The following is a 57,256-nucleotide window of genomic DNA, read 5'->3' on the forward strand; positions in this document are numbered from 1 at the left end:
ACATGAGCGTGATCTCCGGCATCTGCGACCGCATCAGCGTGCTGCAGCGCGGCGCCTTGCTGGCCGAAGGCACGTATGCGGAAGTCTCGAGCAACCCGCAGGTGATGGAAGCCTATATGGGCACCGCCGCCGGCGAACTGCAGGGAGCGCACTAAATGTCGACCGCAACCATGAATTCCCCCGTGAGCACATCTTCTTCCAATGCGCCGCTGGCGCTGCAGATCAGCGACCTGCAATCCTGGTACGGCGAATCGCACATCCTGCACAACGTCAACCTCAACGTCCACCAGGGCGAAGTGGTGACGCTGCTGGGCCGCAACGGCGCCGGCCGCACCACCACGCTGCGTTCCATCATGGGCCTGGTCGGCACCCGCAAAGGTTCGATCAAGATCAACGGCCAGGAAACCATCAACCTCGCCACGCACAAGATCGCGCACCACGGCGTGGGCTACTGCCCGGAAGAGCGCGGCATCTTCTCTTCGCTGTCGGCGGAGGAAAACCTGCTGCTGCCGCCTTTCGTTTCCAAGACGGACAAGGGCATGTCGATCGAAGAGATCTACGACATGTTCCCCAACCTGAAGGAGCGCCGCAACAGCCAGGGCACGCGCCTGTCGGGCGGCGAACAGCAGATGCTGGCGGTGGCACGCATCCTGCGCACCGGCGCGCGATTGCTGCTGCTGGATGAAATCTCGGAAGGCCTGGCGCCGGTGATCGTGCAGGCGCTGGCGCGCATGATCACGACCTTGAAGGCCAAGGGCTACACGATCGTGATGGTGGAACAGAATTTCCGTTTCGCTGCGCCGCTGGCCGACCGCTTCTATGTGATGGAACACGGCCAGATCGTCGAGTCGTTCGAAGCGTCGCAGCTGGAAGCCAAGATGCAGACCCTGAACGAGTTGCTGGGCGTCTGAGCGCCGGAAGAATCATAAAAAGTACTGCCAACAAGTACGCCGCGGAGGAGGCAATCCCTGCTCCGTTCAACATAAAGCTGTCTCGCGGTTTATCAATTTAGCGGGCTCTAACACTGAGGAGATGAGAATGAAACTTAAGGCAATGGCACTTGCTGTTACCGCTGCAGCCGCAGCGTTTTCGATGGCGCCGGCATCGGCGCAGATCTCGGGCGACGTGATCAAGATCGGTTTCATCACCGATATTTCCGGCGTGTATTCGGACATCGACGGCCAGGGCGGCGCCGAGGCCATCAAGATGGCGATCGCCGACATGGGCGGCGCGATCAACGGCAAGAAGATCGAACTGCTGGTGGCCGACCACCAGAACAAGGCCGACGTTGCCGCCAGCCGCGCGCGCGAATGGTTCGACCAGCAGGGCGTGGACGTGCTGATCGGCGGCACTAACTCCGGCGCGGCGCTGGCTGCGGCCAAGGTCGCGGCGGAGAAGAAAAAAGTCTTCATCGAAATCGGCGCCGGCTCGGCCCGCCTGACCAATGAAGAATGCTCGCCCTATACCGTCCACTATGCTTACGACACCGTGGCATTGGCCAAGGGCACCGGTTCGGCAGTGGTGAAGCAGGGCGGCAAGAGCTGGTTCTTCCTGACCGCCGACTACGCGTTCGGCCATTCGCTGGAGTCCGACACCGCCAATGTGGTCAAAGCCTCGGGCGGCACCGTCGTGGGCGCGGTGAAGCATCCGCTGGGCGCGTCCGACTTCTCGTCTTTCCTGCTGCAGGCGCAAAGCTCCAAGGCCCAGATCATCGGCCTGGCCAATGCCGGCGGCGACTTCATCAACTCGGTCAAGGCGGCCAATGAATTCGGCATCACCAAGACCGCCAAGCTGGCCGGCCTGTTGGTGTTCATCAACGATATCCATTCGCTCACGCTCAAGACCACCGAAGGCCTGTACCTGACCGACAGCTGGTACTGGGATAGCAACGACGAGACCCGCGCCTTCGCCAAGCGCTACTTCGCCGTGCGCAAGAAAATGCCGTCCTCGCTGCAAGCCGCCGATTATTCGTCCGCGCTGCAATACCTGAAGGCGGTCAAGGAAAGCGGCTCCGACGCTTCCGACAAGGTCATGGCCCAGCTGCGCAAGACCAAGTTCAACGACATGTACCAGAAGAACGGCTACCTGCGCGCCGACGGCCGCGTGGTGCACGACATGTACCTGTACCAGGTCAAGGCGCAGTCGGAATCGAAGTATCCGTGGGACTACTATAAGCTGGTGCAAACCATTCCGGCTGAGCAGGCATGGACCACCAAGGCCGAGTCCAAGTGCGCGCTGTGGAAGTAATGCGCAAGACGTACCAATCGCATCAACGCTGAAAAGCGGCAGTAAAGGCAATCCGCGAAATCTGTCATTTCTGCTGGCCGGGAATGACAGATTTTTGCTGTTGGAAGCTGCCCGCGATTTATTTCGAGGGCAGCTTCCGCCAACGTAAGCGGTTGCATTCTTCACCCATCTGGATGAACGGGTTTTTATGGAACTATTCGGAATCCCCCTGCAAGCCTTGCTGAGCCAGCTCCTGCTGGGGCTGGTCAACGGCTCTTTCTACGCCATGCTGTCGCTCGGCCTGGCCGTGATCTTCGGCTTGCTCAACGTGATCAACTTCGCGCACGGCACGCTCTATATGCTGGGCGCTTTCCTGGCATGGATGGGCTTGAGCTACTTCGAGCTCAACTACTGGGTGATGCTGATCGTCGCGCCCATCCTGGTCGGCATCTTCGGCATCATCATCGAGAAGACCATGCTGCGCTGGCTCTACAAGCTCGACCACTTGTACGGCCTGCTGCTGACTTTCGGCATCACGCTGATGATCGAGGGCATCTTCCGTTCCATCTATGGCGTCTCGGGCCAGCCGTATTCGGTGCCTGAGGCCCTGCAAGGCGCGACCAACCTCGGCTTCATGGTGCTGCCGAACTACCGCGCATGGGTTGTGGCGGCTTCGCTGGTGGTGTGCTTCGCCACCTGGTTCGTGATCGAGAAGACCCGCCTGGGCGCCTACCTGCGCGCCGGCACCGAAAACCCCAAGCTGGTGGAAGCCTTCGGCATCAACGTGCCGCTGATGGTGACCCTGACCTACGGCTTCGGCGTGGCGCTGGCGGCGTTTGCCGGCGTGCTGGCCGCGCCGGTGATCCAGGTCTCCCCGCTGATGGGCTCGAACCTGATCATTACCGTGTTCGCGGTGGTGGTGATCGGCGGCATGGGCTCCATCCTGGGTTCCATCATCACCGGCCTGGTACTGGGCCTGATCGAAGGCCTGACCCGGGTGTTCTATCCCGAGCTGTCGGCCACCGTGGTGTTCATCATCATGGCGATCGTACTGATGATCCGTCCGGCCGGCCTGTTCGGCAAAGAGAAATAATCGGAGACCGGCATGAACAAGAAACTGTTAGTTGTCATTTTGTTAATATTGGCGCTGGTCGCACCGTTCGGGCTGTATCCGGTGTTCCTGATGAAGATGCTGTGCTTCGCGCTGTTCGCCTGCGCCTTCAACCTGCTGATCGGTTACACCGGCCTGCTGTCGTTCGGCCATGCCGCCTTCCTCGGCTGGGCCGGTTACATGTGCGGTCACGCGCTGAAGGCGTGGGGCCTGCCGACCGAGCTGGGCTTGCTGGCGGGCACCGGCGTCGCGGCGCTGATCGGCCTGGTGATGGGTTTGCTGGCGATCCGCCGGCAGGGCATCTACTTCACCATGATCACCCTGGCGCTGGCGCAGATGCTGTACTTCGTCGCGCTGCAGGCGCCGTTTACCGGCGGTGAAGACGGGCTGCAGGGTGTACCGCGCGGCAAGCTGCTGGGCATTATCGACCTCGGCAACGACCTGACGCTGTACTACGTGGTGCTGGCCATCGCCATCTTCGGCTTCGCCCTGATCGTGCGCACCATCCATTCGCCTTTCGGCCAGGTGCTCAAGGCGATCAAGGAAAACGAGCCGCGCGCCATCTCGCTGGGCTATGACGTGGCGCGCTACAAGCTGCTGGCCTTCGTGCTGTCGGCTGCGCTGTCGGGCCTGGCCGGCTCCACCAAGACCCTGGTGCTGGGCTTCGAAACCCTGACCGACGTGCACTGGAGCATGTCCGGCCTGGTGGTGCTGATGACCCTGGTGGGCGGCTTGGGCACCATCGTCGGCCCGATCGTCGGCGCCGTCATCATCATCATGCTGGAGAACAAGCTGGGCGACATCGGCACCTGGCTGGCGAGCACCACCAGCATCGACTGGTTCAACACCCTGGGCGATTCGGTGACCGTGGTGACCGGCTTCATCTTCATCATCTGCGTGCTGCTGTTCCGCAAGGGCATCGTCGGCGAAATCCTGGCCTTGACCAAGAAGGGGCAGGCGAGCCAGCTGCACTAAGCAAGATCCAAGAGAAACCGGCCATCCCCAGGGATGGCCTCCTTGCCGCCGGCAAGTCATCGAAAGGTGATTGCCGGCGGTATTTTTTTGCCGCTACACCTGACCGCCATAACAGATGCCGCTGTTGCGCAACAGCGCCCGGCGCGGCGGATCTGTTGCCGGTACGGAAAATCGGGGCAGGGTAGAATAGCGCTCCCGGCCGATTGGGGGCCGGGACCTTTGCCCAACAATAACAAGCGCGCCAGCCTCCCGCCGTATCCGGTGCCGCAGTAGTTTGTCCTCGACCGAAAGCCTTTCCATGCAATCTCGTTTTCCTGCGCAGGTGATCCGCCATGGCTGATTACCTGATCCTGTGCGCCGGCGCCTTTGTCGCCGGCTTGATCGATGCGGTCGTCGGCGGAGGCGGCCTGGTGCTGGTGCCGACCCTGTTCTCGGTCTTTCCCAATACCCCACCGGCAACATTGCTCGGCACCAATAAAGTGGCCGGGGTCATGGGTACCAGCGCCGCGGCCATCAACTTCGCCCGCAAGGTGGCGGTGCGCTGGAGCACGGTGACGCCGGCGGCGATCGCGGCTTTCGCCTTGTCCTTTTTCGGCGCTTACGTGGTTACCCATATCCCGACCGACATGATCCGCAAGGCCTTGCCCTTCGTACTGATCGCCGTGGCGATCTACACGCTGAAGAAAAAGGACTTCGGGCAGACCCATGCGCCTACGCTGAGCGGCGCCAGGGAAATCATCTATGCCGCATTGATCGGCGCCGGCGTCGGCTTCTACGATGGCGTTTTCGGTCCGGGTACCGGCAGCTTCCTGGTGTTCCTGTTCGTGCGGGTGTTCAGCTACGACTTCCTGTCGGCGTCGGCGGTATCCAAGTTCGTGAACATCGCCACCAACCTGGCGGCCCTGTGCTGGTTCGGCTACAGCGGCCATGTGATCTGGCAACTGGGCCTGCTGATGGCGGTCTTCAATATTGCCGGCTCGCTGGTGGGTACCCGCCTGGCGATGAAACATGGCAGCGTGTTCGTGCGCAAGTTGTTCCTGCTGGTAGTGGGAGCATTGATCTTGAAGAGTGGCTACGATGCCTTTTTGAAGTAATCGAATTTTGGTCGATGTTTCACGTGAAACATCCGGTCGAAAATAACAAGGCAGGAAAACAAACGGGGCTTCGGCCCCGTTTTGTTTTTGGGGAATTACGGTGTTTTTGTCGTCCACTGTTTCACGTGAAACAGTCGATATCGGGTGGTGGGCAGATAGCTATCCGATATCCATCGGATATCGGTAGGGCAGGGAATGAGGTAAACCAGCATCACCCTGTACCGATATTCCACTTAATCCGGCCGACCTCCCGACTCCCTTATCCAAAAGACTTTATAATCTCGCCTCTGTTCACACCGTCTCCACGAGGCGCATCATGCTATTCCCCACACAATTTGACGTCATCGTCGTCGGCGGCGGGCACGCCGGCACGGAAGCCGCACTGGCCGCGGCACGCATGGGCCAGAAGACCCTGCTCCTGACGCACAACATCGAAACGCTGGGCCAGATGTCCTGCAACCCGTCCATCGGCGGTATCGGCAAGGGCCATTTGGTCAAGGAAGTCGATGCCATGGGTGGGGCGATGGCCATCGCCACCGACGAGGCCGGCATCCAGTTCCGCATCCTGAACTCCTCCAAGGGGCCGGCCGTGCGCGCTACCCGCGCCCAGGCCGACCGCATCCTGTACAAGCAGGCGATCCGTTCGCGCCTGGAAAACCAGCCCAACCTGTGGCTGTTCCAGCAGGCGGTGGACGACCTGATGGTCGAGGGCGATCGCGTAATCGGTGCCGTGACCCAGGCCGGTATCCGTTTCCAGGGCAGGGCGGTGGTGCTGACCGCAGGTACTTTCCTGGACGGGAAGATCCACGTCGGCCTCAATAACTACTCCGGCGGCCGCGCCGGCGACCCGCCGGCGGTGTCGCTGTCGGCCCGTTTGAAGGAACTGAAGCTGCCGCAAGGCCGCCTGAAGACCGGCACGCCGCCGCGCATCGACGGCCGCAGCATCAACCTGGCGATCCTGGAAGAACAGCCGGGCGACCTCGATCCGGTGCCGGTGTTCTCGGTCATGGGCAATGCGGAGATGCATCCGCGCCAGATGCCGTGCTGGATCACCCACACCAACAGCCGCACCCACGACATCATCCGCGGCGGCCTCGATCGCAGCCCGATGTACACCGGCGTGATCGAAGGCGTGGGCCCGCGCTATTGCCCGTCCATCGAAGACAAGATCCACCGCTTCGCCAGCAAGGATTCGCACCAGATCTACCTGGAACCCGAGGGCCTGACCACCCACGAGTTCTACCCCAACGGCATCTCCACCAGCCTGCCGTTCGACGTGCAGCTGGAACTGGTGCGCTCGATGAGGGGCCTGGAAAACGCCCACATCCTGCGTCCCGGCTATGCCATCGAATACGATTACTACGACCCGCGCGGCCTGAAGTCCTCGCTGGAAACCCGCCAGATCGCCGGCCTGTTCTTCGCCGGCCAGATCAACGGCACCACCGGCTACGAAGAGGCCGCCGCCCAGGGCATGCTGGCCGGCATCAATGCCGCGCTGCAGACCCAGGGCCGCGAAGCCTGGACCCCGCGCCGCGACGAGGCCTACCTCGGCGTGCTGGTCGACGACCTGGTGACCCAGGGCGTGCAGGAGCCGTACCGCATGTTCACCAGCCGCGCCGAGTACCGCCTGTCGCTGCGCGAAGACAACGCCGACCTGCGCCTGACCGAAATCGGCCGCGAACTCGGCTGCGTCGGCGACGCCCAGTGGGCCGCCTTCGACAAGAAGCGCGAAGCGGTCGCCCGCGAGATGGAACGCCTCAAGAGCACCTGGGTCAACCCGCGCATCCTCGCCGCCGCCGAAGCCGAACGCGTGCTGGGCAAGGCCATCGAGCGCGAGTACAACCTGCTCGACTTGCTGCGCCGCCCGAACGTGACCTACGACAGCCTGATGGGCCTGACCGGCACTGAAGGCCAGCCGCTGGCCGGCCCCGGCATCGAAGACGGCCCGGTGCGCGAGCAGGTCGAGATCCAGGTCAAGTACGCCGGCTACATCGCCCGCCAGGCCAGCGAGATTAGCCGCCAGGACCACAATGAAAACCTGAAGCTGCCGGCCGACCTCGACTACATGGAAGTCAAGGCGCTGTCGATCGAAGTGCGCCAGAAGCTGAACAAGCACAAGCCGGAAACCCTGGGTCAGGCCTCGCGCATTTCCGGCGTGACCCCGGCGGCGCTGTCGCTGCTGCTGGTGCATTTGAAGAAAGGCGGCCTGAAGTCGGCTGCCGCCAATGAAGCGGCATGATGGCGGCACAAGATACCCTGCCCCAAACGTTGAAGGATGGCGCCGCCGCCCTCGGGCTGGCGCTCAGCGAGCGCCAGCTGTCGCGCCTGATGGCCTACCAGGCGCTGATGATCAAATGGAACAAGGTCTACAACCTGACCGCGTTGCGCGATCCGGCGCAGATGGTGACGCACCACTTGCTGGATTCGCTGGCGGCAGTTTCCGTGTTCGCCGGTGCGCGGCGCGTGCTGGATGTGGGCGCTGGCGGCGGCTTGCCCGGCATCGTGCTGGCGATCTGGGCGGCCGAGGCCGAGCCGCAGATGAGCATCACCCTGGTCGACACCGTGCAAAAGAAGACCGCCTTCCTGACCCAGGTAAAGGCGGAGTTGCAATTGGGCAACGTCACGGTGCTGCATGCGCGCGTCGAACAGTTGCCTGTTGAGCAACAATACGACGTCATTACTTCGCGCGCCTTCGCCGAGCTGAACGATTTCATCGACTGGTCGAACCACCTGCTGCAGGAAGGCGGCCAGTACATCGCCCTGAAGGGCGTCATGCCGCAGCAGGAGATCGACCGCCTGCCGCCGGGCTGGGCCGTGCGCAAGGTGCAGCCCTTGCATGTGCCCGGGCTGGACGCCGAGCGGCACCTGATCTTCATCGACCGCGCATCCTGAACAAGCAGGCAAAAGGAAGGAGAGCAACATGCAGGCACTGTTCCACAGCATCGGCATCACGGACGTCTGGCAACTGGTCGCCGCCACCATGGTATTCCTGATGTTGCCGGGACCCGGCACCTTCTGCGTGCTGACTTGCTCGGCCAAGCACGGCCTGCGCGGCGGCTTCGCGGCCATCGCCGGGCTGATGCTGGGCGACATCGTGCTGATGTTCCTGGCGGCGATCGGCGTGGCGGCGCTGCTGCATGCCAATCCGCTGCTGTTCCGCGGCTTGCAGTACCTGGGCGCGGCCTACCTGGCCTACCTCGGATTGCGGCTGCTGTTTGCAAGAGGCGAGGGCGGTGGTACAGTCGTACCCTTTTCCAACGCCGCGGATTTCCGGCGCGGCTTTCTGGTGACGCTGATCAACCCGAAGGCCATCGTGTTTTACATGGCGTTCTTCCCGCTGTTCCTGGACCCCGCCACGCAACAGGGCGCGCTCACTTTCGTCACGATGGGCGCGGTGATCTGCTGCTGCACCGTCTTCTACGGCAGCCTGCTGGTCCTGGTCGGCAATATGGCGGCGCGGCGTCTGGCGCGCAACCGCACCATCGCCACTTTGGCTTCGCGCGCGGCAGGTATTTTCCTGATCGGTTTCGGCATCAAGTTGACTACTCAATAAAAAAGATATGGCTAAAATTTTTTGCGTCGCCAACCAGAAGGGCGGCGTCGGTAAGACCACTACCGCAGTCAACCTGGCCGCCGGCCTGGCGCAGCACAACCAGCGCGTCTTGCTGGCCGACCTCGATCCGCAGGGCAACGCCACCATGGGCGCCGGTATCAACAAGGCGACGCTGGAAGGCTCGATCTACGAAGTGCTGCTGGGCATGTCCGACATCCGCAGCGTGCGCAAGACCTCGGAAGCCGGCAAGTTCGACGTGCTGCCGGCCAACCGCGAACTGGCCGGCGCCGAAGTCGAGATGGTCGAGCTGGAGCAGCGTGAGGCGCGCCTGAAAAACGCCTTCGCCGCCGTGGCCGACGACTATGACTTCATCCTGATCGACTGCCCGCCGGCCTTGTCGATGCTGACGTTGAACGGCCTGTGCTCGGCGCATGGCGTGATCATTCCGATGCAGTGCGAGTACTACGCGCTGGAAGGCTTGTCCGACCTGGTCAACACCATCAAGAAGGTGCACGCCAAGCTGAACCCGGAGCTGAAGGTGATCGGCCTGTTGCGCGTGATGTTCGACCCGCGCATGACGCTGTCGCAGCAAGTCTCCGACCAGCTGGAGCAGCACTTCGGCGACAAGGTCTTCAAGACAGTCATCCCGCGCAACGTGCGCCTGGCCGAAGCGCCGTCCTACGGCGTGCCGGGCGTGAATTTCGATCCCCAGTCCAAGGGTGCGCAAGCCTATATCGCGTTCGGCGCGGAAATGGTCGAGCGCATCAAGACCTTATAAGTAATCGGGTAATCCAATGGCAACATCTCTGAAAAAATCCAAGGGCCTGGGACGCGGCCTCGACGCGCTCCTCGGCGGTTCCGTCGACATCACCGAAGAAGCCCAGGCGCAAGCCGCGCAGGCCGGCTTGCCCAGCGTGATGCCGGTGACCGAGCTGCAGGCCGGCAAATACCAGCCGCGCAGCCGCATGGACGAAGGCGCGCTCAACGAGCTGGCTTCCTCGATCAAGGAACAGGGCTTGCTGCAGCCCATCCTGATCCGCGCCATCGGCAAGAAGGACGGCAAGGATATCTACGAGATCATCGCTGGCGAGCGCCGTTTCCGCGCCGCCAAGATCGCCGGCCTGACCGAGGTGCCGGTGCTGGTCAAGAACGTCGACGACCAGACCACGGCGGCGATGGCGCTGATCGAGAACATGCAGCGCGAAGACCTCAACCCGCTGGAAGAGGCGCAAGGCATCCATCGCCTGATCACCGATTTCTCGTTCACGCACGAGCAGGCCGCGGTGGCCGTGGGCCGCTCGCGCAGCGCGGTGTCGAACCTGCTGCGCCTGTTGAACCTGGCCAAGCCGGTGCAGACCATGCTGATGGCCGGCGACATCGACATGGGCCACGCCCGCGCGCTGCTGGTGGTCGATTCGGCCACGCAAATCCAGCTGGCCAACCAGATCGTCGCCAAGCGCATGTCGGTGCGCGACGCCGAAAAGCTGGTCACGCGCGCTTCCGCCGAACAGGCCGCCAAGCCGCGCGAAGGCAAGGAAAAATCGCGCGACATCGCGCGCCTGGAAGAAGAACTGTCCGACCTGCTGGCCACCCAGGTCAGTATCAAGACCGGCGCCAAGAACAAGGGACAACTGGTCATCAGCTTCAACGACCTCGATGCGCTGGATGGGGTGATTACCCGTTTGCGCGGGGAAGCGGTGGAGTCCTGATCGCTCAGGCGCCTTCCATGAAAAACGCCGTCCAGTGCAAACCGGACGGCGTTTTTGTTTGTTCCCTGAAAATTAATTATATAAACAATTTCACGCTCAGAACGTCCGCTGCACATCCGAGCGCGGCGGCAACTGGTAGCTCCAGGTCTCGGTCAGCACCTTCGATCCCGACACCAGCGCCGCGCGCAGCTCGGTGGCCTGCGCCACGTTCCTGATCTTCACCCGCAGCGTCAGCCGCCAGCCGTTGATGGCCGGGTTGGGTTGCAGCTGGGCATCGATCAGCTCGCCATTGTTGCCGATGCTGACCTGCGGCTTGACCGGCGCACCGGCCGGCAGCTTGGCCAGCGCCGGGCCGGTGAAATCGACCAGCAGGGCGGTGGTGCCGTCGAAGCTGCGAATCAGGTTGGCCTGGGTCAGTTCGCCGTCGGTGTGGAAGGTCTGCTTCACCCAGCCCACTTCATCCTTCAGGATCGCCGCTTCGTCCGTGGTCCAGTGGATGCGGTAATCGAAGGCCATCGGCACGCCCTTGGCCGGCAATTGCGCCGGCAGCCAGTAGGCCACGATGTTGTCGTTGGTCTCGTCGGCGGTGGGGATTTCCACCAGTTGCACCGAGCCTTTGCCCCAATCGCCCTTCGGCTCGATCCATGCGCTCGGGCGCAGGTCGTAGCGGTCCTTCAGGTCCTGGAAGTTGGAAAATTCGCGGCCGCGCTGCAGCAGGCCGAAGCCCCTGGGATTGGTGACTTCGAACGAACTCACTTCCACGTTCTGCGGATCGTTGAGCGGACGCCACAGCCATTCGCCGGCGCCGGTGTGGATCGCCAGGCCGTTGGAGTCATGGATGGCCGGGCGGAAGTTGCGCCGCGACGATTGCTGGTTGGGGCCGAACAGGAACATGCTGGTCAGCGGCGCGATACCCAGCCGCGCCACCTCGCCGCGCAGGAATACGCGTGCTTGCACATCCAGTACGGAATCCTGTCCGGGCGTGAGGGTGAACTTGTAGGCGCCGGTGGCGCGCGGCGAATCGAGCAGGGCGTAGAAGACCAGTTGCTTGTCGCCGGCGGCGGGGCGCTGGATCCAGAACTCGGTGAAGCGCGGGAATTCCTCGCCGGAGAGCATCGCCGTGTCGATCGCCAGGCCGCGCGCCGACAGGCCGTACACCTGCCCGCGGCCGATCACGCGGAAATAGCTCGCGCCCAGCACGCTCATGACCTCGTCTTCCTTGTCGGCGCGGTTGACCGGATAGATCACGCGAAAGCCGGCATAGCCCAGGCGCGCGGTGCTTTCCTTGTCGAAATGCAGGCCGCCGAAATAGAAACGGTCGGTGCTGTAGCCGATCTCCTGCAGGCGGCCGTTGACGATTTCATGGATCAGCACCGGCGAATTGAATTGCATGCCCTGGTGGTAGAAGGCCAGCTTGAACGGCGTCTTCTGGTCGCGCCATTCGAACTTGTCGCTTCTGGGCTGGATCTTCATGTAGTCGGCGAACTGCATGCCGGAGAACACCGGCGGCAGGTTGCTTACGGGCTTTTGGTAAGGCTGGTCGACCAGCGCCTTGGCGCGGGCTGCTACCTGGTCCAGCGAGAAGGTCTGGGCCTGTGCGGTCGCGGCCAGCAAGGCTGCCGACAACAGCAGGGGAATGCGTTTGAATACAGTCAGGATCACTGATTTCTCCATCAAGGGACGGCGCGATAGAACCGTCGTGGCGAGCTTTAAAACAGAATAATATAGCGAACCGTTACGCGGCCGGCACGTCATAGGAGGGTTTGCCGCCGCCAAAGTTTATAAAAAGAGAGGAATCACGTGCCCATCCACCTTTCCGCCAGATCGCTCGTCCACGCGCTGGCCTGCGCCGCCTGCCTGCTGGCGCCGCCGGCATTTTCCCAGGGCAAGCCGGCCCTGCTGGGCGACAAGGCCGCCTTCATCAGCGACCTGATGTCGCAGATGACGGTCGATGAAAAGATCGGCCAGTTGCGCCTGGTCAGCATCGGCCCCGACATGCCGGCCAAGAAGCTGGCTGACGAAATCGCCGCCGGCCGCGTCGGCGGCACCTTCAACTCGGTCACGCGTGCCGACAACCGGCCGCTGCAGGATGGCGCCATGCGTTCGCGCCTGAAGATCCCGATGTTCTTCGCCTACGACGTGATCCACGGCCACCGCACCACGTTCCCGATCGGCCTCGGCCTGGCGTCGAGCTGGGACCTGGACGTGGTCGCCAGCGCCATGCGCACCGCCGCCCGGGAAGCCGCCGCCGACGGCATCGACATGACCTTCGCGCCGATGGTCGACATCAGCCGCGATCCGCGCTGGGGCCGCACCTCGGAAGGCTTCGGCGAAGATCCCTACCTGGTGTCGCGCATTGCCGAGGTGTCGGTGCGCGCGTTGCAGGGCGAGCAGAAGCCCATCGCCGCCGATCGCGTGATGGCCAGCGTCAAGCACTTCGCGCTGTATGGCGCGGTCGAGGGCGGGCGCGACTACAACGTGGTCAACATGGATGCGCAGCGTATGTACAACGACTACCTGCCGCCGTATCGCGCGGCGGTCGATGCCGGCGCCGGCGCGGTGATGGTGGCGCTCAATTCGATCAACGGCACGCCCGCCACCTCCAATACCTGGCTGCTGCAGGACCTGCTGCGCAAGCAGTGGGGCTTCAAGGGGCTGACCGTGAGCGACCACGGCGCCATCACCGAACTGGTGAACCATGGCGTGGCGCACGATGAGGCTGAAGCCGCGCAATTGTCGATCAAGGCCGGCACCGACATGAGCATGGCCGACCAGGTATACCTCGGCCAATTGCCGGCCCTGCTCAAGTCGGGCAAGGTGGCGCAGCAGGACCTGGACAACGCCGTGCGCGACATCCTCGGCGCCAAATACGACCTGGGGCTGTTCCACGATCCTTACCTGCGCATCGGCCAGGCCGCCGGCGATCCGCCCAACGTCAATGCCGAGAGCCGCCTGCATCGCGCCGCCGCGCGCGCCGCGGCGCAACAGTCCATGGTGCTGCTGGAAAACCGCAATGCCACGCTGCCGCTGAAGAAGGCCGGCACCATCGCGCTGGTCGGCCCGCTGGCCGATTCGCACATCGACATGCTGGGTAGCTGGTCCGGCGCCGGCGTCGACAAGCAGACCGTCACGCTCAAGCAGGGCTTGCAGGATGTGCTCGGAGCCAAGGCAAAGCTGGTCTATGCGCGCGGCGCCAACATCACCGAAGACAAGCACATCGTCGACTACCTGAACTTCCTCAACTGGGACGATCCGGAAGTGGTACAGGACAAGCGCAGCCCGCAAGCCATGATCGCCGAGGCGGTCAAGGCGGCGCGCGGCGCGGATGTGGTGGTGGCGGCGGTGGGCGAGGCGCGCGGCATGTCGCACGAATCGTCCAGCCGCACGCAACTGATGCTGCCGGATAACCAGATGGCCTTGCTCAAGGCACTGAAGGCGACCGGCAAGCCGCTGGTGCTGGTGCTGATGAACGGCCGCCCGCTCGACCTGAACTGGGCGCGCGCGAATGCCGACGCCATCCTCGAAACCTGGTACACCGGTACCGAAGGCGGCCATGCCATCGCCGACATCCTGTTGGGCGACGTCAACCCGTCGGGCAAGTTGCCGATCACCTTCCCGCGTTCGGTGGGGCAGATCCCCAGCTACTACAACCACGCGCGCCTGGGCCGCCCGTACACCGAAGGCAAGCCGGGCAACTACACCTCGCAGTACTTCGAAGAGGCAAACGGGCCGTTGTACCCGTTCGGCTACGGCCTGAGCTATACCGATTTCAGCCTGTCGGGCGTGAGCATGTCGCAGCCGACGATGAAGGCCGATGGCCGCATCGATGCCACCGTCACCGTGAAGAACACGGGCAAGCGCGCCGGCGCCACCGTGGTGCAGTTGTACATCCGCGATGTGGCGGCGACGGTGGTGCGTCCGGTCAAGGAGCTGAAGGACTTCCGCAAGGTGATGCTGCAGCCGGGCGAGCAAAGGGAAGTGCGCTTCACCATCGAGGCGAAGGCGCTCAGCTTCTACAACGCCAAGCTGGAATACGTCGCCGAGCCGGGCGAGTTCCAGGTGCAGGTGGGATTGGATTCGAAGGACGTGAAGACAGCTTCGTTCACGTTGGAATAATCCGGATATCGCCAAAGAGAAGGGCGCACCAACTGGTGCGCCCTTTGTTTTTCTGCCGTTATAACCGGAGGCTATCGACGCATTCAAACTGGTGAATAGACAGTCACCAGGCCTGCCCGCAGAATCACCTACCGAGATCAACCACAAGAACTTGCTTGCGATGTTCGTCGGCGCCGGCAGCATCGGCAAGCGGGAACTACAACCGGCCACATACCCACCATGAATTACGAATTGCTGTTCAAGGAATTGCAAGACCGGCGCATCAGGATCGCGCTGACCGGCGCCAACGGCGGCTTCTCCCGTACCTTGCTGGTACAGTGCCGCGCCGTCGCCAACATCGAGATCGCGGCGCTATGCGACCTGGACCTGGAAGGCACCCTGGCGATGCTGGAAACGCTCGGCATCCCGGCCGCATCGGTCGGCATCTGCCGCGACCAAGCGCAGGTACGCGCCGCGGCGGCCGCGGGCAAGATCGTGCTGGTCGGCGACCACGCCTTGCTGGATGGCGTCGCGCTCGATATCGTCGTCGAGGCCACCGGCCAGCCCGAGGTCAGCGTCAGCATCGCTACCGCCGCCATTTCCCGCGGCGTCCACGTCGCCATGGTGACCAAGGAAACCGATTCGGCGGTGGGACCGTACCTGAACCGGCTGGCGCTGGAGCATGGCGTCGTCTATACCACCGTCGACGGCGACCAGCCCAGCAACCTGATCGGCCTTGTCACCTGGGCGCGCCTGCTCGGGTTCGACATCGTCGCCGCCGGCAAATCCAGCGAATACGACTACATCTACCACGCCGGCGAGCGCCAGATCGAATACACCGAGCAGCGCCATGCGGTCGACGGCCTCGATGCGCTGTGGGAGCTCGGCGACGATATTCCGGCCCGGCTGGCGCAGCGCAGCGCGGCGCTGGCCGCGCTGCCGCAAAGCGCCACGCCGGACTATTGCGAACTCAATGTCGTGTGCAATTCGACCGGCCTGCTGCCGGCCCGCGATGCGCTCAACTATCCGCTGTGCCGCATTTCGGAATTGGCCGATGTCTTCATCCCGCGCGAGGACGGCGGCATCCTCGACCGCGTCGGCGTGGTGGACGTCTTCAATTGCCTGCGGCGCCATGACGAAGCCAGTTTCGGCGGCGGCGTCTTCATCGTCGTGCGCTGCATCGACGAGACGGTCTGGAAGCTGCTGCAGCAAAAGGGCCACGTGGTCAGCCGCCGCCGCCAGTACGCCTGCATCTACCTGCCGTATCACCTGATGGGCCTGGAGAGCTTGATGAGCCTGTTCTCGGCGGTGCTGCACAGCCGCCCCTCGGGCAGCGACAAGCAGGCGGTGCATGCGGTCATGCTGGCGCGCGCGCAGCGCGATTTCAAGGCAGGGGAGGTGCTCAGCATGGGCGGCCACCAGCACCATATCTCCGATATCGCGCCCTTGCTGGTGCCGGCTACCGAAGCCGGCGGCAAGGCACCGTTCTATCTCGCCGCCAACAAGCGCTTGCGAACCAATGTGGCGCGTGGCGCCGACATCACCGTCGAGGCCCTCGAACTCGACGGCTCAGCGTTGTACGATGCATGGAAGCAGCTCCCGGCCTGATCCGGGAGACTGTCAAGGCTACCCTGAGCAAGTCCCCGTGCGTGCCGCCCCCGTTTTGGGCGGTCTGCGGCGTTGCAAATCCTCGCCGGGCTACCAGCCCGGCTGTGGTTTGCGCCTTGCATCCCATCCCAAACCGGGAGCGTCACATCACGGGGACTTGCTCAGGGTAGCCTTAAAAAAAACCAACCAAAGGAGACAAACGTGGTCAACACAAGCAAGAAACGCCAATGGAAACATGTAGCGCTGCTGTCGCTGGCGATGTCCTTGAGCGCAGGCCTGCAGGCGGCGGAATGGAAACCGGCCAAGCCGGTCGAGTTCTATGTGCCTTCGGGGGCCGGAGGCGGCACCGACCAGTTCGCCCGACTGGTGCAATCCATCATCGTCAAGCACAAGCTGATGGACCAGAACATCGTCGTGCTGAACAAGGCCGGCGGTTCGGGCGCCGAGGCTTTCGTCGAAATCGCGGGCGCCAAGGGCGATCCCAACAAGATCGTCTTCGGCACCAACAATGCCTACCTGCTGCCGCTGGTGGTGAAGCTGCCGTACAAGTTCGAGCAGCTGGTGCCGGTGGCGTTGATGGCGCAGGATGAGTTCCTGCTGTGGGTGCCGGAGGATGCGCCCTACAAGACGGCCAAGGAATTCCTCGACGCCGCCCGCGCCAATCCGTCGGCCTTCCGCATGGGCGGCGCGCAGTCCAAGGATACCGACCAGACGCTCAACGAACTGATCAACAAGGCCAACAACCTCAAGCTGACCTACATCCCCTTCAAGAGCGGCAATGAGGTGGCGACGCAACTGGCCGGCAAGCACGTCTCGGCCAACCTGAACAATCCGAACGAAAACATTTCCCAATGGCGCGCCGGCCAGGTGCGTCCACTGTGCGTGTTTTCGAAGGAGCGGATGCGCTACACCGAGAAGGTGACGGCGACCATGTCATGGGGCGATATCCCGACCTGCCGCGACTCCGGCGCCAACATCGACGACTACCACATGCCGCGCGCGGTCTACATGTCGGCCGGCGCCACGCCCGAGCAGGTGGACTTCTACGTCAAGCTGCTCAAGCGTGTGTCGGAAACCCAGGAATGGAAAGCCTACCTGAACGTCAACGCCTTGCAGCAGCAATTCATGAGCGGTGGGGAGTTCAAGAAGTACATCGAGAGCGATGAAGCCAAGGCCCGCTCGATCTTCAGCACGGCAGGCTGGCTCGTGAAATAAGTAAGTTTCGTCACCAGCCTGCAACCTGATACGGGATCGCCTCAAGTCATCTGAGGCGGTCCCGTTTTCCTTCGCGCTGCGCCGAGCCCATGCGGCAAGCCAGTTCGAATGCCTGTACCGTGGCGCCGACATTGGCGCGTCCCAGGCCGACGATATCGAAGGCCGTGCCGTGCGCCGGGGTGGTGATCGGGATCGGCAGGCCGCCCTGCACGGTCACGCCGCGCCAGAAGCCCATCAGCTTGATCGCGATCTGGCCCTGGTCGTGGTACATCGTCACCACCGCGTCATAGTCGCGGCGCTCGCCCTGTACTTTCAGGAAGATGGTATCGGCCGGGAACGGGCCGTCGGCCGGCAAGCCCATGCCGCGGGCTCGTTCCACGGCCGGGCCGATGATGTCGAGCTCTTCGCGGCCGAATGAGCCGTTGTCGCCGTTGTGCGGGTTCAGGCCGCACACCGCGATGCGCGGCGCCGCCACGCCGCTGCGCCGCAGCTCGGTATCGATCAGGCGGATGGCTTCGATCACGCCTTCTTCGGTGATCCGGGAGGCGACTTCCTTGAGCGCGATATGCGAGGTGACGCGGGAGGTCCACAAGCCGTCCAGCACATTGAATTCGCAGCAGGGGCCGGCGTGGCCCAGCGTCTCCTTGATCCAGTGCAGCTCGTCGTTGTGCTGCATGCCCGCCATGTGCAGCGACTTCTTGTTGAGCGGGCCGAACAGCACCGCATCGGTCTTGCCCTGGCGCGTCATGTCGATGGCCAGCGCCAGCGTGTCGAGGCTGTAGCGGCCGCCGTTGCTGGTGGAGGCGGCGCGTTCGAAGGGCGCCTGGGCGGCGCCGCGGTAGTGGTAGAACAGCGGCTTTCCCGATGAGAAATCGAGCGTCTCCAGATCGGCGATCTCGGTGTAGTCCACGCGGGTATCGGCGATGCGCATGCCGTTTTCGAACTCGTCCTTGTCGGCGATCAGCAGGATATCGGCGGCGCCGGCGCGGGTGCGGTCGCCCAGCAGCCTGGCGATCAGTTCGGGGCCGATGCCGGCAGGGTCGCCCAGCACCATGGCCAGGCGCGGTTTGTTGGTGGTATGCATGTGGTCTTTCAGGAAGCGAGGAGGGTCAACAAAAAAGAGTCAGGCGATGCCATGCCGCAGGCGGCGCAGCACCGGCTTGAAGGCGCGTCCCAGCAGCGGCCAGAACGCCAGCAGCAGCGCGACCGTGGTCATGGTGCCGACCAGCGGGTTGGACCAGAACACGGACAGCTTGCCGTCGGAGAACAGCATCGACTGGCGGAACGCGGCCTCGGCCTTGTCGCCCAGCACCGCGGCCAGCACCAGCGGCGCGATCGGGTAGCCGAGCTTCTTGAACAGGTAGCCGAGCACGCCGAAAAAGAGCATTACGCCGACGTCGAACATCGAGCTGTGCACCGAGTAGGCGCCGATGGTGCAGACCATGATGATGATCGGCGCGATGATGGAAAACGGCACGCGCAGGATCGCCGCGAAGAAGGGCACCGTGGCCAGCACGACGATCAGGCTCACCACATTGCCCAGGTACATGCTGGCGATCAGGCTCCAGACGAAATCCTTTTGCTCGACGAACAGCATCGGCCCCGGCTGCAGCCCCCAGATCATCAGGCCGCCCAGCATCACCGCCGCCGTCGCCGAACCGGGAATGCCCAGGGTCAGCATCGGCAGCAAGGCGCTGGTGCCGGCCGCGTGGTCCGCGGTTTCGGGCGCGATCACGCCATCCATCTCGCCCTTGCCGTAACGCTCCGGATGCTTGGACATCTTTTTCGCGGTGCTGTAGCTCATGAACGAGGCCGCCGTCGGGCCGCCCGGCGTGATGCCCATCCAGCAGCCGATGGCCGCGCTGCGCAGCAGGGTGAGCCAGTATTTCGGCAGGCGCGCCCAGGTCTGCAGCACGATCTTCAGGCTGATGCGCGCATGCTCGCCGCGGAACACCAGGCCTTCTTCCACCGTCACCAGGATTTCGCCGATGCCGAACAGGCCGATGACCACGATCTCAAAGCTGATGCCGTTCATCAGCACCGGCAGGTCGAAGGTCAGGCGCAGGTTGCCGGAGATGGTATCCATGCCGATCGCCGCCAGCGCGAACCCGATCATCATCGACACCGTGGTCTTGAGCGGCGGGTTCTTGCCCATGCCGATGAAGCTGCAAAACGCCAGCAGGTAGACCGCGAAGAATTCGGGGGAGCTGAAGCGCATTGCGAACTTGGCGATCGACCCGGACAGGAAGGTAATGAGCAGCACGCCCACCAGCGCGCCCAGCAGCGCCGAGCTGAACGCGGCCGTCAGCGCCTCGGCCGCGCGCCCCTGCTTGGCCAGGGGATAACCGTCGAAGGTCGTGGCGACCGAGGACGGCTCGCCCGGGATGTTGAACAGGATCGAGGTGATCGAGCCGCCGAACAGCGCGCCCCAGTACATGCACGACAGCAGCACGATGGCCGAGTGCGGCGGCATGGTGAAGGTCAGCGGCAGCAGCAGGGTCACCCCGTTGGGCGCGCCCAGCCCCGGCAGGACGCCGACCAGGATGCCCAGCAAGACGCCGGCGACCATCAGCATCAGGTGATAGGGAGTCGAGATGATGGCCATGCCATGCAGCAATGCGTCCAGTTCTTGCATCTTGCTTCCGTTTCTTTGTCAGGATTGGCAATAGGGCTTGGCAGGCCGTTCAGGACGCCAGGCCGAGCATTTCCGCCAGCGGGCCGGCGTACAGCGGGACGTTGAACCAGCGCTCGAACACCAGGTACACCACCACCAGGGTGCCGACCGAGACCAGCGCGACGCGCCACCAGCTGGCGCGCCGGGCATCGTTGGCGCGCACCATGAACCAGGCGATGAACAAGGTCGACGCCAGGTACATGCCCAGCAGGCGGATGGCGACGACATAGACGCACATCGGGATGAACATCGCCAGCACATGGCGCAAGGGCGCGCGCGCGATGAACGCCTCATCCTGCCCGGAAGATGTCTTGCCGCGCCGCAGCGTGAAGAAGATCGTGCCGAGGCTGGCGACGATCATGATCAGCCCGACAAAGAACGCGAAATGGCCCGATTCCGGACCGGTATCGGTCCAGCCGATGCCGGCCTGGCAGCTGCCAATCATGACGGCGGCGCCGATGAGGGTAGTCAGCGATGCCAGCGCCAGTTCGGCCGTGCGCATCGAGCAGACGGCGCCATCCCCGTGCGCCGCTGAGGGTTTGGGATTGTTGTCCAACATGCTTGTCTCCTGGTTCGGCCGGAACGCATCCCATCGCTGCCGATGAGGTGTTCCGGTATCCCGACCTGTTGATTTTTATAGTGGTCGACGCCGCTGCAGGCGTTTTGACGCTGTTGGATTCTGCTCCCTGGAGGTATGCCTGTCTAATTAAAAGATAGAAATCAGTGATACCCTCCGGCTATACATGACCCGTTCCGAGCGCCCATGATCCCTTCGTCCCAAACCATGCAAAACCGCCTGCGCGTGCGCCAGCTCTCGCTGATCGCGGCATTGAACGCATCGAAATCGCTGCGCAAGGCGGCCGAGCTCATGCATTTGTCGCAACCGTCGGCGACCAAGATGCTGCATGAAATCGAGGAGACGCTGGGCGTGACGCTGTTCGAACGCCTGCCCCGCGGCGTGCAGCCCACGGTGTATGGGCAGTCGGTGATCCGTTACGCGCAGCGCATCCTGTCGGACCTGGAAGGCTTGCGCGACGAGCTGGTCACGCGCGAGGCCGGCGGCATGGGCGAGATTTCCATCGGCGCCACCATGGCCTCGGTGCCGGGGCTGCTCTCGCATGCGATCCTCGACCTCAAGAACCGCTTCCCGCGCCTGAAGATCAAGACGCACCTGTCCACCAGCGACGTGCTGCTGGAACAGCTGGAGAAAGGGGATGTGGACATGGTGCTGGGCAATATCGCGGTGCGCGGCGACTATCCCAACCTGGATTTCGAAGTGCTGGAAGAGGAGGCCTTGTCCATCGTCGGCGGCAGCCATAGCTCCTGGCGCAAGAAACGCCGGCTGCAGCTGGCCGACCTGGCCAACGCGGGCTGGGTCCTGCAGCCGCCGGCTTCGCCGATACGCCAGCTGATCGACAAGGAGTTCGAGGAGGCCGGCATACCGACCCCGCTCAATCTGGTCGAGACCGCCTCCATCCTGGTCACCACCACGCTGCTGCAGCAATCCGAAATGGTGGCGGTGGTGCCGACCTCGATCGGGCAGCATTACGCCAAGGACGGCATCTTGTGCTTCTTGCCGGTGCGCCTCAAGTTCCAGCTGGCGCCTTACGGCATGGTCACGCGTAACGAACGCTTCCCGGCCCCGGCGATGAAAATCCTGAAGGACTCGCTGCGCAGCTTCGTCCAGTCAGGGGCGCAGGCCGCGCCCCTGACTGGCCCCAGGTCCCATAAGAAAAGTTAGTCTTCCTCGCCCAGGAAACCGCCGCTCTGGTGCGCCCACAGCCGCGCATACAAGCCGTTGGCGGCCAGCAGTTCGCTGTGCGTGCCTTGTTCGGCGATGCGGCCCTGGTCCAGCACGATCAGGCGATCCATCGCCGCGATGGTCGACAGGCGGTGCGCGATGGCGACCACGGTCTTGCCTTCCATCAGCTTGTACAGGCTGGTCTGGATAGCCGCTTCCACTTCCGAGTCGAGCGCGCTGGTGGCTTCGTCCAGCAGCAGGATCGGCGCATCCTTCAGCATCACGCGGGCGATCGCGATGCGCTGGCGCTGGCCGCCGGAGAGCTTCACGCCGCGCTCGCCGACATGGGCGTCGTAGCCGGTGCGGCCCTTGGCATCGGCCAGCGTGCCGATGAAGTCGTGCGCCTCGGCGCGCTCGGCGGCGTGGATCATCTCGGCGTCGCCGGCATCGGGACGGCCGTACAGGATGTTGTCGCGCACCGAGCGGTGCAGCAGCGACGTGTCCTGCGTCACCATGCCGATCTGTTCGCGCAGGCTGTCTTGCGTGACGTGCGCGATGTCCTGGCCGTCGATGGTGATGCGGCCGCCCTCGATATCGTAGAAGCGCAGCAGCAGGTTGACGATGGTCGACTTGCCGGCGCCGGAGCGGCCCACCAGGCCGATCTTCTCGCCCGGGCGGATCACCAGGTTCAGGCGGTCCACCACCGGCCGCGGCGCCGCGCCGCCGTAGCTGAAGCTGACGTTTTCGAAGCGCAGTTCGCCCGGGCCCACCCGCAGCGGCCTGGCATCGGGCGCATCCTTCACATCGTGCGCGCGCGAGAGCGTGTTGATGCCGTCTTGCACCGTGCCGACGTGCTCGAACAGCGCCGCCATTTCCCACATGACCCAGTGCGCGATGCCGTTCAGGCGCAATGCCATTGCGGTGCCCGCCGCCACCGCGCCGACCCCGACCTTGCCTTGCGTCCAGAGGTACAGCGCGATGCCGGTGGTGCCGATGATCAGCACCATGTTCAACAGGTGGTTGACCACTTCGAAGCCGGACACCAGGCGCATCTGGCGGTTCACCGTGACCAGGAACTCGCGCATGGCGCTGCGCGCGTAGTCGGCCTCGCGGCCGGCGTGCGAGAACAGCTTGACGGTGGCGATGTTGGTGTAGGCGTCGGTGATGCGCCCGGTCATCAGCGAGCGGGCATCGGCCTGGTTGCGCGCCACCTTCGACAGGCGCGGCACGAAGTAGCGCATGGCGACCGCATAGGCCACCAGCCAGACCAGGAAGGGTATCAGCATCAGCGGATCGAAGGTGCCGACCACGGCGATCAGCGTGATGAAATAGATCGCGATGAAGACCAGGATATCGCCGGTGATCATGCAGAAGTCGCGCACCGCCAGCGCCGTTTGCATCACCTTGGCGGCGACCCGGCCGGCGAACTCGTTCTGGTAGAAGCTCATGCTCTGGCTGAGCATGAGCCGGTGGAAATTCCAGCGCAGCAGCATCGGGAAATTGCCGGCCAGGGTCTGGTGCTTGTACAGCGTCTGCAGCCCAATCAGGAGCGGGCTGCCGGCCAGCACCAGGCCCAGCCAGAGCAGGTTGCGGCCTTCCTGCTCCCACAGCCGGGCCGGTTCGACCTTGGCCAGCCAGTCGACGATGTGGCCCATCATGGCGAACAGCATCGCCTCGAACACGCCGATGATGGCGGTCATGGTGGTCATGGCGGCGATGTAGCCGCGCACGCCGCGGGTACAGGACCAGATGAAACGGATGAAACCGCGCGGAGGCGGCAAGGGGTGGTCTTCCGGATAGGGATGGACCAGTTTTTCGAACCAGGTGAACATGCAAGCTCCACAAAAGCCGGGCCTGCTGCGAAGCGGAGCCGCTGCAGTGCCGATGCTGGAGAAGAAAAGGTGAAGACGCATCATCTCACATCGGCGCCGATCGTGATTTCACCTGGCCGGCGAGGCGGCCGGGAACATCTCGATCATCCGTGATTTGGCGTAGTCGACGAAGGCGCCGGCCAGCGACGAGACCGGATGCTGGTTGGAAGTGACCAGCGCGAATTCCGACAGGATGGTCGGTTCGAAGGGTTTGACGACGACCCGGTCGCGCGCGTAATGCGCGGTGATCTGGTCGATCAGCGCGACGCCCGCGCCATGCTGCACCAGCACGCAGATGGCCGCCGACAGTTGCGACTCCGAAGTCATCACGCGGTCGATGCGGCGCTGGGCGAACAGGCCGTCGATCAGCATGCGCGCGTCGAACTCCTTGGGAAAGGAGATGAACGACTCGCCGCGCAGATCCTCCGGCGTGATCACCGCCTTGCCGGCCAGCCGGTGGCCGTGCGGCAGGATGCAGCGCATCGGCGCACTGTGGATGCTCTCGATGTTGACGCCGTGGTGGGTCAGCGGATGCGCGATGAAGCCGACGTCGCAGCGCCGTCCCACCACCAGGTCGATGACGATGCTCGAGGCGTGGATCAGCAGCGTCGTATTGATGCCGGGGTGCTCGCGCATGAAGCCGGTCAGCACGCTGGGCAGGAATTCCAGCGCCATCGCCGGGGCGCCGGCGATATGCAGCGAACCGCGGCGCAGCGACTTGATTTGTTCGGCGGTCTGCGCGATGCGGTCGAGCCCGGCGAACGAACGCTCCACCTCTTCGAACAGCACCATGCCTTCCGGGGTCGGGTACAGGCGCCCGTTGGTCCGGTCGAACAGGGCGAAGCCGACGTCGGCCTCGAGGTCGTTGATCAGGCGCGTGACCGCCGGCTGCGATACGTGCAGCATCTGCGCCGCGCGCGTGACCGTCTGCCTCAGGATCAGCGCGCGGAAGGCCTCAAGTTGCCGAATCTTCACGGAATTCTCCTGATGGCCATCCATAACATTAGCGTATGGCTGACCCAAAAAATGTGATTTGACGGGTGTCGTGCTGCGAACGATTCTATTGAAAACACAGCAGCTTTGCGAATTGTTTGCCATTTTCGCGTCATAACAAAAGTCAGGAGAAAGCCAGATGAAGGTTCCGCACCCCACCCATCGCAAGTCCCGCGCCGTCGGCATGGCCCTCGCGGCCGCGTCCTTCGTCTTCGGCGCCGCCAATGCCCAGGCCGACACCACGCTGTACGTCGGCGCCTACGGCGGCTCGTTCGAGCAGATGCTGAAAAAGGACGTGATCCCCGTGTTCGAGCGCGACAATCCCGGCGCCAAGGTGGTGATCGTGCCGGGCGACTCCACCACGACGCTGGCCAAGCTGCAGGCGCAAAAGGGCAAGGCCGGCATGGACGTGGCCTTCCTCGACGACGGCCCGATGTACCAGGCGGTCCAGATGGGTTTCTGCGGCAAGCTGGCGGATGCGCCGGTCTACAAGGACCTGTATGACATCGCCAGGTTCAAGAGCGGCAACGCCGTCGCCGCCGGCCTGATCGCCACCGGCATCGCCTACAACACGCGCCTGTTCAAGGCCAAGGGCTGGCCGGCGCCGACATCGTGGAAGGATCTGTCCGACGCGAAGTACAAGGGCAAGCTGGTGATGCCGTCGATCAAGAACACCTACGGCCTGCACGCCCTGCTGGTCGAGGCCAGGATCAACGGCGGCAGCGACGCCAACGTCGATCCGGGTTTCCAGGCGATGGAAAAGCAGATCGCGCCCAATGTGCTGTCGTTCGACCCGTCGCCGGGCAAGATCGCCGAGCTGTTCCAGGCCGATGAGGTCGCGCTGGCCGTGTGGGGCAACGGCCGCGTGCAGGCGTTGCAGCAGCAGGGCATCCCGATCGATTTCGTGTATCCGAAGGAAGGCGCGGTGGCGCTGGGCATGGGCGTGTGCGTGGTCGACCATTCGGCCAACGACGCGCTGGCGCAGAAGTTCGTGCAGATGATCCTGGCGCCGAAGACGCAAGCCGTGCTGGCCGAAAGCCAGGGCGTGGCGCCGGCCAACCGCAAGACCCAGCTGCCCGCGGCGGTCGCCGCCCGCGTGCCGGATGCGAACGTGATCGACAAGCTGCTGCGCGTCGACTGGGATGTGGTCAACGCCAAGCGTGCCGACTGGACGCAGCGTTGGAACCGCCAGATCGAACGGTAATCGTCCCATGAGCTACCTGCGTCTCGAACATCTCGGCAAGCGTTTCGGCGACACCGTCGCGGTCTCGGGCATCGACCTGGAAGTCGGGCAGGGCGAGTTCGTCTCGCTGCTCGGCCCCAGCGGCTGCGGCAAGACCACCACGCTGCAGATGATCGCCGGTTTCGTCGATCCGTCCGAAGGGCGCATCGTGCTCGAAGGCCGCGACCTGACGCCGATCCCGCCCGAGAAGCGCGGTCTCGGCATCGTGTTCCAGAGCTATGCGCTGTTCCCGCACATGACCGTCGAGCAGAACGTGGCGTTCGGGCTGGAGATGCAGCGCGTCGATGCGGCGGCGCGCAGGCGCCGCGTGCAGGAGATGCTGGAGCTGGTGCAGCTCGGGCGGCACGCCGCGCGCTATCCGCGCGAGCTGTCGGGCGGCCAGCGCCAGCGCGTGGCCCTGGCGCGCGCGCTGGTGATCGCGCCGCCGTTGCTGCTGCTGGATGAACCGCTGTCGAACCTCGACGCCAAGCTGCGCGAGCAGATGCAGGACGAACTGCGCGCGATCCAGCGCAAGGTCGGCACCACCACGCTCATGGTCACGCACGACCAGGCCGAGGCCCTGGCCATCAGCGACCGCGTGGTGCTGCTCAATGGCGGACGCATCGTGCGCATCGATACGCCCAATGCGGTGTACGAAGACCCGCGCGATGCCTTCGCCGCGCATTTCATCGGGCAAACCAATTTCATCGCCGGCCAACTAGACATCGTGGGCGACGCCACCGTGCTGACGGTCAATGGCAGCAGCTTCGCCGTCGCGGCCGGCCGCGGGCAGTCCGGGCCGGCGACGTTCAGCCTGCGTCCGGAACGCATCCGCCTGACGGACGCGCATGCGGGCCGCATTGCCGGCTGCATCGGCCATCGCAGTTTCCACGGCAACCACTGGGTGGTGACGGTGGAGACGGACGTAGGCAAGCTGCGCGTGCTGTTGCCCAACGACGGCAGCGCCGCCGCGCGCGACGGCGATACGGTCGGCCTGGACTGGGCCGACGACGCGCTGCGTCCGGTGCGGGAGGGCGCATGAGCGCCGCCGGATCCCCTGCCGCGGCCGGCATGCCCGACGCCGCCGCGCGCCGCCGGCGCGCCAACGGCTGGCTGCTGGTGGCGCCGGCATCGCTGTATTTCGTATTGCTGCTGGCGGTGCCGCTGGTGCTCACCTTCGTGCTGAGCCTGCACGGTTTCGACCCGAACGGCGGCGGCGTGCTCGATACGGTGTCGCTGCACAACTACGCCGACATCCTGGGCGATTCGTATTTCTACGCGATCTTCCTGCGCACGCTGCTGCTGTCGCTGGGCGTGACGGCGCTGTGCGTGCTGATCGGCGTGCCGGAAGCCTATTTCCTGTTCCGCATGCGCGACCCCTGGCGTTCGCTGTGCCTGGTGCTGGTGCTCGGCCCGCTGCTGATCTCGGTGGTCGTGCGCACGCTGGGCTGGTCGATCCTGCTCGGCCGCGAAGGCTTGATCAATGTGGTGCTGGCGCGCCTGGGCCTGATCGACCATCCGCTGCAGATGCTGTTTACGATGGGCGCGGTGACGGTGGCGCTGGTGCATGTGCTGGTGCCGCTGCTGGTGCTGTCGGTATGGACTTCGCTCACGCGGCTGGACAGCGCCGGCGTGCACGCGGCGCGCTCGCTGGGCGCCTCGCGCTGGACCGTCATGTGGCGCGTGGTGCTGCCGCAGATCACGCCGGGCATTCTCTCGGGCAGCCTGATCGTGTTCGCGCTGACGGCCAGCGCCTTCGCCACGCCGGCGCTGATCGGCGGGCGCCGCCTGAAGGTGGTGGCCACGACCGCCTACGACGAATTCCTCGGCACCCTGAACTGGCCGCTGGGCGCCGCCATCGCGGTGGTGCTGCTGATCGCCAACGTGGCGATCATCGCCGGCTATAACCGGATGCTGGAAAAGCGCATCGCGCGCCGGCTGGGGTGAGACGATGAACCAGACCAACCGCAACGGCGCCTTCGCCGTCATCTTCCACCTGCTGTTCCTGACCTTCATCCTGGCGCCGCTGGCGGTGGTGTGCCTGGTGGCGTTCACGCCCGACAACTTCCTGTCGATCCCGACCGGCAAGTGGTCGCTGCGCTGGTTCGCCTCGCTGTGGCAGGACGAAGACTTCAAGTCGGCGCTGCGCACCAGCCTGTGGCTGGGCGTGCTGTCGGCCACGCTGTCCACCGCGCTGTCGGTGCCCAGCGCGATGGGGCTAGTGCGCTACCGCTTCCCGGGGCGCGATGCGATCAACGCCTTCCTGCTTTCGCCGCTGATGATCCCGCCGGTGGTGCTGGGCATCGCCTTCCTGCGGCTGTTCACGCTGATGGACATGGGCGGCTCGTTCACTTCGCTGGTGGCGTGCCACACGCTGCTGATCTTCCCGTACGCGCTGCGCCTGGTGATGGCGGCGCTGACCGGCCAGGCCGACGACGCTGAGCGCGCCGCCCGTTCGCTCGGCGCCGGCCGCTGGACCACCTTCCGGCGCGTGACGCTGCCGATGATCCTGCCCGGCGTGGCGGGCGGCTGGGTGCTGGCGTTCATCAACAGCTTCGACGAACTGACCGCGACCGTGTTCGTGACTTCGCCCACCACCATCACGCTGCCGGTGCGCATCTACATGAACATGAGCGAAACGGTCGACCCCAGCGTGGCGGCGATCTCGACCCTGATCATCGGCCTGACGCTGGCGGTGATGCTGCTGCTGGACCGTATCTACGGATTGAACAAAGTACTGGTAGGGAACCATTAAATGCAGAAAACCTGTGACATCGCCGTCGTCGGCGGCGGCCTGGTCGGGATGGCGATCGCCTTCGGGCTGGCCAAGCGGGGCCAGAAGGTGGTCGTGTGCGACGGCGAGGACAATGCGCTGCGCGCCGCGCGCGGCAACTTCGGGCTGGTCTGGGTGCAGGGCAAGGGTTCGTCATGCACCAACTACGCGCGCTGGTCGCTGCACTCGGCCAATACCTGGCAAGGCTTCGCCGACGAGCTCAAGCGGCGCACCGGCGTATCGGTCGGTTTCGAACGCCCCGGCGGCTTCAACATCGCCGAGACGCCCGAGCAGCTCGCCGTCAAGGAAGAAGCCATGCGCGGCCTGTTCGCCGCCGAGCCGGACCTGAAGTACGAGGTGCTCGACTATCACGAGCTGAAGCGGCGCCTGCCGGCCATCGGCCCGGACGTGGCCGGCGCGATCTATTCGCCCAACGACGGCCACGTCAGCCCGCTGTACACGTTGCGCGCGCTGTTCGCCGCCTTCGAGCAGGCCGGCGGCGAATACGCGCCCAATGAAAACGTCAGCGAGATCACGCCGACCGCGGGCGGCGCGTTCCGCCTGCGCATGGGCGAGCGCACCTTGGAAGCCGGGCGCGTGGTGCTGGCCGCGGGTTTGGGCAACCGCAAGCTGGCCGGCATGGTCGGCCTGTCGGCGCCGCTCAAGCCGCTGCGCGGACAGATCATCGTGACCGAACGGGTCAAGCCGTTTTTGGCGAACCCGACCATTTACGTGCGGCAGACGGTCGAAGGCTCGGTGATGATCGGCGACTCGGCCGAGGATGTCGGCTTCGACGACGGCGTCACGCCGGACGTGCTGGCCGACATCGCGCGCCGCGCCATCGCCCCGTTCCCTATCCTCAAGGACGTGCGCATCGTGCGTGCCTGGGGCGCGCTGCGCGTGATGACGCCGGACGGCCTGCCGATCTACGAGGAATCGGCCTCCCACCCGGGCGCGTTCCTGGCCACTTGCCACAGCGGCGTGACGCTCGCCGCCGCCCATTGCGAAACCATCGCGCCGTGGATTCTCGGCGCGCCGCGTCCCACCATCCTGGATGAGTTCTATGCCAAACGATTCGCTGTTTAAACCGCTGCCGCGCGCCGGCGGCGCGACCGTGGAAATCTTCGTCGACGACGCGCCGCATCGCGTGGCCAGCGGCCTGAACGTGGCCGCCGCGCTGCTGCAAGAGGGCGTGACCGCCTGCCGCACCACCCCGGTCAAGGGCGCCGAGCGCGCGCCGTACTGCATGATGGGCGTGTGCTTCGATTGCCTAGTCGAGATCGACGGCGTACCCAACCGTCAGGCTTGCATGACCCCGGTGCGCGAGGGCATGCGCGTGCGCCGCATGGACGGCGCGAGGAGCGTGGTATGACGGTCAAGCATGTCGACCTGCTGGTCGTGGGCGCCGGCCCGGCCGGCATCGCCGCGGCGCTGGAAGCGCGTGCGCATCGTCTGGAAGTGCTGGTGGTGGACGAGAATGTCCATCCGGGCGGCCAGATTTACCGCAATGTCAGCCATTCGCCGCTGGCGAACCCGGACATTCTGGGGTCGGATTACCTGCGCGGGCGCGCGCTGGTGGAAGAATTCGAGCAAAGCGGCATCGCTTACTGGCCGCAAACGCTGGCCTGGCAGATCGGCGCCGACAAGCGCGTATCGGTGACGCGCCAGGGCTCCTGCCGCGGTACGCTGCAGATCGAGGCCAAGGCGATCGTGCTGGCCGGCGGCGCGCAGGAGCGGCCGTTCCCGGTGCCGGGCTGGACCCTGCCCGGCGTGATGGGCGTGGGCGCGGCGCAGACCCTGCTCAAGTCCGCCGGCCTTGCGCCCCAGGCGCCGGCGGTGCTGGCCGGCTGCGGTCCCTTGCTGTACCTGTTCGCCTGGCAGCTGATCAATGCCGGCATTGAGGTACGGGCGATCCTCGATACCACCGAAGCGGCCGGCTACCGCCGCGCGCTCGGCCATCTCGGCGGAGCATTGCGCGCGCCGGGCTACCTGTGGAAAGGCTGGTCCTTGCTGCGGGCGATCCGCCGCGCCGGCGTGCGGCACGTCAAAGGCGTCACGGCCCTGCGCGTGCTGGGCGCCGCCCATGCCGAGGCGGTCGAGTTCAGCGCCGGCGGCAGCACGCAGCGCATTGAGACGCCGCTGGTGCTGCTGCACCAGGGCGTGATCCCCAACACCCAGGTCACGCGCTCGATCGGTTGCGAGCATGTGTGGGACGAGCCGCAACTGTGCTGGCGTCCGCGCCTGGATGCGTGGGGTGAGACCAGCCTGCCGGACATCTTCGTGGCCGGCGACGGCGGCGGCATCGCCGGCGCGCTGGCGGCCGAGCCGTCGGGCCGGCTGGCCGCGCTGCAGGCCGCGCACCGCATCGGCAAGCTCGACGCCGGCAAGCGCGATGCGCGCGCCTTGGCGCAGCGCCACATGCTGGAGCGGCATGGCGCGATCCGCCCGTTCCTGGATGCGCTGTACCGTCCGGCCGACGCATTCCGGCGTCCGGCCGACGACAGCACCGTGGTCTGCCGCTGCGAAGAAGTGAGCGCCGGCGAGGTGCGCCAGATGGCGCGGCTCGGCTGCGTCGGCCCGAACCAGACCAAGTCGTTCTCGCGTTGCGGCATGGGGCCGTGCCAGGGCCGCTTCTGCGGTCTGACCGTGGCCGAATTGCTGGCCGAGGAACAGGGGCGCCCGGTGGCCGAGGTCGGCTACTACCGCATTCGCCCGCCGATCAAGCCGGTGACGCTGGGCGAACTGGCCACTGCCGTGACGGCGCCGCCGGTCCAGGGCGAGCGTGCCGGTTTTCCGAAATAGGATTTTCCATACCATTCCCAAGGAGCATCGATGAGCGATATCAAACGCATTCACACCAACGCCCGCATGAGCCGCGTGGTGATCTACAACGGCACCGTCAGCATCGGCGGCCAGACTGCCGACGACCGTAGCCAGGACATTACCGGCCAGACGCGCCAGGTACTGGCCAAGATCGACGGCTTCCTGGCCGATGCCGGCATCGACAAGACGCGCCTGCTCACCGCCCAGGTGTGGCTCAAGGACATCGCGGCGGACTTTGCCGGCATGAACGCCGTGTGGGATGAGTGGACGGCCGCAGGCTGCGCGCCGACGCGCGCGACCGTGGAATCGAAACTGGCGCTGCCTGAATTGCTGGTTGAAATTGCCGTGACTGCAGCGGCCAGGTAAGGCGGGTATCGATTTTCCGCAGCGGTGATGCGACGCCCTTGGGTTATGCTGTGCAGCGGCCCGGCGTACACTGAACGCCCATTCTTGCCAGTCATGCCAGTGAAAATCGATGAAAATCCCGCGCGTATTACCTGCTGTGTCGCTGGCGCTGTGTCTGGCCGCTTGCGGCGCCTTGCCTTCCGCCGCCGAGCGCCGCGAGGCGGCCCAAGCGTTGGCCAGCCAGCATGGCTGGCAGCAGGAGCGCATCGCCGCCGGCGGGTTCGACCTGGTGGCATGGCGGCCGGCGCGTTATGCCGGGAGCGCACCTGGCGCCGATGATGAACGCCTGACCGTCTACATCGAAGGGGATGGCCTGGCCTGGCTGAATTCCAGCCAGCCTTCCGACGATCCGACGCCGGGCAATGCGATGGCGCTCAAGCTGGCGCTGGCCCAGCCGCGGGGCAACGCCGCCTATCTGGCCCGTCCCTGCCAATTCACCGGGACCGCGGCGGCCGGGTGCGATCCGGCATATTGGACCGGACGGCGCTTCGCCGAGGAGGTGGTGGCGGCTACCGACCAGGCGATCGGCATCCTGAAGCGGCAAGCGGGCGCGCGGCGGCTGGCCTTGGTCGGTTATTCCGGCGGCGGCGGCATCGCCGCGCTGGTGGCGGCCCGGCGGCGCGACGTCGACTTGCTGGTGACGGTGGCCGGCAATCTGGATCATCGCGCCTGGACCGCCTTGCACCATGTTTCCCCCCTGACCGGTTCCCTCAATCCCGCGGATGCCGCCGACCGCTTGCTGCAGGTACGGCAGCGGCATTTCGTCGGCGGCAAGGATGCGGTCATGCCCGTGGCCATTGCTACTGCCTATGCGGAGCGCTATCCGCCCGGGCAACGCCCCGAGGTGCGACTTGAGCCCGGCTTCGATCACCGGTGCTGCTGGGTTGAAGCATGGCCGGGCCTGTGGCGCGGCCTGGGGGATTGACGCATCCGGCACGGATGCCGGAGACGCGCGATGTTCCGACAAGGGCATCATCTGGTGGCCGGTTCAGGCATACTGCCCGTCCGACATCTGCCTCATGCCGATTTTCCATTCATGAACACCAATCTGCTTTCCGCCTTCGCTCCTCAGGAGAATCTTGCCGCCGCCTTGCTATCCCACATCGCCGACGATGCCGGCGACGGGTCGCATGACCTCAGCCACATCTGCCGCGTATGGAACAACGCGCGCCGCATCCAGGCGGAAGAGGGCGGCGACCTGCGCATCCTGCTGGCGGCGGTGCTGCTGCACGACTGCGTGCGGGTGGAGAAGGATTCGCCGCTGCGCAGCCAGGCCTCGTCCATGTCGGCCCGCCATGCGCAACGGCTGCTGGCGGAAACGGGATGGAGCGAGGAGGACGCGGCCGCCGTCGCGCACGCGGTGGAGGCGCACAGCTTCTCGGCCGGCATCGCGCCGCGCACGCTGGAAGCGAAGATCGTGCAGGATGCCGACCGGCTCGACGCCATCGGTGCGATCGGCGTGGCGCGCTGCTTTTATACCGCCGGTCGCATGGGATCGGCGCTTTATGAAGCGGGCGATCCGCAGGCGCGGCAGCGTACGCTGGATGACCGCCGATATGCGCTCGATCACTTTCCCGCCAAACTGTTCGGCCTGGCGGATGGATTCCAGACCGCTGCCGGCGCGGCGCTGGCCAGACAGCGCCAGCAAACGATGCGGCAGTTTGTCGACGCTTTCGTCAATGAGCTGTAAATAGGCAATATCGCAATCCGTGAGGGTTGCGTTCGTCGTTCTGCCATCTGTCGATCAAGTAAATACGATTTATTCGGAAGATTGCTGTAAGCCGCCTGCCTGCCGGGTTTCGCGGGACGTTCCCGGCAAATAATCCAGCCTTCGATTTTTCCCTCAACGAGAAATGAAAGGCAAGGAATGAAACACATGGCACTGGCTGCGGCCGCGGCCCTTTCCGCGGCGGCGGGCTTCTCCGGCAGCGTCCACGCACAGGACAAGCACGGCGATTTTTACGTTTCCGCGCGTCTGCAAAATGCGCATCAGGAGGTGTCGGGCCAGCAGGCATACAGCCCGCGCGCACTGAATATCACGCGCGGCCCATCGGATGCGGACAAGTTCGCCGGCAGCCTGGCATTGGGTTATCGCCTGCCCGGCGACTGGCGGGTGGAAGCGGAATATGTGCTGCCCACCGACGCCAGCTTCGATACGCAATGGCGCTTCCGCAACCCGGCCAACGGCTTCGTGGGCAACAGCCGCAACGTCATCGAAACCCGCTCGCAGCGCCTGATGCTCAATGCGTACAAGGATTTCCCGCTGAACCGGACGTTCAGCCTGTATGCCGGCCTGGGGCTGGGACTGTCGCGCATCGAGGCCGAGGGTTACCAGGGGACGATGGCGCGCCGCTTCGAAAGCGACACGCGCAACAACCTGGCCTGGAGCGCAACGCTGGGCATGGACTTCCGCCTGAGCCAGCGTTTCACGCTGGGCGCCGGTTATCGCCATGTCGACCTGGGCAAGTACCGGACCGGGCGCAACCTGTTCCTCGACAATGCCAGCGGCAGCCGCGATGAGCAGCACAGCGGCCGCCTGAAGGAGCAGAACCTGTTCGTCGAGCTGCGCGCCGGATTCTGAGCGGCCATCGGTACTGCGGCGCGCCGCAGTACCCGCAGCACCTGCGGTACCGTTAAGTCTGCCTTAAGTCTGCCGCGGCAATCTGGATGGTAAGCTCATCGTCAACGCCACCGCCATGACCGCCACCATGCCATCCAATCCCTCCGGCCGCGCCGCCATCTGGAACCTGATCAAGCCATTCTGGGTTTCCGACCAGAAGTGGAAAGCCTTCGGCCTCTTGTTCACGATCATCGCCCTTAACCTGGGCATGGTCTACATCAACGTGCGCCTGAATTCCTGGAACCGCGACATGTACGACGTGCTGCAGGCGCGCGATTTCCCGCAGTTCAAATCGCTCCTGTGGCAGTTCTCCGGCCTGGCGTTCGTCTTTATCGCGGTCGCCATCTACAGCGTCTACCTGACGCAGGCGCTGCAGATCCGCTGGCGCTACTGGATGAGCGAGCGCTACATGGACAAGTGGCTGGCGCACCGCGCCTATTACCGCATCGAACAGGGCCAGCAGGGGCGCCTGTCCGACAACCCCGACCAGCGTATCGCCGAAGACTTGCGGGTGCTGACTTCCGACTCGCTGTCGCTGGTGCTGGGCTTCATCTCCAGCAGCGTCACGCTGTTTTCCTTCGTGCATATCCTGTGGGCGGTGAGCGGGCCGGTGTCCTTCTCCGCGCTGGGCCAGGCCTGGACCATTCCCGGTTACATGGTGTGGTTCGCGGTGGTTTACGCGGCGATCGGTTCGGCCGTCGTCTGGTGGATCGGCCGGCCGCTGGTGGGCCTGAACTTCAACCAGGAACGTTTCGAGGCGAACTTCCGTTTCGGCCTGATCCGGGTGCGCGAGAATTCGGAAGCGGTCGCCCTGTACCGCGGCGAGGCGCAGGAGCGGGTGCAGCTCACCGCGCGCCTGGACGACATCCGCGGCAACTGGTGGAGCATCATGCGCGTGACCAAGAAGCTCAATGTCGCGGTCAATTTCTACAGCCAGTTCGCGGTGATCTTCCCGATGCTGGTGTCGGCGCCGCGCTATTTCTCCGGCGCCATCTCGCTGGGCGTGCTGATGCAGATCAGCAATGCCTTCGGCCAGGTGCAGGATGCGCTGTCGTGGTTCATCAACGCCTTCACCACGCTGGCCAGCTGGAAGGCCAGCATCAACCGCCTGGCTGGTTTCAATGCCGATGTCGAGCGCGCGCAAGGCATGGCGCGCACCATCGAGGTCGGGCGCCACGCCGGCAGCGCGCTGACCATCGAGGGCCTGCAATTGTCCTTGCCGGACGGCAGCGCCGTGCTGCGCGGCATGGATGCGCGACTGGAGTCGGGCGAGCACGTATTGGTCAGCGGCCCGTCCGGCTGCGGCAAGTCGACGCTGATCCGCGCCATCGCCGATATCTGGCCGTATGGGAGCGGGCGCATCGGGCTGCCGGCCGGGACCGAGGCGATGTTCCTGCCGCAGCGCAGCTACCTGCCGATCGGCACCTTGCGCGCGGCGCTGTCGTATCCGGCGGCGGAGGGCAGTTTCGACGATGCGACGATTGCGCGCTATCTGGCACTGTGCCGGCTGCCACAGCTGGCCGGCCGGCTGGACCAGGCCGCCAACTGGAGCCATGCCCTGTCGCCTGGTGAGCAGCAGCGCCTGGCCTTCGTGCGGGTGTTCCTGAACCGGCCAGGACTGGTGTTCCTGGACGAGGCCAGCAGCGCCATGGACGGGGAAACCGAAGAGGCGCTGTACGCGGCCTTGCCGCGCGAGCTGCCCGGCGTGACGGTGGTCAGCATCGCCCACCGCGAGACGCTGGCGCGCTTCCATTCGCTGCGCTGGAAGTTCGTGCCGCTGGGCGAAGGGGAGGGGTGCCGGGTGGAAGTCGCCGCGCTTTGAACGCCGCCCGGATGGCGGCAAACGAAAACCGCAACCCAATACTGTTTTTGCATAACCCCGTACACTTGCGCGTGTCAGAATCTTTACGTGTCGGCATCGGGCCGGCCCGTTTTCCCCGTTTCTCTTTTCGCGCACACTGGAAAAAACCACCATGAACGATCCCATCGTCTACCTGAACGGCGAACTCACGCCGCTGTCCGAAGCCCGCGTCCCGGTGCTGGACCGCGGATTCATTTTCGGCGACGGCATTTATGAAGTGATCCCGATGTACGGCCGCAAGGCTTTCCGCGGCAAGCAGCACCTGGCGCGCCTGTTCCGCAGCCTGAAAACCATCTCCATTCCGAATCCGCATAGCGAAGCCGAATGGTTCGCCCTGATCGACCGCGTGGTGCAGGCCAACGGCCTGGACGACCAGATGATTTACATGCAGGTCACGCGCGGGGTGGCCAAGCGCGCGCATGCCTTCCCCAAGGAAGTGACGCCGACCGCGCTGATCATGACCAACCCGATGGTGCTGCCGTCGGCGGCGGTGCGCGAAAACGGCGTGGCCTGCGTGACCATGGAAGACCGCCGCTGGCTGAACTGCCAGATCAAGTCGACCTCGCTGCTGGGCAACGTGCTGGCGGCGCAGTTCGCGGCCGAAAACGATGTGCTCGAAGCGATCCAGTTCCGCGACGGTTTCCTGACCGAGGCCTCCTCGTCCAACGTCTGGGTGGTCAAGGACGGCAAGATCTCCGCGCCGCCCAAGGACAACCTGATCCTGGAAGGCATCCGCTACGGCCTGATGGAAGAGCTGTGCGCCGAGCAGGGCATCGAGCTGCAGGCGCGCCGCATCGCGCGCGACGAGGTGTTCGCCGCCGATGAACTGTTCATCTCCTCGGCCAGCAAGGAAGTGCTGCCGGTGGTGACGCTGGACGGCAAGCCGATCGGCAGCGGCAAGCCGGGCCCGGTCTACGCGAAGATCTACGCGGCTTACCAGGCGGCCAAGGCGCGCCTGTAAGCCACCGCAGCTGGTTTGCATGGGCCGCCCGGTGCGGCCCATGCGCATTATCGGCCCGATCCCGGGGCCGGTCCGCGGCAGCATGGCGTAAAATGCGGGCATTCCCATCCCGCGCATTCCCCCCGCTTGAAACCGGCCGTTTGCGCCCCATATGGGTACATTGAAAACGAACGCCGGCGGCGACGTCGAGCTTACTGCCATGCCTATCCCAACCGAAGAATCCCTCATCGAATATCCGAGCGACTTCCCGATCAAGGTGGTCGGGGTCATGCACGATGAATTCGCCCAGACCATCGTCGAGCTGGTGGTCGAACACGACCCGGAATTCCATGCCGGCAAGCTGGAGATGCGGCCGTCCTCGCAGGGCAAGTACCTGTCGCTGACGCTGACGGTCCGCGCCACCAGCCGCGAGCAGCTGGACAACCTGTACCGTGCGCTGTCGTCGCATGAGAAGGTGAAGTTCGTGTTGTAAGACGAACCGCGTTGTTAAAACAAAACCCGGCGTTGCCATCCTGGCGCGCCGGTTTTTTGTTTTTGCAGACTTCGATCGAAGTTTGTTGAACTACGTCATCAACCGATGCCGCAAACGCATTAACGACTTGGCCTGACGCAACATATGCCGGTGTTTTCCGAGGAATCATCATGGCAAAAAGCAAGCTCACCAAGTCCAGTACCTTGCCTGCCGGCTATACAGGTATTCACGGCGACATTGTGGCGTTGCTCGATACTGCGCGGCATGCGGCTGCGCGTAGCGTCAATGCGCTGATGACCGCGAGTTATTGGGAGGTCGGCCGCCGTATCGTGGAGGCCGAGCAGAAGGGGCGGCGGCGCGCGGGGTATGGGGAGCAGTTGATTGCGCGGCTGTCTGATGACTTGACAGCGGAGTTCGGGCGCGGGTTCAGTCGCCAGAACTTACAGCAAATGAGGTCATTCTTCCTCACTTGGCCGATTTGCCAGACAGTGTCTGGCAAATCTTCCGTGATGCCGGCACAAGCGCGCTTGCCCCGGCTCGACGACGCGGCGGCTGATGGAAACGCATGGGGCCATCCGCTCCAAGGCATGCAAGAGCTGACCCGTCAGCCCGGCCAACCGCTATTTTCGCGGAACAGCTGCATTTCCTTGAAGATCCACTTCTTGAATTCGGCCACGGCCGGCTTCTCCAAGCCCTCGGGCAGGTGTACGAAGTAATACGCTTCATCGGCCTTCAGGGCCACGTCGAACAGCCGCACCACCTCGCCGGCGGCGATTTCCTGCGAGGCGATCAGGTGCCGGCTCAGCGCCACGCCGCTGCCGTCGGCGGCCGCGCGCAGGGTCAGCGAGGAATCCTCGATGACCAGTCCGCCGGTGGGTTCCGGCAAGTCCAGCCCGGCCGCTTGCAGCCAGGGCAGCCATGACTCGCGCTGGTCCATGCGCAGCAGCGTGCATTGCGCGAGGTCGGCCGGTTTGGCGGGCTTCTTGCCGCGTTTGCCGCGGTAAGAGGGGGCGGCTACTGGATAGTAGTAATCGTCGCTCAGTTTTTCAGAGACCACCCCGCTGTAGTTGCCGCGGCCGTAGCGCAGGCCGACGTCGACGCCGTCCAGGCGCAGGTCGGACAAGTGGCTGCCCGACTGCAGCACCACTTCGATCCCGGGATGGCTGTCGATGAACTTCCACAGGCGCGGCGCCAGCCAGCGCGAGGCGAACGAGGGCGTGCTGGAGATCACCAGCCGCTGCTGGCGGTTCAGGCTGCGCAGGTGTTCGGCCGCCAGTGCGATCTCGGACAGCGACTTGCGGATGGTGGCGGCGAAGCGCTGACCGGTTTCGGTGACCGAGATGCGCTTGCCGTGGCGGATGAACAGTTGCAGGCCGAGCTCCTCTTCCAGCGCGCGCACCTGGTGGCTGACGGCGCCGGGCGTGACGTGGATTTCCTCGGCCGCGCGCGAAAAGCACTCGTAGCGCGCGGCGGCATCGAAGGCGCGCAACGCCGCCAGGTTGGGCAGCTTCCGCAAGTCGGCCATGTCCTGTCCCTTGTGAATTTTGTTAGCAATAACACCGAATATATATCGTTTTGCTTTGGGCGAGGGGCTTCCTACAATGAAATCCAATTCAACGGAAGCGCCGGAAAAAACCTGAGAAGCTGCTCCCATCAAGGGACCGCGGCCTGGCCCCGGGTTTGTCCGGTGAAACCAGACAGGAGATCGCCATGCAAATTTCATTCGCAAACGAACAGGCGCCGTTAAGCCTCGAAGCCGGCCAGACCCACGCCGTGCGGCTGCATCATCCGGTGCGCGTGCGAGTGCGCTGCGGGCAGGTGTGGCTGACGGTGGAGGAGGGCGGGGCCGACGTCTGGCTCAGCCCCGGCCGCGATTTCGACTTCTACGGCCATGGGCTGGCGGTGTTCGAGGCCGTCAAGGGCTGCGCCGAGTTCGACATCCTGCCGCTGCCCGGCCCGCTGGCGCGCATCGCCCGCGCCGTTTCCGGCTGGTTCGCCCGCAGGGAACCGGCAACGGTCGCTTCCTGCGGGGCGGATGGCCAGGGGACGGTGCGCGTCAGCCGCCTGTTGCCGCGCGGCTTGATCCGCTGGTTCTGAGCCGAGGTCGCCTTTTCCCAACAGCTTGCGGCGATAAATGTTTCCCATGGAATAACATTTGCCGCCAAAACCCCTGCCACGCCAACGGGCTGCGGCGAAGTTCGCTAAACTGGCGGCCATGCAGACAGCAACACAAACCGCCGGCGCGCAGCAGGCAACCATCGCTTCGCCCGTGATCCTGGCCGGCTCCGGCCTGCCGCAGATCGTGCGGCGCGGCGTCGAACCCTACGAGGCCAGTTTCGCCGCCATGCGCGCCTATACCGACGCGCGTACCGCCGAGACGCCCGACCAGCTCTGGATCGTCGAACACCCGCCGGTCTACACGCTGGGCCTGGGCGCCGACCGCTCCCACGTATTGAATCCCCACGATATCCCGGTGGTGCAGACCGACCGCGGAGGCGAGGTCACTTTCCACGGCCCCGGCCAGGTGGTGATCTACCTGCTGATGGACCTGCGCCGCCACCGTACCGGCGCCCGCCTGTTCGCACGCGAGTTCGTGCACAACATCGAGCAGGCGGTGATCGATACGCTGGCGGCGTATAATCTGGCCGGCGAACGCAAGCAGGGCGCGCCGGGCATCTATGCGGCCGACGGGCCATGGCAGGGCGCCAAGGTGGCCGCGCTGGGTTTGAAAATCCGCGGCAACGGCTGCACCTACCATGGGGTATCGCTCAACGTCGACATGGACCTGACGCCGTTTTCCTGGATCAATCCCTGCGGCTACGAAGGCCTGGCCACGGTCGACATGAAGACCCTGGGCGCCGCCCAAGCCCGCCTGGCCGATGTCCAGGCGCTGCTTGCCGAGAAACTGATCGCCCGCTTCACGGGCATAGACGGGCGCTGAGGCATATGCCGAGCGCCGGAAATACCGACACACCATGACTACCGACACCACGCCAGCAGCAGACTCCTCCAGCAACGCCGGACGCGCCAACCCGCTCGACAAGCAAAAGGGCGCCGGCAAGACCGCCTGGATCCCGATCAAGATCGTCGCCGGCGAAAAGCTGAAGAAGCCGGACTGGATCCGCGTCAAGGCCGGTTCGCCGACCACGCGCTTCTACGAGATCAAGGATATCCTGCGCGCCAACAACCTGGTGACCGTGTGCGAGGAAGCCTCCTGCCCCAACATCGGCGAATGCTTCGGCAAGGGCACCGCCACCTTCATGATCATGGGCGACAAGTGCACCCGCCGCTGCCCGTTCTGCGACGTCGGCCACGGCCGTCCCGATCCGCTCGACCCCAATGAGCCGGAAAACCTGGCCAAGACCATCGCCCAGCTGAAGCTGTCGTACGTGGTGATCACCAGTGTCGACCGCGACGACCTGCGCGACGGCGGCGCCGCCCACTTCGCCGAATGCATCCGCCGCGTGCGCGAGCTGTCGCCCGAGACCCGCATCGAGATCCTGACCCCGGACTTCCGTGGCCGCATGGACCGCGCGCTGGAAATCCTCAAGATGGCTCCGCCGGACGTGATGAACCACAACCTGGAAACCGCCCCGCGCCTGTACAAGGAAGCGCGCCCCGGTTCCGACTACGAATATTCGCTGGGCCTGTTGAAGCGCTTCAAGGACCTGCATCCGGAAGTCCCGACCAAGTCCGGCATCATGGTCGGCCTGGGCGAGACTGACGAGGAAGTGCTGCAGGTCATGCGCGACATGCGCGCCCACAACGTCGACATGCTGACCATCGGCCAGTACCTGATGCCCAGCGGCGACCACCTGCCGGTGCGCCGCTACGTGCACCCCGATACCTTCAAGATGTACGAGGAAGAGGCCTACAAGATGGGCTTCGTGCACGCCGCCGTGGGCGCCATGGTGCGTTCCAGCTACCATGCCGACCAGCAGGCGCATGGATTGGTGTAATCCAGTTTCCGCCTGAATCGCCCGCTCAGCCCCGCCCATGGCGGGGCTGAGTCGTTTTTGGCAGGTCTTGCCGGGGCCGGGGCGGCTTGCAAAGCGCATGATCGTCATCATTTGCAGGTTCTGAAATAAACCCAGCCGCAAGGTAAGATATGCGGTTCACCGCATCCGTATTGAAAGCAGGTTGTCATGTCGTCACCGATCCAGCCCGGCGCCGCGCCGGAAGAAAAACTCGAATTCGTCAGCTCGTGCAAGCTGCCCATGCCATGGGCCACGTTCGAGCTGCATGCTTTCTACGATGAGGTTTCCGGCAAGGAACACCTGGCGTTGACGCTGGGCGATGTCGGCAACGGCGAGCCGGTGCTGGGCCGCGTGCATTCCGAATGCCTGACCGGCGACGGGCTGTTCTCGCAGCGCTGCGATTGCGGCGCGCAGTTGGAAGCGGCGCTGAAGAAGATCGCCAAGGAAGGCCGCGGCGTGCTGTTCTACCTGCGCCAGGAAGGCCGCGGCATCGGCTTGCTCAACAAGATCCGCGCCTACCACCTGCAAGACCAGGGCGCCGACACGGTCGAGGCCAACGAGCGCCTGGGCTTCCCGGCCGACATGCGCCGCTACACCATCGTGCTGCCGATGCTGGCGCACCTGCGGATCACCAGCCTGCGCCTGATGACCAACAATCCGCGCAAGGTGAAGGCGCTGGAAGACAACGGCATCCCGGTGGCCGAACGCATCCCGCTGATCGCCAACCATAACCCGTTCAACATCGGCTACCTCGGCACCAAGGCCCGCAAGCTGGGTCATCTGCTGCCGGGCGTGGGCAAGGGCGCGGAGCCGGCCGGCAAGCTGCCGCCGGATGCGCACGACAACGAGTAAGCCCAGCGAATAAACCTCCACGCATCAATCCCGCCGCCATGAGCCAATCCACATCCACTTCCGGCGATGCCCCGATCCCCGTCTCGCTGCTGACCGGTTTTCTCGGCAGCGGCAAGACCACGCTGCTCAACTACCTGATCGCCCAGCCCGAGATGAAGGACACGCTGGTCATCATCAACGAGTTCGGCGAGATCGGCCTGGACCACCTGCTGGTGGCGCACAGCCAGGAAGACACCGTGGTCGAGATGAGCAGCGGCTGCCTGTGCTGCACCATCCGCGGCGACTTAAAGAAAACACTCAAGGACATCACCTGGCGCTTCGCCGAAGGGGGCAAGCGCAAGTTCAACCGCGTGGTGATCGAAACCACCGGGCTGGCCTCGCCGGTGCCGATCCTGCACACGCTGATGACCGATCCCTTCATCGCGCAGCGCTACCGGCTGGACGGCGTGATCGTCACGGTCGATGCGGTCAACGGCATGAGCACGCTGGACAACCACGTCGAAGCGGTGCAGCAGGCCGCGGTGGCCGACCGCCTGCTGCTGACCAAGAGCGACCTGGCCGATGCCGCCCAACTGGCGCAATTGCGCGCCCGCCTGGGCGTGCTCAACCCCGGCGCCCGGCAACTGCTGCCGCAGCACGGCAAGATCGCGCCGGCCGAATTGCTGGACGCGGGTTTGTTCAAGCCGGGAGAGAAAGCGCCCGACGTGGCGCGCTGGCTCAACGAGGAGGCGTTTGCCGACAAGCACGAGCATGACGGCCATCATCACCACCATGACCATGGGCACGGCCACCACCACGGCCACGACCATGACCACCATGCGCACCACGATCACGCGCACGACGTGAACCGCCACGACGACCACATCCGCGCCTTCTGCTTCACGTTCGACGAGCCGATCGACCCGGCGCTGTTCGACGAATGGCTGAGCCTGCTGGTCGGCTTCAAGGGCCCCAACATCCTGCGCATCAAGGGCATCCTCAACCTCAAGGGGGAAGACCGGCCGACCGTGATTCACGGCGTGCAGCACATCTTCCACCCGACCGTGACGTTGCCCGAATGGCCATCCGGCGACCGCCGCAGCCGCATCGTCTTCATCACCCGCGACATCGAGCGCGCCACCATCGAGCGCTCTTTCGACGCCTTCATGCAGGCGCAGGCGATCGAGCAGGAACAGCGCGAGAAACAACAACAGTCTTCCCCTTACAGTTACTGATCCGGAAGGAATCGGCCATGGGCGCGGGCCAGGCAACGACCGGGCAGCCGTCGTCCAGGATGTTTTCTAGCGGCAATAAAAATAAAATCTGGTATTTCTGATAATTTCATCAGGAGCGGATTATCATCGGTACCGTTATCAATAACGGTTCAGTTATGCGGCGTGTGATCGACAAGTTGGGGGCAACGTTATCGGCATCGCTTACGTTGCTGGTGGGGTTGTGCGCAACCACGCTGGTGTTCGTCGCCACCAGCCACCTGGAAGAGGATGCCGCCAGCCTGGATTTCCAGCGCCGGGCGGCTTTGCGCACCTTTACCGTCCAGCGCGGGCTGGAAGAGGCCGTGCAGGTGTTGTCGGTCATCAACCATTTCTACGCCACCGTCGGCGATCCCACCCGCGAGCAGTTCCGCGATTTCACCCAGCCGCTGCTGGAGCACTACCCCTATGTGCGCGCCTTCGCGGTCCACCGCTTCGTCGCCGACGACGACCGGCCGGTGTTCGAAGCCCTGCGCCAGGGCCTGACCCCCGATTTCCAGATCACCGTCCTGGCCGACGGCAAGCAGGAGCGGGCGCCCCAGCGCCCGTTCTACCTGGTGGTCGATTACATCGAGCCGGTCAGCGGCAACCAGTCCGCGCTGGGCCTGGACATGTCCGGCAACCAGGCCTTCAGGCAGGCATTGGAAACGGCGCTGGCCAGCGGCCGTCCGGCATCGACGCTGCCGATCCGCCTGGTTCAGCTGGCGCCCGGCGAACGCGGCCTGCTGGTGTTGCAGCCGGTCTACCGCGGCGGCGTCCAGCCGGACAATATCGAGGAGCGGCGCGCCGTCATGATAGGCGACACCACCGCCGTGCTGCAGGTGACCGAGTTGGTGCGCAAGATCCTGGATAGCGCCGGCTTGCTGGCTGACGACGAGATCGGCGTGCGCGTCTTCGTCGGCCCCAAGGCCGATGAGACCAGCTTGGTGTACCACCATGGCCGCGCGCTGGAAACCGGCTATCAGCCGCTCCATATGGCGGCGCTGGGGGCGCTGTTCCACCAGCCGTCCGGCACCATGGCCAGCTTCGACATCGCCGGCCAGACCTGGCACGTGGAAATCAGCATTCCCCCGCGCTCGGTGTTTTCCGACCATTACGGCTCGCTGCTGATCCTGCTGGCCGGCATCGTCTGCTCCCTGCTGGGGGCCGCCTACCTGCGCGCGCTGGCGCTGCGTTCGAACCGCGTGCAGCGCCTGGTCGAGGAAAAGACCGCCGAGCTGCGCCACACCAATGCGCTGCTGTCCGACGATATCCGGGCGCGCCGCCTGGCCGAGCGCGGCTTGCAGCTGCGCCAGCAAGCCATCGAATCCAGCGCCAACGCCATCATCATCCTCTCCGCCCAGGAGCCGGATTACCCGATCGAATACGTCAACCCGGCGTTCGGCCGCATCACCGGCTACAGCCCGGCTGAAGCCGTGGGCCGCAACATCCGTTTCCTGGAAGGGCGCGACAGCGATCCCGAAGGCTTCGAAACCGTGTGGATCGCCATGCGCGAGAAGCGCGAGCACAACGTGGTGCTGCGCAACTACCACAAGGACGGCTCGGAGCTGTGGAACGACTTCTACATCGCCCCGGTGAAGGACGACAACGGCGCCGTGACGCACTTCGTGGCGGCGCTCTACGACATCACCTCGATGAAGCGCTACGAGGCCGAACTGGAATTCCAGGCCAGCCGCGACACGCTCACCGGCCTGATCAACCGCCACATGCTGCGCTACCACCTGGACCAGGCCATCGGCAACGCCGAGCGGCAGAAGCAGGCGCTGTGGCTGGTGTTCGTCGACCTCGACCGCTTCAAGTTCGTCAACGACACGCTGGGCCACAAGGCCGGCGACACCCTGCTGCGCACCGTGGCCGGGCGCCTGCGCGCGGCGGTGCGCGAGGCCGACAGCGTGGCGCGCCTGGGCGGCGACGAGTTCATCATGATCCTGCCCGAGCAGGACGAGCTCACCCTCGACACCCGCAGCCTGCAGCGCATCATGGACGCGGTGGCCGCGCCCATCTCGCTGGGCGGCCATACGCTGTTCATGACCTGCAGCATCGGCGTGGCCTGCTATCCGGGCGACGGCACCGACGGCGAGACCCTGATCAAGCATGCCGACATCGCCATGTACCGCGGCAAGCAGACCGGGCGCAACAATTTCCAGTTCTATACGCCGGCCATGAACGAACAGGCGCTGGAACGCCTGCGCATCGAGGCCGACCTGCGCAGCGCGCTGGACCACCACGAATTCCTGCTGCATTACCAGCCCAAGGTCGATCTCGCCAGCGGGCGCGTGGTCGGCAGCGAGGCGCTGATCCGCTGGCAGCATCCGCAACTGGGCATGGTCTCGCCGGCGCGCTTCATCGGCCTGGCCGAAGAGACCGGGCTGATCCTGCCGATCGGCGCCTGGGTGCTGCGCACGGCCTGCGTCCAGTGCCGCCGCTGGCAGCTCGACGGGTATGGCGATATCAGCGTGTCGGTCAACCTGTCGGTGGGGCAATTCCTGCAGAAGGACCTGGTGACCTCGATCGCCGACGTGCTGGCCGATACCGGCCTGCCGCCGGCCTCGCTGGAGCTGGAACTGACCGAAAGCCTGATGATGACCGACGTCGAGCACGCCATCGGCATCCTGAACGGCCTCAAGGAACTGGGCGTGCGCCTGTCGATCGACGACTTCGGCACCGGCTATTCCTCGCTGGCCTACCTCAAGCGCTTCCCCATCGATGCGCTCAAGATCGACCGCTCCTTCGTGCGCGACATCACCATCGACGCCGACGATGCCGCCATCACCGCCTCCATCATTTCGCTGGCGCGCCACCTGAAGCTGCGCGTGATCGCCGAAGGCGTGGAAACCGACGAGCAGCTGGACTACCTGCGCCATTACGGTTGCGACGAGATCCAGGGCTACCTGTTCAGCCCGCCGGTGCCGGCCGAGAAATTCGAACAGATCCTGAAGCAGGAACGGACGATGGCCTGACGGCCACGCCAGATAAAGCAAAAGGCCGGTGGGCACATGCCTCACCGGCCTTTTGCTTTGGCAAGACGGTTCAATGGCGGCCGATCCAGGCCAGGACCAGGGCGATGGTCGGCAGCGACAAGGTGGTGGAAACCAGGATCGCGCGCGACATGCCGGCGACCTCGCGCCGGTACAGCTCGGCCAGCATGAACGGGCCGGTGCCGATCGGCATGGCCGCCAGCAGCACCGCGCTGTCGGCCCATACCCGCGGCAGCGGGAACACCCAGTACGCCAGCAGCGCGGTCACGGCCGGCTGCAGCAGCAGCTTGAAGGCCACCAGCAAAGGCACCGAAGCGCCTTCGCCGCGCTGCACCGGCTGCGCCAGGAACAGGCCCAGCGACACCAGCGCGCAAGGGCTGGCCGCGCCGCCCAGGATCTTGAACAGCTGCTGTACGCCAGCGGGAACGGGCAGGCCCGACAGCGCCACCGCGATGCCCGCGACCGGCGCGATCATGATCGGGTTGCGCGCCAGCGACCGGCCCACCTTGGAAACCGTCTTGCCCAGGCTGGCGCCGGCGTGCAGGCAGCTTTCCAGCAGCACGATGGCGACCGCGAACAGCAGGCAGGCGGTCAGCACCATGGCGATCACGGAAGGCGGCAGGCCGTCGCGGCCGAAGGCCAGGTAGCACAAAGGGATGCCGATGAAGCCGACATTGGCGTAGGAAGTGCCCAGGCTGTCGATGATCACATCGGCCGCCGCGGCCTTCTGGCGCACGCGTATCCAGGCGGTCAGCAGGAAGACGATGGCGATGCCGGCGGCGAACACGCCGATGAAGCGCACGTTGGCGAAGTCGGCCGGCGTGAGCCGCGACATCGAGTCGAACAGTAGCGCCGGCAGGCCCAGGTAGATCACGAAGCGGTTCAGTTCGCTGGCGGCGCCGGCCGAGAGGACATTGCGCTTGCGGCAGATCCAGCCGAGGAAGATCAGCGCGAAGACCGGGAAGACGATGTTGAAGATGGCGAGCATGGCGGCGCGCAGCCATGCTGCGCCGGGGAAGTTTGTCGGATGGGGGAGCGGAGGCGCGCCGCCGGGGACGGGGTCAGGCCTGCTTTCTCTTGGCGGCGTACTCCGCGCTGGTCAGCACCCGCGCCAGATGTTCGGCCGCGCCTTCGGCATGCTGGCGCGCCAGCTTGTCGGCCACCGCCGCGCGGCCGTCGATGACGGCTTGCAGGATGGCCTCGTGCTCATCCCACACGGCCAGGTGCGAGCGCACGTCGGAAGAGAGGATGGCGCCCATGGCGCGGCGGATGTGGTGCCAGTGGATGGCGGTGGTTTCGCCCACCATCGGGTTGCCGCAACTGCGGTAGATGAACTGGTGGAAATTCATGTCGGCCACGATGCGCGCCGACAGGTCGCCCGTGTCCGAGGCCGCGCGGCCGGCGGCGATCAGGGCGCGGCCCTCGCGTTCGCCGGCGGCGCGCTCGTCGCCGTTGCGCTTCCAGCGCTCGGCGGCCTCGCGCGCGGCCAGGCCGTCCAGCACCGAACGCACCTGGTAGAGCTGCATCAGCTTCACCGGATCGAGCGCCGTCACCATCACGCCCTTGCGCCCGGCGTCCTCGATGAAGCCCTGGCGCTTGAGCAGCTGGAACGCCTGCAGGATGGGCTGGCGCGATACGCCCAGTTGTTCGGCCAGGCCTTCCTGGGTGATTTTCTCGTTGGGCGCCAGGGTGCCGGAACAGATGGCATCCAGGATGGCGTCGTAGACCTGCTCGATCAGTTGCGCCGGGGCGTCGATTTTGTACATGGGCTGGTTGCCTGCAAAGAAGATGGTTTCGTGTTCTGTATGCAGATTATGGGGGCGCCGCAACCTTGTCAAGCCGCAAGGGCGGGCGCCTGGGGGAGGGCGTAGAATGGCGGCCTTCGCATAGCCGTACAATCCAAACCCATGCCTGCCCGTCCTGTCATTCCCGCCTCCGCAGAGTTGCTTGCCGCCTGGCGCGCCGATCCCTACAGCGGCGACGCCGGCCGCATGGCGCAACTGCTGGCCGCGCCGCAAGCCGGGCTGGATGCTTGCCTGCAAACGCAGCATGCGCCGGCGATCCTGGATTTGCATTTCGGCGCCGGGCTGGCCTTCCTCGCCAGCTGGCGGCGCTTCGACCAATTGCACGCGCAGGGCGGGGCGCAGCGTCTGCCGCAACGTCTGCATTATGTAGCGATCCAGCCCCATCCCTGCCGCGCCGAGCAATTGCCGGCGCTGCACGCCGGCTGGCCGGAACTGGCGGCTTATGCCGACCGGCTGCGCGCGGCGTGGCCGCCGCTGCTGCCGGGCACGCACCGGCTGCTGCTGGACGAGGGCCGAGTCACGCTGACGCTGGTATTCGGCCCGCTCGATGAGGAACTGGCGCGCCTGGAAGCGCCATGCGACCTGTTCTACCTGCATGCGCGCCAGCAGCAATTCGACGCCGCCGCCTCGGACTGGAACCCGCACGCCTGCAAGCGCCTGGCGCGCCTGGCCTGGACCGGCGCCCATGCGCTGGTCTTCGATGGCGAGGCGAGCGCCGCCACCATGGCCGCCATGCGCCAGGTCGGATTTTCCGGCGCGCCGTTGCAAGGCGCGCTGGCCCTGCATTACGCCCCGACATGGAAGCGGCCGCCGGCGCATGTGGCCGCTGCCGATACGCCGCTGCTTCGCCAACCCGAACATGCGCGCCACGCGCTGGTGATCGGCGCCGGCCTGGCTGGTTGCGCCATCGCCGAACGCCTGGCCGCGCGCGGCTGGCGCATCGACCTGGCGGACGCCGGCGACGGGCCGGCCACTCAGGCTTCCGGCAACCTTGGCGGATTGTTCATGCCGGCGCTAGCGCGCGACGACAGCCCGCTGGCGCGCCTGACGCGGGCCGCCTTCCTGTTCGCCGGGCGCCATTGGGAACGGCTGGGCGGCATCGGCACGGAGGCGGACGCCGCCATCGCCGGTGAGCGCTGCGGCATCCTGCAGTTCGGCCGCGACGCCAAGCAGGCGCTGTCTTTCGAACAGGGCGCGCAAGACTGGAACTACCCGCCCGAATACGCGCGCTGGATGGACGCGGAACAGGCGCGCGCGCTGCTGGGCATGCCGGTCATGGGCGGCGGCTATTTCTTTGCGCAGGCCGGCTGGCTCAATCCGCCGTCGGTCTGCCGCCGCTTCCTTGCCGCGGCGCGACAGGGCGGGGCGCTCGCCACCCATTTCGGCCGGCAAGTGGCGGCCCTGCGCCGCGACGGCGAGCTCTGGCAGGCGCTGGATCAGGCCGGGCAAGTCATCGCGCAGGCGCCGGTGGTGATCCTCGCCGCCGGCGCCCAGGCGCGCACGCTGGCGCAGAGCGCATCGCTGCCGCTGAACGCGGTGCGCGGCCAGGTCACGCACCTGCCGGCGGCAGGGTTTCCCGAGCTGCCGGTGGCCTTGTGCGGCGACGGCTACCTGACCCGGCCCTATGCCGGGAGCGTATGTATGGGCGCCAGCTACGACCGCGACGGCGACACCGCCCTGCGCGCCGGCAGCCACGCCGACAACCTGCAGCGCCTGCGCAATATGCTGCCGGGAATCGATCAACGCTACGCCATGCCGGATGCGCAAGCGGCCAATCTGCCGGGCCGCGTCGGCTTCCGCTGCATCGCGCCCGACCGCCTGCCGCTGGTGGGCGCCTTGCCCGACGTCGATGCCGCCGCCGCGCCCACCCGGCTGGAAGCCGTGCCGCGCCACGCCGGCCTGTATGGTTTGCTGGGCTACGCCTCGCGCGGGCTGATCTGGGCGCCGGTCATGGCCGAGCTGCTGGCGGCGATGCTGGAGCGCGAACCCTTGCCGCTGCCGCGCGACTTGCTGGCGGTGCTCGATCCGGCCCGCTTCGTCCTGAAAGGCGGCGCCGAAGCGGTTGCCGGCGACGACTGACCGGCTGGCGCGTTGCCAATTTGCCGCATCATGCGGGAAAAATCCGGCAAGGCCCGGTCGCCGATATTGTTGGCGCAGGGAGGCGCGTGCGAGGATGTAAAAAACAGAACCTGGAACCGCGCCATGAACCAACAGCATCACCAACCTCGTCAACCCTCGCTGCTGCGCGTGCGCGATGGCCATGAAGCACGGGTGTCCTTCGTCGAACTTTTCTTCGACCTGATCTACGTCTTCGCCGTCACCCAGCTCTCGCACAGCCTGCTGGAAAAGCTCACCCTCGAAGGCGCGATCCAGACCCTGGTGCTGTGGTTCGCCGTCTGGCTGGCGTGGCAATACACGGCCTGGGTGACCAACTGGTTCGATCCGGAAGCACTGCCGATCCGCAGCCTGCTGTTCGCCATCATGCTGGTCGGCCTGCTGATGGCGGCGGCGTTGCCGGAGGCCTTCGGCAAGCGCGGCCTGGTGTTTGCCGTCACCTACGCCCTGATCCAGGTCGGCCGCACCGTGTACGTGCTCAATAGCCTTGGCCGTGGCCATGCGCTGGCCGCCAACTTCCGGCGCATGCTGGGCTGGCTGTCGATCTCGGCGGTGCTGTGGATTGCAGGCGGCTTGTTGCCGCAATACCGGCTGGGTTTGTGGATCGCCGCCGTGGCGTGCGAATACATCTCGCCGATGATCGGCTTCTACCTGCCCGGCCTGGGCCGCTCGCGCACCGGCGACTGGACCATCGAAGGCGGCCACCTGGCCGAGCGCTGCCAGCTGTTCGTCATCGTCGCCCTGGGCGAAACCCTGCTGATGACCGGCGCCACGCTGGCCCATGCCCACGAGTGGGAAACCCCGGTGCTGGTCGCCTTCCTCGTCACCTTCGTGGGCGCGGTGGCGATGTGGTGGATGTATTTCGATACCAGCAGCAAGGACGGCAGCGAAGCCATCGTGGATTCCGACGACCCCGGCCGCATCGGCGCTTACTTCCATTACGTGCACGTGGCCATCGTGGCCGGCGTGATCCTGTCGGCGGTGGCCAACGAGCTGGTGATCGCCCATCCCGATCGGCGCATCGACCTCCTGCACGCGGCGGTGCTGATCCTGGGGCCGGCCATCTATGTGCTGGGCAACGGCATCTACAAGCTGGTGGTCTACCGCCGCTTCCCGCTATCGCATATCGCCGGCCTGGCGCTGCTGGCAATCCTGGCGCCGTTGGCTTTCTTCACCGACCTGCTGATGGTGAGCGGCCTGACTACCGTCGTGCTGGCCGTCGTCGCCGGTTGGGAAGGCTGTGCGCGGCGGGCGGTGCGGCGGGCGTATCAGGACGAGCACGCCGCCGATTTCTGAGACGGCCGCACAAAGCGCTGCTCCACCACCCGGCTGCCCCATTGCTCGCCGGGCGATTCCTCGGCCAGCGTGAAGCCGGCCGCCTCGTACAGGTGGCGCGCCGCGTGCAAGCCCTGGAAGGTCCACAAGTAAGTCTCGAACCCGTGCGCATCGACAAACGCCATGGCACGTTCCAGCAGCGCGCGGCCGATACCGCTGCCGCGCAAGCTGTCGTCGACGATGAACCAGCGCAGGTGGGCCACGCCCGAGGCCGGATCGCCGTCGATCGCGATCGAGGCCAGCGCCCGGCCGTTTTCCGCATACAGCCAGAGTTCCTTGCCGGGCGCCGGCAATCCTTGCGCGAAGGCGCCCAGCTCGCTGCCGACCTTGTGCTCGAAGAACACGCCGAAACCCGCCGCCTGGGCGTAATAGCGCGCATGCAGGCTGGCGATGTCGCCGATGCAGCCGGGCACATAGCCCTGGCCGATGGCGTCGCCGGCTGCTGCCGGTGTACTGGCGGCGGCCAAGTTGGGATTGTCCTGCGCCAGCGCTTGCGAATACAGGGCCAGTGAGCGGATCAGCCCTTGCTGGTCTTCCGGCACCAAGCGGGTGAGGGCGGCCGAGACCTGGTCGGTGGCGAACTTGTCGATCTTCTTGCGTAGCGCCTGTCCGGCTTCGGTGAGGAACAGGCCATAAGCGCGGCCGTCGCCATCCACCGCTTCGCGCCGCAGCAGGCCGAGCGCTTCCAGCCGCGCCACCTGGCGGCTGGTGTTGGACTTGTCCAGCGACAGGATCTCGCCCAGGTCGCGCGCCTGGATGCCGGGCGCCAGCCCGATCTCGATGATCGCGTGCACGGCCGAGGGGGCCAGGTCGCTGCCGGCCAGGGTGCTGCGCATGAAGCCCAGTTCGCGCACCAGCTTGCGCGAGAGTTCGCGTAGCTGGCGAATGGTTTGCTCGCGCGGGGGGATCTCCAGTCCTGCAAAGTCCATGGTGGCTCCTTGATTGGTTGCGATATGCAACCAATTTAACCCGGGATGATTGCGTTACGCAACTTGTTTCCGGTGTCCGGCTGCGCGCGCCTGCCGCCTGCAACCCGCCCGGCTGGAGTAAAATGGCGGCTTTCGCGCAGCCCGTCGGGTTTTTCCGTCCGCCAGCGCCCCGTCCCGTTTGCAGGCTTGCGAAGGAAGAGGGCGGCATCGTCCGGGCCGCGCCCGTACCCTGCTTACCGAAAGTCCCGCACATGCTGCGCATCAATGAATTATTCCTTCCGCTGGATCACACGGAAGACGACCTGAACGCCGCCATCCTGGAACGCCTCGGCATCGCCGCCGACGAGCTGGTCTCGTTCACCCTGTTCCGCCGCAGCTACGACGCGCGCAAGAAAGCCGCCATCACGCTCACCTACACCATCGACGTGGAAGTGAAGGACGAGGCCAAGGTCCTGGAACGCAACAAGAAGAAAACCAACGTCGGCCCCACCCCCGACACCGGCTACCACTTCGTCGGCCGCGCCCCGGCCGGCCTGAAGCGGCGCCCGGTGGTGATCGGGTTCGGCCCGTGCGGCCTGTTCGCCGCGCTGGTGCTGGCCGAGATGGGCTTCAACCCGATCATCCTGGAGCGCGGCAAGACCGTGCGCGAACGCACCAAGGACACCTGGGGCCTGTGGCGCCAGCGCGAGCTCAAGCCCGAGTCCAACGTGCAGTTCGGCGAAGGCGGCGCCGGCACCTTCTCCGACGGCAAGCTCTACAGCCAGGTCAAGGACCCCAAGCATTACGGCCGCAAGGTGCTGACCGAATTCGTCGCCGCCGACGCGCCGCCCGAGATCATGTACGTCAGCAAGCCGCACATCGGCACTTTCCGCCTGGTGAAGATGATTCAGCTGATGCGCGAGAAGATCGAGAAGCTGGGCGGCGAATTCCGCTTCGAGCAGCGCGTCGAGGATGTGCTGATCGAAGACGGCAAGATCCGCGGCCTGACCCTGGCCTCCGGCGAGCAGATCGAAGCCGACCACGTGGTGCTGGCCATCGGCCACAGCGCGCGCGATACCTTCGAGATGCTGTACGAGCGCGGCGTCTACATCGAGGCCAAGCCGTTCTCGATCGGCTTCCGCGCCGAGCACCCGCAGTCGCTGATCGACAAATGCCGCTTCGGCCCCAGCGCCGGCCACCCGATCCTGGGCGCGGCCGACTACAAGCTGGTGCACCACGCCTCCAACGGCCGTTCGGTCTACAGCTTCTGCATGTGCCCGGGCGGCACCGTGGTGGCGGCGACCTCCGAGCCGGGCCGGGTGGTCACCAACGGCATGAGCCAGTATTCGCGCAACGAGCGCAATGCCAACAGCGGCATCGTGGTCGGCATCTCGCCGGCCGACTACCCCGGCCATCCGCTGGCCGGCATCGCCTTCCAGCGCGAATGGGAAAGCCGCGCCTATGAGCTGGGCGGCGGCAACTACGATGCGCCGGCGCAACTGGTGGGCGACTTCATCGCCAACCGGCCGTCGACCGCGCAGGGCAGCGTGGAGCCGTCCTACAAGCCGGGCGTGAAGTGGGGCGACCTCAACCCGTCGCTGCCCAAGTACGCCATCGACGCCATCCGTGAAGCGCTGCCGGCGTTCGACAAGCAGATCCGTGGCTATTCCATGCACGACGCCGTGCTGACCGGCATCGAGACCCGCACCTCGTCGCCGATCCGCATCAAGCGCGACGACCACACCCTGCAAAGCCTGAACACCAAGGGGCTGTATCCGGCCGGCGAGGGCGCGGGGTATGCCGGCGGCATCATGTCGGCGGCCATCGACGGTATCCGCGTGGCCGAGGCGCTGGCACTGGACATCATCGGCCAGCAATAAAGCCTCGCGCATCGCGCAGCCAAAACAAAAGGCCGCTCCGGTTTCCCGGAGCGGCCTTTGTCGTTTGCCTCAGCGTGTCGCCGAGTCGCTTGCCTGCGAATTACTTCTTGGCGCGGGTGGTAGCGACGGTCTTCTCAGCAGCGGCGGTGAATTGCTTGGCGGCGTTGCTCAGGTTGGCTTCCAGCGTTTCGACGGCTTGCTTGGTGCTCTTGGTCAGTTGCTCGTAGCCGGCGTTGGCGTTGGACAGGGTCGCCTTCAGCAGCGAGATGGCCTGTTCCGAACCCGGGGGCGCGTTCTTGCTGATTTCGTCGATCAGGGCGCCGACCTTGCGGCTGGTTTCGGCGACCTGGGCTTCGGCAGCCTTGGTGAATTCAGCCTGGGTAGCCGACACGATGCTGGCCAGGTGGCGGCCGTAGGCGGCAGCCTTTTCAGCGCCCGGCTGGGCTTGCGAAGCGGCCAGCGCCAGCAGTTCTTGCGCGTCCTTGGCCGAGGCCAGTTGCTTGGCGGCGGTAGCGGACTCTTCCAGCGAAGCCTTGGCGGCCGACAGGTTCAGTTCAACGATCTTTTCCACGCCTTCGAAAGCCTTGGCGGTCAGGGTGTTGATCAGGTCCAGCTGGGCTTGCAGGTTGGATTTGGTAGCGGCGGAAAATTGATCTTGGTACGAAAACATTTTTATCTCCTGAGGTAGGGGGCAATGACAACTTGGTGTACTAAAACGAACAGCCGGGATGGATAACAAACGGCCTTCTTCCATAGCGGCTTTCGACCAGAATCAACCAACAATCATGATTTGTGCGCCGCAACAATTCCTATTTTATGCACTTCTTTGGGGAGGTCAAGTATTTTTTGTGCGTCGCACAAAATAAATTGTAACAGCGTCGAAAATATGCGACGCCCAGTCCAGGCTTGGCTTTGCGGCCGATCAAGACGAACGTTCGGACACTTTTACATGGGTTTCGCCGGACGGGATGTCGTGCACCACAATACCCGCCTCCGACGACTCGAACGGGCAGCCGGCACTGATCTCGATGCCGCGCATGCCGTCCTGGTAGCCCTGTTCCCAGCGCCACAGCAGTGAGCCGCGCGAGAAATTGACGTCCTTGGAGGGAAGGTTCCAGTCGCGCCCGGCATAGGGCAGGCGCACGATGTGGATGGTGGTGTCGGCGCCCAGCTCGGCCGTCATCTTGCGGTCGGCGGCGGTGAGCATGGCCGGCGGCAGGCGCTTGTAGAGTTCGTGGGCGGCGCGGCGCAGCTGGTATTGCTTGAGGTAGGCATCGATATGGCGCTGCGAGCGCGAGGCGAAGGTCACGTCCTTTTCGCGCGTCTGCACCTCTTCCAGCGTCTTGGGCTCGGGGCCGTCGGCGTGCCACAGGTCGACCATCATGCACAGCGTATTGACGCGCGGCTCGTCGTTCAGGACCGCCTCCAGCGGGGTGTTGGAATACAGGCCGCCGTCCCAGTACAGTTCGCCGCCGATGCGCACCGGCGCGAAACCCGGCGGCAGCGCGCCGCTGGCCATGATGTGCTCGGGGCCGATGCGGCTGTCGGCGGAGTCGAACTTGACCAGCGTGCCGCAGGTTACCTTGACCGCGCTGATGGTCATGCGGATGCCGGCCTTGCGGTTGAGGAAGTCGAAGTCGACCAGCCGCTCCAGCGTCTTGCGCAGTTCGGCGGTGCTGTAGAAGCTGGCATCCTCGGGCGGCACCGGCAGGCCCAGCGCAAACGGGTTGAACGGGCGCGGGCGGAAGAAGCCGGGCACGCCGCGCGCGAAGGTGTCCAGCGTGGTCAGCCGGGTCGACAGCAGGCGCAGGTTGTCGGGCAGATCCTGCAGGTTGAACAGGTCGGGATGGGCCACCGTTTCCCAGAATTCACGCAGGCGCGCGATGCGCGTTTCGCGCGGGTTGCCGGCGATGATGGCGGCATTGATGGCGCCGATCGAGGTGCCGACCACCCAGTCCGGCGTCAGGTTGTTCTCGTGCAAGGCCTGGTAGACCCCGGCCTGGTAGGCGCCCAGCGCTCCGCCCCCCTGCAGCACCAGCGCCACCCGCGGTCTGCCGGGGGCGGCATCTTGGCGGGTGTGTGTTGCCGGGCTGGCCGGGGCTGTCTTGCGGCGGCCGGCAACCGGCGTTTGCTCGGGAATCTTGCGCATGTTCC

General features: G+C 65.2%; 50 protein-coding genes and 1 pseudogene (1 of these 51 cut by a window edge). 39 read left to right on the forward strand and 12 right to left on the reverse strand.

The features are described 5' to 3' along the window. From J7548_RS14210 to J7548_RS14260, 11 genes are all read left to right on the forward strand, one after another. Window positions 1–155: the final stretch of an ABC transporter ATP-binding protein gene (locus J7548_RS14210; protein ID WP_290975320.1), read on the forward strand. The gene continues 616 nt to the left of window position 1, outside the view; only the last 155 of its 771 coding nucleotides appear in the window; its start codon lies off the left edge, out of view; it ends in the stop codon at window positions 153–155. Then, a complete protein-coding gene (locus tag J7548_RS14215) occupies window positions 156–911 on the forward strand; it encodes an ABC transporter ATP-binding protein (RefSeq protein ID WP_290975322.1) in 756 nt (251 codons plus the stop codon). Between the two features lie 127 nt (window positions 912–1,038). Then, window positions 1,039–2,247: an ABC transporter substrate-binding protein gene (locus J7548_RS14220; RefSeq protein WP_290975324.1), complete on the forward strand. Its 1,209-nt coding sequence runs from the start codon at window positions 1,039–1,041 to the stop codon at window positions 2,245–2,247. Between the two features lie 187 nt (window positions 2,248–2,434). Then, window positions 2,435–3,319 (forward strand): branched-chain amino acid ABC transporter permease, encoded by an 885-nt coding sequence (locus J7548_RS14225; protein WP_290975326.1) that lies wholly within the window; start codon window positions 2,435–2,437, stop codon window positions 3,317–3,319. A 12-nt stretch (window positions 3,320–3,331) separates the two neighbouring features. Beyond that, window positions 3,332–4,312 carry a branched-chain amino acid ABC transporter permease gene (locus J7548_RS14230; RefSeq protein WP_290975328.1) on the forward strand — a complete coding sequence of 327 codons (981 nt, stop codon included), beginning with the start codon at window positions 3,332–3,334 and terminating at the stop codon, window positions 4,310–4,312. A 332-nt stretch (window positions 4,313–4,644) separates the two neighbouring features. Further along, complete coding sequence (locus J7548_RS14235) at window positions 4,645–5,406, forward strand: TSUP family transporter (protein WP_290975330.1); 762 nt, start codon at window positions 4,645–4,647, stop codon at window positions 5,404–5,406. 316 nt (window positions 5,407–5,722) lie between these two features. Beyond that, window positions 5,723–7,645, forward strand: a complete 1,923-nt coding sequence (gene mnmG, locus J7548_RS14240) for a tRNA uridine-5-carboxymethylaminomethyl(34) synthesis enzyme MnmG (protein ID WP_290975332.1) — start codon at window positions 5,723–5,725, stop codon at window positions 7,643–7,645. Continuing rightward, window positions 7,642–8,298, forward strand: coding sequence for a 16S rRNA (guanine(527)-N(7))-methyltransferase RsmG (gene rsmG / locus J7548_RS14245; protein WP_290975334.1), 657 nt, complete (start codon window positions 7,642–7,644; stop codon window positions 8,296–8,298). Before mnmG ends, rsmG begins: the two co-directional genes overlap by 4 nt. A gap of 28 nt (window positions 8,299–8,326) precedes the next feature. Further along, window positions 8,327–8,959: a leucine efflux protein LeuE gene (leuE, locus tag J7548_RS14250; protein WP_290975336.1), complete on the forward strand. Its 633-nt coding sequence runs from the start codon at window positions 8,327–8,329 to the stop codon at window positions 8,957–8,959. Window positions 8,960–8,966: 7 nt separating this feature from the next. Next, window positions 8,967–9,737 (forward strand): ParA family protein, encoded by a 771-nt coding sequence (locus tag J7548_RS14255; RefSeq protein WP_290975338.1) that lies wholly within the window; start codon window positions 8,967–8,969, stop codon window positions 9,735–9,737. A gap of 16 nt (window positions 9,738–9,753) precedes the next feature. After that, a complete protein-coding gene (locus J7548_RS14260; protein WP_290975340.1) occupies window positions 9,754–10,668 on the forward strand; it encodes a ParB/RepB/Spo0J family partition protein in 915 nt (304 codons plus the stop codon). Between the two features lie 96 nt (window positions 10,669–10,764). Here the strand turns inward: J7548_RS14260 and J7548_RS14265 are convergent, their stop codons facing one another. After that, window positions 10,765–12,330: a glucan biosynthesis protein G gene (locus J7548_RS14265; protein WP_290975342.1), complete on the reverse strand. Its 1,566-nt coding sequence runs from the start codon at window positions 12,328–12,330 to the stop codon at window positions 10,765–10,767. Window positions 12,331–12,468: 138 nt separating this feature from the next. Here J7548_RS14265 and bglX point away from each other — a divergent pair, with 138 nt between their 5' ends. The 3 genes from bglX (at window position 12,469) to J7548_RS14280 (ending at window position 17,586) form a co-directional block, all read left to right on the forward strand. Continuing rightward, window positions 12,469–14,784: a beta-glucosidase BglX gene (bglX, locus tag J7548_RS14270; protein WP_290975344.1), complete on the forward strand. Its 2,316-nt coding sequence runs from the start codon at window positions 12,469–12,471 to the stop codon at window positions 14,782–14,784. Between the two features lie 219 nt (window positions 14,785–15,003). Beyond that, complete coding sequence (locus J7548_RS14275) at window positions 15,004–16,371, forward strand: homoserine dehydrogenase (RefSeq protein ID WP_290975346.1); 1,368 nt, start codon at window positions 15,004–15,006, stop codon at window positions 16,369–16,371. Between the two features lie 201 nt (window positions 16,372–16,572). Then, on the forward strand, window positions 16,573–17,586 hold the full coding sequence (locus J7548_RS14280; protein ID WP_290975348.1) for a tripartite tricarboxylate transporter substrate binding protein: 1,014 nt from the start codon (window positions 16,573–16,575) through the stop codon (window positions 17,584–17,586). A gap of 46 nt (window positions 17,587–17,632) precedes the next feature. Here J7548_RS14280 and J7548_RS14285 read toward each other — a convergent pair whose 3' ends face one another. From J7548_RS14285 to J7548_RS14295, 3 genes are read right to left on the reverse strand one after another with little or no spacing between them, the layout of a single operon-like run. Next, window positions 17,633–18,670, reverse strand: coding sequence for a 4-hydroxythreonine-4-phosphate dehydrogenase PdxA (locus tag J7548_RS14285; protein WP_290975350.1), 1,038 nt, complete (start codon window positions 18,668–18,670; stop codon window positions 17,633–17,635). A gap of 39 nt (window positions 18,671–18,709) precedes the next feature. Next, the gene (locus J7548_RS14290) at window positions 18,710–20,221 is read right to left on the reverse strand and encodes a tripartite tricarboxylate transporter permease (RefSeq protein WP_290975352.1); all 1,512 of its coding nucleotides are present in this window, start codon (window positions 20,219–20,221) and stop codon (window positions 18,710–18,712) included. 49 nt (window positions 20,222–20,270) lie between these two features. Continuing rightward, window positions 20,271–20,819 carry a tripartite tricarboxylate transporter TctB family protein gene (locus J7548_RS14295; RefSeq protein WP_290975354.1) on the reverse strand — a complete coding sequence of 183 codons (549 nt, stop codon included), beginning with the start codon at window positions 20,817–20,819 and terminating at the stop codon, window positions 20,271–20,273. Between the two features lie 204 nt (window positions 20,820–21,023). Between J7548_RS14295 and J7548_RS14300 the strand changes: the two genes are divergently transcribed. Further along, on the forward strand, window positions 21,024–22,001 hold the full coding sequence (locus J7548_RS14300) for a LysR family transcriptional regulator (RefSeq protein WP_290975356.1): 978 nt from the start codon (window positions 21,024–21,026) through the stop codon (window positions 21,999–22,001). Here the strand turns inward: J7548_RS14300 and J7548_RS14305 are convergent. Then, window positions 21,998–23,833, reverse strand: a complete 1,836-nt coding sequence (locus J7548_RS14305) for an ABC transporter ATP-binding protein (RefSeq protein WP_290975358.1) — start codon at window positions 23,831–23,833, stop codon at window positions 21,998–22,000. The genes J7548_RS14300 and J7548_RS14305 overlap by 4 nt on opposite strands. 108 nt (window positions 23,834–23,941) lie before the next feature. Further along, entirely contained in the window at window positions 23,942–24,871 is a 930-nt protein-coding gene (locus J7548_RS14310; RefSeq protein ID WP_290975360.1) for a LysR substrate-binding domain-containing protein, read from the reverse strand. Between the two features lie 133 nt (window positions 24,872–25,004). Here J7548_RS14310 and J7548_RS14315 point away from each other — a divergent pair, with 133 nt between their 5' ends. The 15 genes and pseudogenes from J7548_RS14315 to J7548_RS14385 form a co-directional block, all read left to right on the forward strand. Then, window positions 25,005–26,069, forward strand: a complete 1,065-nt coding sequence (locus J7548_RS14315; RefSeq protein ID WP_290975362.1) for an ABC transporter substrate-binding protein — start codon at window positions 25,005–25,007, stop codon at window positions 26,067–26,069. A gap of 7 nt (window positions 26,070–26,076) precedes the next feature. Next, a complete protein-coding gene (locus J7548_RS14320; RefSeq protein ID WP_290975364.1) occupies window positions 26,077–27,129 on the forward strand; it encodes an ABC transporter ATP-binding protein in 1,053 nt (350 codons plus the stop codon). Beyond that, on the forward strand, window positions 27,126–28,034 hold the full coding sequence (locus J7548_RS14325) for an ABC transporter permease (protein WP_290975366.1): 909 nt from the start codon (window positions 27,126–27,128) through the stop codon (window positions 28,032–28,034). The genes J7548_RS14320 and J7548_RS14325 overlap by 4 nt, the downstream gene beginning before the upstream one ends. Window positions 28,035–28,038: 4 nt before the next feature. After that, on the forward strand, window positions 28,039–28,842 hold the full coding sequence (locus J7548_RS14330) for an ABC transporter permease (RefSeq protein ID WP_290975368.1): 804 nt from the start codon (window positions 28,039–28,041) through the stop codon (window positions 28,840–28,842). Then, window positions 28,843–29,946: an FAD-dependent oxidoreductase gene (locus J7548_RS14335; RefSeq protein ID WP_290975370.1), complete on the forward strand. Its 1,104-nt coding sequence runs from the start codon at window positions 28,843–28,845 to the stop codon at window positions 29,944–29,946. Further along, on the forward strand, window positions 29,915–30,232 hold the full coding sequence (locus J7548_RS14340) for a (2Fe-2S)-binding protein (RefSeq protein WP_290975372.1): 318 nt from the start codon (window positions 29,915–29,917) through the stop codon (window positions 30,230–30,232). Before J7548_RS14335 ends, J7548_RS14340 begins: the two co-directional genes overlap by 32 nt. After that, window positions 30,229–31,662, forward strand: a complete 1,434-nt coding sequence (locus J7548_RS14345) for an FAD-dependent oxidoreductase (RefSeq protein ID WP_290975374.1) — start codon at window positions 30,229–30,231, stop codon at window positions 31,660–31,662. The genes J7548_RS14340 and J7548_RS14345 overlap by 4 nt, the downstream gene beginning before the upstream one ends. 30 nt (window positions 31,663–31,692) lie before the next feature. Further along, complete coding sequence (locus tag J7548_RS14350) at window positions 31,693–32,049, forward strand: RidA family protein (RefSeq protein ID WP_290975376.1); 357 nt, start codon at window positions 31,693–31,695, stop codon at window positions 32,047–32,049. Window positions 32,050–32,158: 109 nt separating this feature from the next. After that, complete coding sequence (locus J7548_RS14355; RefSeq protein WP_290975378.1) at window positions 32,159–33,013, forward strand: alpha/beta hydrolase; 855 nt, start codon at window positions 32,159–32,161, stop codon at window positions 33,011–33,013. Window positions 33,014–33,124: 111 nt separating this feature from the next. Beyond that, window positions 33,125–33,778, forward strand: coding sequence for an HD domain-containing protein (locus J7548_RS14360; protein ID WP_290975380.1), 654 nt, complete (start codon window positions 33,125–33,127; stop codon window positions 33,776–33,778). 186 nt (window positions 33,779–33,964) lie between these two features. Further along, window positions 33,965–34,669, forward strand: a complete 705-nt coding sequence (locus J7548_RS14365) for an outer membrane beta-barrel protein (protein ID WP_290975382.1) — start codon at window positions 33,965–33,967, stop codon at window positions 34,667–34,669. A 115-nt stretch (window positions 34,670–34,784) separates the two neighbouring features. After that, window positions 34,785–36,530, forward strand: a complete 1,746-nt coding sequence (locus J7548_RS14370) for an ABC transporter ATP-binding protein/permease (RefSeq protein WP_290975384.1) — start codon at window positions 34,785–34,787, stop codon at window positions 36,528–36,530. 151 nt (window positions 36,531–36,681) lie between these two features. Beyond that, complete coding sequence (locus J7548_RS14375; RefSeq protein WP_290975386.1) at window positions 36,682–37,530, forward strand: D-amino acid aminotransferase; 849 nt, start codon at window positions 36,682–36,684, stop codon at window positions 37,528–37,530. A 151-nt stretch (window positions 37,531–37,681) separates the two neighbouring features. Continuing rightward, window positions 37,682–38,002 carry a DUF493 family protein gene (locus tag J7548_RS14380; protein ID WP_290975388.1) on the forward strand — a complete coding sequence of 107 codons (321 nt, stop codon included), beginning with the start codon at window positions 37,682–37,684 and terminating at the stop codon, window positions 38,000–38,002. 170 nt (window positions 38,003–38,172) lie between these two features. Continuing rightward, window positions 38,173–38,502, forward strand: a pseudogene (locus tag J7548_RS14385) (DUF1016 N-terminal domain-containing protein); the annotation flags it as partial. A 104-nt stretch (window positions 38,503–38,606) separates the two neighbouring features. Here J7548_RS14385 and gcvA read toward each other — a convergent pair. Then, window positions 38,607–39,527 carry a transcriptional regulator GcvA gene (gcvA, locus tag J7548_RS14390; RefSeq protein ID WP_290975390.1) on the reverse strand — a complete coding sequence of 307 codons (921 nt, stop codon included), beginning with the start codon at window positions 39,525–39,527 and terminating at the stop codon, window positions 38,607–38,609. A gap of 185 nt (window positions 39,528–39,712) precedes the next feature. On the opposite strand from gcvA, the gene J7548_RS14395 reads away from it, so the two are divergent. The 6 genes from J7548_RS14395 to J7548_RS14420 all read left to right on the forward strand — a co-directional run bounded on the left by J7548_RS14395 (window position 39,713) and on the right by J7548_RS14420 (window position 47,041). Continuing rightward, a complete protein-coding gene (locus J7548_RS14395) occupies window positions 39,713–40,099 on the forward strand; it encodes a DUF2917 domain-containing protein (protein WP_290975392.1) in 387 nt (128 codons plus the stop codon). Between the two features lie 118 nt (window positions 40,100–40,217). Beyond that, complete coding sequence (gene lipB / locus J7548_RS14400; protein WP_290975394.1) at window positions 40,218–40,943, forward strand: lipoyl(octanoyl) transferase LipB; 726 nt, start codon at window positions 40,218–40,220, stop codon at window positions 40,941–40,943. Between the two features lie 34 nt (window positions 40,944–40,977). After that, window positions 40,978–41,961 carry a lipoyl synthase gene (lipA, locus tag J7548_RS14405; protein ID WP_290975396.1) on the forward strand — a complete coding sequence of 328 codons (984 nt, stop codon included), beginning with the start codon at window positions 40,978–40,980 and terminating at the stop codon, window positions 41,959–41,961. A gap of 186 nt (window positions 41,962–42,147) precedes the next feature. Next, the gene (gene ribA, locus J7548_RS14410; protein WP_290975398.1) at window positions 42,148–42,831 is read left to right on the forward strand and encodes a GTP cyclohydrolase II; all 684 of its coding nucleotides are present in this window, start codon (window positions 42,148–42,150) and stop codon (window positions 42,829–42,831) included. Between the two features lie 38 nt (window positions 42,832–42,869). After that, window positions 42,870–44,045 carry a GTP-binding protein gene (locus tag J7548_RS14415; protein ID WP_290975400.1) on the forward strand — a complete coding sequence of 392 codons (1,176 nt, stop codon included), beginning with the start codon at window positions 42,870–42,872 and terminating at the stop codon, window positions 44,043–44,045. Between the two features lie 155 nt (window positions 44,046–44,200). After that, window positions 44,201–47,041: an EAL domain-containing protein gene (locus J7548_RS14420; protein WP_290975402.1), complete on the forward strand. Its 2,841-nt coding sequence runs from the start codon at window positions 44,201–44,203 to the stop codon at window positions 47,039–47,041. A gap of 70 nt (window positions 47,042–47,111) precedes the next feature. Here the strand turns inward: J7548_RS14420 and J7548_RS14425 are convergent, their stop codons facing one another. Together J7548_RS14425 and J7548_RS14430 are read right to left on the reverse strand one after the other, a co-directional pair. Further along, window positions 47,112–48,047, reverse strand: coding sequence for an AEC family transporter (locus J7548_RS14425; protein ID WP_290975404.1), 936 nt, complete (start codon window positions 48,045–48,047; stop codon window positions 47,112–47,114). A 73-nt stretch (window positions 48,048–48,120) separates the two neighbouring features. Then, window positions 48,121–48,825 (reverse strand): GntR family transcriptional regulator, encoded by a 705-nt coding sequence (locus J7548_RS14430; protein ID WP_290975406.1) that lies wholly within the window; start codon window positions 48,823–48,825, stop codon window positions 48,121–48,123. Between the two features lie 141 nt (window positions 48,826–48,966). On the opposite strand from J7548_RS14430, the gene mnmC reads away from it, so the two are divergent. Together mnmC and J7548_RS14440 are read left to right on the forward strand one after the other, a co-directional pair. Further along, window positions 48,967–50,943: an FAD-dependent 5-carboxymethylaminomethyl-2-thiouridine(34) oxidoreductase MnmC gene (gene mnmC / locus J7548_RS14435; protein WP_290975408.1), complete on the forward strand. Its 1,977-nt coding sequence runs from the start codon at window positions 48,967–48,969 to the stop codon at window positions 50,941–50,943. A 123-nt stretch (window positions 50,944–51,066) separates the two neighbouring features. Beyond that, entirely contained in the window at window positions 51,067–52,275 is a 1,209-nt protein-coding gene (locus tag J7548_RS14440; RefSeq protein WP_290975410.1) for a low temperature requirement protein A, read from the forward strand. Here the strand turns inward: J7548_RS14440 and J7548_RS14445 are convergent. Further along, the gene (locus J7548_RS14445; RefSeq protein WP_290975412.1) at window positions 52,248–53,243 is read right to left on the reverse strand and encodes a helix-turn-helix domain-containing GNAT family N-acetyltransferase; all 996 of its coding nucleotides are present in this window, start codon (window positions 53,241–53,243) and stop codon (window positions 52,248–52,250) included. The two genes, J7548_RS14440 and J7548_RS14445, sit on opposite strands and share 28 nt — an antisense overlap. A 251-nt stretch (window positions 53,244–53,494) precedes the next feature. On the opposite strand from J7548_RS14445, the gene J7548_RS14450 reads away from it, so the two are divergent. Continuing rightward, complete coding sequence (locus J7548_RS14450; RefSeq protein ID WP_290975414.1) at window positions 53,495–55,102, forward strand: NAD(P)/FAD-dependent oxidoreductase; 1,608 nt, start codon at window positions 53,495–53,497, stop codon at window positions 55,100–55,102. Window positions 55,103–55,202: 100 nt separating this feature from the next. Here the strand turns inward: J7548_RS14450 and phaP are convergent, their stop codons facing one another. Both phaP and J7548_RS14460 read right to left on the reverse strand, forming a co-directional pair. Then, window positions 55,203–55,772, reverse strand: coding sequence for a TIGR01841 family phasin (gene phaP / locus J7548_RS14455; RefSeq protein ID WP_290975416.1), 570 nt, complete (start codon window positions 55,770–55,772; stop codon window positions 55,203–55,205). Between the two features lie 252 nt (window positions 55,773–56,024). Beyond that, on the reverse strand, window positions 56,025–57,251 hold the full coding sequence (locus tag J7548_RS14460; protein WP_290975418.1) for a patatin-like phospholipase family protein: 1,227 nt from the start codon (window positions 57,249–57,251) through the stop codon (window positions 56,025–56,027). Window positions 57,252–57,256 lie beyond the last annotated feature (5 nt).

It is taken from the genome of Herbaspirillum sp., from assembly GCF_017744395.1.
In the GTDB taxonomy this organism is placed as follows: Bacteria; Pseudomonadota; Gammaproteobacteria; order Burkholderiales; family Burkholderiaceae_D; genus Herbaspirillum.

Excerpts from the sequence above, each read along its gene's own strand:
- J7548_RS14375 (WP_290975386.1), top strand. The coding sequence starts at position 36,682 with ATGAACGATCCCATCGTCTACCTGAACGGCGAACTCACGCCGCTGTCC.
- J7548_RS14235 (WP_290975330.1), top strand. The coding sequence starts at position 4,645 with ATGGCTGATTACCTGATCCTGTGCGCCGGCGCCTTTGTCGCCGGCTTG.
- ribA (WP_290975398.1), top strand. The coding sequence starts at position 42,148 with ATGTCGTCACCGATCCAGCCCGGCGCCGCGCCGGAAGAAAAACTCGAA.
- gcvA (WP_290975390.1), bottom strand. The coding sequence starts at position 39,527 with ATGGCCGACTTGCGGAAGCTGCCCAACCTGGCGGCGTTGCGCGCCTTC.
- J7548_RS14285 (WP_290975350.1), bottom strand. The coding sequence starts at position 18,670 with ATGCATACCACCAACAAACCGCGCCTGGCCATGGTGCTGGGCGACCCT.
- J7548_RS14430 (WP_290975406.1), bottom strand. The coding sequence starts at position 48,825 with ATGTACAAAATCGACGCCCCGGCGCAACTGATCGAGCAGGTCTACGAC.
- rsmG (WP_290975334.1), top strand. The coding sequence starts at position 7,642 with ATGATGGCGGCACAAGATACCCTGCCCCAAACGTTGAAGGATGGCGCC.
- J7548_RS14445 (WP_290975412.1), bottom strand. The coding sequence starts at position 53,243 with ATGGACTTTGCAGGACTGGAGATCCCCCCGCGCGAGCAAACCATTCGC.
- J7548_RS14425 (WP_290975404.1), bottom strand. The coding sequence starts at position 48,047 with ATGCTCGCCATCTTCAACATCGTCTTCCCGGTCTTCGCGCTGATCTTC.
- J7548_RS14365 (WP_290975382.1), top strand. The coding sequence starts at position 33,965 with ATGGCACTGGCTGCGGCCGCGGCCCTTTCCGCGGCGGCGGGCTTCTCC.
- J7548_RS14320 (WP_290975364.1), top strand. The coding sequence starts at position 26,077 with ATGAGCTACCTGCGTCTCGAACATCTCGGCAAGCGTTTCGGCGACACC.
- J7548_RS14290 (WP_290975352.1), bottom strand. The coding sequence starts at position 20,221 with ATGCAAGAACTGGACGCATTGCTGCATGGCATGGCCATCATCTCGACT.
- J7548_RS14370 (WP_290975384.1), top strand. The coding sequence starts at position 34,785 with ATGACCGCCACCATGCCATCCAATCCCTCCGGCCGCGCCGCCATCTGG.
- J7548_RS14325 (WP_290975366.1), top strand. The coding sequence starts at position 27,126 with ATGAGCGCCGCCGGATCCCCTGCCGCGGCCGGCATGCCCGACGCCGCC.
- leuE (WP_290975336.1), top strand. The coding sequence starts at position 8,327 with ATGCAGGCACTGTTCCACAGCATCGGCATCACGGACGTCTGGCAACTG.
- J7548_RS14335 (WP_290975370.1), top strand. The coding sequence starts at position 28,843 with ATGCAGAAAACCTGTGACATCGCCGTCGTCGGCGGCGGCCTGGTCGGG.
- J7548_RS14300 (WP_290975356.1), top strand. The coding sequence starts at position 21,024 with ATGATCCCTTCGTCCCAAACCATGCAAAACCGCCTGCGCGTGCGCCAG.
- J7548_RS14295 (WP_290975354.1), bottom strand. The coding sequence starts at position 20,819 with ATGTTGGACAACAATCCCAAACCCTCAGCGGCGCACGGGGATGGCGCC.
- J7548_RS14315 (WP_290975362.1), top strand. The coding sequence starts at position 25,005 with ATGAAGGTTCCGCACCCCACCCATCGCAAGTCCCGCGCCGTCGGCATG.
- J7548_RS14305 (WP_290975358.1), bottom strand. The coding sequence starts at position 23,833 with ATGTTCACCTGGTTCGAAAAACTGGTCCATCCCTATCCGGAAGACCAC.
- J7548_RS14350 (WP_290975376.1), top strand. The coding sequence starts at position 31,693 with ATGAGCGATATCAAACGCATTCACACCAACGCCCGCATGAGCCGCGTG.
- J7548_RS14255 (WP_290975338.1), top strand. The coding sequence starts at position 8,967 with ATGGCTAAAATTTTTTGCGTCGCCAACCAGAAGGGCGGCGTCGGTAAG.
- J7548_RS14450 (WP_290975414.1), top strand. The coding sequence starts at position 53,495 with ATGCTGCGCATCAATGAATTATTCCTTCCGCTGGATCACACGGAAGAC.
- J7548_RS14225 (WP_290975326.1), top strand. The coding sequence starts at position 2,435 with ATGGAACTATTCGGAATCCCCCTGCAAGCCTTGCTGAGCCAGCTCCTG.
- J7548_RS14230 (WP_290975328.1), top strand. The coding sequence starts at position 3,332 with ATGAACAAGAAACTGTTAGTTGTCATTTTGTTAATATTGGCGCTGGTC.
- J7548_RS14460 (WP_290975418.1), bottom strand. The coding sequence starts at position 57,251 with ATGCGCAAGATTCCCGAGCAAACGCCGGTTGCCGGCCGCCGCAAGACA.
- J7548_RS14415 (WP_290975400.1), top strand. The coding sequence starts at position 42,870 with ATGAGCCAATCCACATCCACTTCCGGCGATGCCCCGATCCCCGTCTCG.
- J7548_RS14380 (WP_290975388.1), top strand. The coding sequence starts at position 37,682 with ATGGGTACATTGAAAACGAACGCCGGCGGCGACGTCGAGCTTACTGCC.
- J7548_RS14355 (WP_290975378.1), top strand. The coding sequence starts at position 32,159 with ATGAAAATCCCGCGCGTATTACCTGCTGTGTCGCTGGCGCTGTGTCTG.
- mnmG (WP_290975332.1), top strand. The coding sequence starts at position 5,723 with ATGCTATTCCCCACACAATTTGACGTCATCGTCGTCGGCGGCGGGCAC.
- lipB (WP_290975394.1), top strand. The coding sequence starts at position 40,218 with ATGCAGACAGCAACACAAACCGCCGGCGCGCAGCAGGCAACCATCGCT.
- J7548_RS14215 (WP_290975322.1), top strand. The coding sequence starts at position 156 with ATGTCGACCGCAACCATGAATTCCCCCGTGAGCACATCTTCTTCCAAT.
- lipA (WP_290975396.1), top strand. The coding sequence starts at position 40,978 with ATGACTACCGACACCACGCCAGCAGCAGACTCCTCCAGCAACGCCGGA.
- J7548_RS14220 (WP_290975324.1), top strand. The coding sequence starts at position 1,039 with ATGAAACTTAAGGCAATGGCACTTGCTGTTACCGCTGCAGCCGCAGCG.
- J7548_RS14345 (WP_290975374.1), top strand. The coding sequence starts at position 30,229 with ATGACGGTCAAGCATGTCGACCTGCTGGTCGTGGGCGCCGGCCCGGCC.
- J7548_RS14360 (WP_290975380.1), top strand. The coding sequence starts at position 33,125 with ATGAACACCAATCTGCTTTCCGCCTTCGCTCCTCAGGAGAATCTTGCC.
- J7548_RS14440 (WP_290975410.1), top strand. The coding sequence starts at position 51,067 with ATGAACCAACAGCATCACCAACCTCGTCAACCCTCGCTGCTGCGCGTG.
- J7548_RS14275 (WP_290975346.1), top strand. The coding sequence starts at position 15,004 with ATGAATTACGAATTGCTGTTCAAGGAATTGCAAGACCGGCGCATCAGG.
- J7548_RS14420 (WP_290975402.1), top strand. The coding sequence starts at position 44,201 with ATGCGGCGTGTGATCGACAAGTTGGGGGCAACGTTATCGGCATCGCTT.
- J7548_RS14260 (WP_290975340.1), top strand. The coding sequence starts at position 9,754 with ATGGCAACATCTCTGAAAAAATCCAAGGGCCTGGGACGCGGCCTCGAC.
- phaP (WP_290975416.1), bottom strand. The coding sequence starts at position 55,772 with ATGTTTTCGTACCAAGATCAATTTTCCGCCGCTACCAAATCCAACCTG.
- mnmC (WP_290975408.1), top strand. The coding sequence starts at position 48,967 with ATGCCTGCCCGTCCTGTCATTCCCGCCTCCGCAGAGTTGCTTGCCGCC.
- J7548_RS14310 (WP_290975360.1), bottom strand. The coding sequence starts at position 24,871 with ATGGATGGCCATCAGGAGAATTCCGTGAAGATTCGGCAACTTGAGGCC.
- J7548_RS14395 (WP_290975392.1), top strand. The coding sequence starts at position 39,713 with ATGCAAATTTCATTCGCAAACGAACAGGCGCCGTTAAGCCTCGAAGCC.
- J7548_RS14340 (WP_290975372.1), top strand. The coding sequence starts at position 29,915 with ATGAGTTCTATGCCAAACGATTCGCTGTTTAAACCGCTGCCGCGCGCC.
- J7548_RS14330 (WP_290975368.1), top strand. The coding sequence starts at position 28,039 with ATGAACCAGACCAACCGCAACGGCGCCTTCGCCGTCATCTTCCACCTG.